The organism is Nocardia altamirensis NBRC 108246 (assembly GCF_001612685.1).
In the GTDB taxonomy this organism is placed as follows: Bacteria; Actinomycetota; Actinomycetes; order Mycobacteriales; family Mycobacteriaceae; genus Nocardia; species Nocardia altamirensis.
Genome location: NZ_BDAY01000093.1, coordinates 1 through 46,420 on the forward strand (window position 1 = coordinate 1; position 46,420 = coordinate 46,420).

The following is a 46,420-nucleotide window of genomic DNA, read 5'->3' on the forward strand; positions in this document are numbered from 1 at the left end:
GTCGATGGGTGAACAACCATTTCTCTCCCGTCAACAAGGCTGGGCAACCACTTCTCTCACGCCGATGCGAGGCTCGCGGCCTCGGAGGGGTCCCGGCGCGAGAGTTGGTGCAGCCATGTCCCGTTCGCACGGGTGAAGGATCACGAGTGGTACATGACGGAGCCGTTTACGGCGTGTCGCCTCAACCATGTCCCACTCGTGGAGCGATAGCTCCACGAGTGGGACATGAGACCGCGAACCCCCACCGTCGCCAGCACCAAATCCACTCATGACTCCTCCCTTCTGGCCTGGCGGAGGGAAGTCGGTATCTGGTCACGCCCCTACAGACGGAGACCAACTCTGCCGCTAAGTCACCGAAGCGAGCGCGAACGGGAGTACCGCATCAGCCCCAGCCGCACGCAGCGCATGAGCTGCGACGGTCAGCGTCCACCCGGTATCGGAGAGACTGTCCACCAACAGAATTGGCCCATCGACATGGGTGAGGTCAGGGACCTCCCACGAGTCGAACAGACCCGCGACGCGGTGCGCGGAGTTGGCGGCGGATACCGGTGGCCGGTCCGCGCGGGTCGGCATGGTGCCGAGGTCTTGGAGCCTGCCGACTTCGGCGAGGCGGGCGGCGAGGGTTGCGGTGAGCACCGGGTAGCGTGCGGATTCCAAGGCCATGACCGAGGTGGGGCGGGTGGTCCAGTTCCAGTCGCGCAGCACCGCGATGCAGGCGTCGAAGACCGAATCGGGGATCGGGTCGTCGGGGGCGTCGAGGAGGGCGCGCAGGCGTTGGCCCCAGCCGAGGTCGGTGAGTCTGCCGAGCACGCGACCGGTGTCGGCGCCATCGGTGATCTTGCCGGACAACGGAACCCCGAGCTTCGCCATGCCGGTCGGCCACTGCTTGCGTGGGCTCAAGTCGAGGCCTGGGCGGTCGAGCCGAGCGCGGGTCGCGGCGACCGCCGCGGCGTCAACGGTGACGTCCGGCCTGGTGCCGGTGCAGTTGTCGCAGCGTCCGCAGCCTGGTGCGTCCAGTTGTCCCGCGGGCAATCCGGGATCGTCGAGCTGGCGGCGCAAGAATTCCATCCGGCAGCCGCCGGTCGACTGGTAGTCGACCATCGCTTGCTGTTCGATTTCCCGTGCGGCGGACAGCTTCTCGTAGCGTTCGGTGTCGTAGGTCCACGGCTGGCCGGTGGCGATCCAACCGCCGCGCACTCGGCGCACCGCGCCGTCCACGTCGAGCACCTTCAGCACCATCTCCAAGCGCGACCGGTTCAGCTCGACGAGCGGTTCCAGCGCGATGGTGGACAGCGCCCGGTCGGTGTCGAGTGCGTCGAGCACCGCACGGACGATGTGTTCGCGCGGAAACGCAACGGAGGCAAAGTAACTCCAGATCCGCGCGTCCTCGGGGCCGGGCAGCAGCACCACCTCGGCGCGCTCGGTGCCACGGCCTGCGCGACCGACCTGCTGGTAGTAGGCGATGGGGGAGGACGGCGCGCCGACGTGCACGACGAAGCCGAGGTCCGGCTTGTCGAAGCCCATGCCAAGTGCCGAGGTGGCGATGAGCGCCTTCACCTCGTTGTTCAGCAGCGCCTGTTCGAGCACTTCGCGTTCGGCGGGGTCGGTCTGGCCGGTGTAGGCGGCGACGGTGTGCCCGTGCGAGTTCAACACGTCGGCGAGGTCGTGCGCGGCGGCGACGGTGAGCGTGTAGACGATTCCCGAGCCGGGCATCTGGTGCAGGTGTCCGCTGAGCCAGGCGGTCCGCTCCACCGCGTCGTCGAACCGCACCACCGACAGATGCAGCGACTCGCGATCCAGGGTGCCGCGCAGCACGAGCGTGTCGGTGCCGATCTGGGTGGCGACGTCGGTGACCACCCGGTCGTTCGCGGTCGCGGTGGTGGCGAGTACCGGCACGTCCGAGCCGAGATCGGCGATGAGCGTGCGGATGCGCCGATAGTCGGGCCGGAAGTCGTGACCCCAGTCGGACACGCAGTGCGCTTCGTCGATCACCACGAGGCCTGCGTCGGCGGCGAGTTTCGGCAGCACCTGGTCGCGGAAGTCCGGGTTGTTCAGTCGTTCCGGGCTGACCAGCAGCACGTCGACCTCGCCCGCCGCGACCTGAGTGTGTATCTCGTCCCATTCGGTGACATTGCCCGAATTGATGGTCGCGGCAACGACTCCCGCGCGCTGTGCGGCCGCGACCTGGTTGCGCATGAGCGCGAGCAGCGGCGAAACGATGACCGTCGGCCCGCGTCCGGCACCGCGCAGCAACTTCGCCGCGATGAAGTACACCGCCGATTTGCCCCAACCGGTTCGCTGCACCACCAGCGCCCTGCGCCGCTGCACCACCAGCGCTTCGATCGCCGTCCACTGATCTTCGCGTAACCGTGCCTCGGGTCCGGCCAGCTCGCGAAGCAGGTATTCCGCACGCTCGCGAAGATCGGGTGCGGTGAGGTCGATCGCCGGGACATCGGTCGCCGTGGTCATGCGCTCCATCGTGCCCGACGGTACCGACAGGAACCGCGCTCGTCGCCCCCGCCCGCCCGGACCGCGCATGTCGCACCGGAAAGATCGTGGTGAAACGCGGTAAAGATCGTTGATATTGGGGGTCCGTCAGCACGGCGATGTGCCTTACACTGCGTGGATTGCTGCGACGTCGCCGAGACGGACTCCGCCCTCCGGCGACGGGTTTGGGACACGGGACAACCGTCGACGCCGAGGACTAGTCGAATGAACGATTATTTGCGTTTGATTCGGGGTTGGTGGAGCGAGAGCGTCGACTATCGCTGGGTGGTGAACGCGCTCGCCTCCCGGTCGGCGCTCGGCGTGATCAAGTTTGCTATCGGCGTGTGCGGGTTGGCGACCCCATTCATCAGCATCCTGATAGTTACCTCGGCGGCAGACGAATTGAACGTCTTCAGCCGAACGATGCTGTGGTGTGTCGTGGTGCTCGCGGTGGTGTGGGTGGCGCGCTGGTGGCTGCTGCCGTGGCCGAGCGTCCGGGAATCGTTGACGTTGATCGCGATCGGCGACGTGTGCATCACGGCGGTCTGCGCGCTGAGCCCCGGGTATGCGGTGCGGTCGGTCGGAATGATGCTGTTGCTGATCGTCGGCGTCTATGTCAGCGCCTTCCACACGCCCCGGATCTTGGCCGTGCACACGGCGTGGTCGTTGGCCTCGGCGGTGACGCTCGCGGTCCCGCTGTTCGGTGTCGGCGACTCGGTGTCGGCGACGATCATGATTCTCGGCATGATCGCGGCCACGGTGGTGCCGCCCGGCCTGCAGTTCTGCTACTGGGTGCTGCGCGACGACATGCTGGCCGACCCGTTGACGACGCTGTTGAGCAGGCGCGGCTTCGAGTACCACTCCACGATGGTGGTCGGCTGCACCGACGCGGGCCCGGTCTGCTGCATGCTGGTCGACCTGGATCGCTTCAAAGCCGTCAACGACACCTACGGGCATCACGCAGGCGACGAGGTGCTGGTGCGGACGGCCGAGCGGCTGCAGCGCACCGCGCCTGACAATTGCGTCGTGTCCCGCGTCGGCGGTGAGGAGTTCGCGATCGTCGCGCGTATGCCGGTCACGACCGCGGCCGACGTCGCTGAACGACTACGTCGCGCGGTCGCCGAACCGACGGGATCAATCTCGGTGACCGCGAGCATCGGCATCGCCGTCGCCGAAGCGGGCGTCAGCGGCTACCGCCAGAGCAGGCAACTGGTGTGGGATTTGATCCGCTGCGCGGACAGCGCGATGTATCAGGCCAAACAGCGCGGCGGCGACACGGTGGTTGTCGAGAACATCGCTGTGCTGCAGGGCGTCGAGCCAACTGCGGCGTCGACCGCCCAGCCTTCTGCTTGACCGAATCAGCTGCTGTTACCAGCTATCCGGCGGTGTCGGCGGCAAGCGCGAGGAGCCTGGCGCGAATCAGCAGCGGCCGCTCCTCGGTGATGAAGTGACCACAGTTCGGCACCCGCTCCAGCTTGTAGTCATCGGCATTCGCCGTTTCGGCGGCGGCCAGCGAATAGTGCACGGCGCCATCGTCCACGCCGAACAGCGCCCGGATCGGGACAGTGGCGCGGCGGGTCTCCCCATGTCTGCTCCCGCGTGGCAGTTCGCGTAGCAGGAAGGTCCGGTAGGTGTCGGTCGCGGCCCGCGCACAGACCGGATCACGGAACCGATCGGCGTACGCGCGCACCACTTCTGGACCGAACTCCGCGTTGTCCGCCACGCCCTTGTCGAAGATGAGCTCGAGGAAACGGGTGTGCTGATGCAGGTAGGTCCCGAAGGCGGCGACGGGCGGTTGATACACCATGAACCGCCACAGGTGGGGCAGGAAGGTCCGCGGCGACTGCCACGGGTGCGCGATGTTCAGCACCAGGAAACCGTCGAACCGCCCCGGCGCGCGCAACACCATGAGATGGCCGATGTACCCGCCCCAGTCGTGGCCGACGAGCAGCACCCGCTCCAGCCCGAGCGCATCGAGCAACGCGAAAACATCTGAGGCGACATCCTCTTTCGCCCACCGATGCGGCGCCGGCCCCGACCATCCGTAGCCGGGCAGATCCGGCGCGATGATCCGCAAACCTTCCGGCGGATCCGCGAGCAGATGCCGATAGGCGTAATGATGCTGCGGCCATCCGTGCAGCGCGAGCACCGGCCTGCCGTCCTCGGGACCCGCCTCGGTCACATGGAAGCGGACTCCGCGCGCCGTGACGAAAGATCGACGTACGCCAGGAATCTCCGGCGGATCGGACGGCTCGTGCGCGGAGTTCGAGCCGGAATCCTGTTGCTGCATACCCGATAGTAACCAGCCATGACCAGCGCGCGGGTCCGCTTTCGGCACGTCACGGTCTGCGCACTCGGCGCGGCATTCGCCGCGAAATGACCATGGACGACGGACAATAGGGCTGACAAGATTCCCGGTACCGGGGACCGCAGGAGGCCAACCATGTCGAGCAACTATCAGCCACCCGCTGGCTGGTCGCCGCCGGGCGCCCAATTCCAGAGCCGAAGCGGTGTCGGGCGCACGCTGGTCGGGACGGTGATCGCGGTGGTGATCACGCCGATCGGGGTCGGGCTTGCCGCGCACGGTGCGCTGGACACTCGGCAGTGGGTCATCCTCGGCACCTCGGCCGATCGTTGGGGCTCGAACTTTCAGATCATCGGCGGCGCGCTGCTGCTGTTCCTTGTTGCGGCACTGGCCGCGTTCTCTCCGGTCGGCACTGCGATCGCGGGACTGGTGTGGGGTGTGATTCCCGGGATCCTGCACATCCTCTTCCCGGAGGACACTTACCGGCAGATCGAGAACATCCCCGAGCTGTCCGACGATTTCCATCTCGCACTACACAATTGGGTGCTGAACGGCTTCGCGCTTCTCACCGGCCTTTTCCTGCTCGGCGCCGCCATCGCCGCCACTTTGCGTCGCAAATGAGAAGGGCCGCGCGCACTTCAGTGCGCGCGGCCCCGCCGTTCAGCCCTTGACGCAGAGCACCTGCCGCAGCGTCGCGACCACATCGACCAGATCGCGCTGCGCGGCGATCACCTCGTCGATGTCCTTGTATGCGGCCGGGATCTCGTCGACCACGCCCGCGTCCTTGCGGGACTCGACGCCCTCGGTCTGCGCGACGAGATCGGCGACGGTGAACTGCTTCTTCGCCGCATTGCGGCTCATCCGCCGTCCTGCGCCGTGCGACGCCGACTGGAACGAGGCCGGATTTCCCTTGCCGCGCACCACATATGAGCGAGTACCCATCGAACCCGGGATCAGCGCGAGATCGCCGTCGCCTGCACGGACCGCGCCCTTACGGGTCACCAGCATCGGGATGCCGTCGATGAGCTCCTCGGCCACATAGTTGTGGTGGCATGAGATCGGCTTGTCGAAACGCACGTCGCGCTCGGCGAATTCGTCACGCACCGCCCGGCACACCAGGGCGAGCATCACCGCACGGTTACGCGCGGCGTATTCCTGTGCCCAGCTCAGATCGCGCCGGTAAGCCGCCATCTCCGGTGTCCCGGAAAGGAATACGGCCAGGTCACGGTCGGGCAGGTCGACGTTGTGCGGCAGTCCCTTCGCCACGGCCATGTGCCGCTCGGCGAGTTCCTTGCCGATGTTGCGGCTCCCCGAGTGCAGCAGGATCCATACCGCGTCGTCCTGGTCGAGGCAGACCTCGATGAAGTGGTTGCCGCCACCGAGCGTGCCCATCTGCTTGCGCGCCTTCGCCTCTCGGTTCCGCACGCCGTCGTCGAGCGAGGTGAACGAGCCCCAGAAGGTGTCCCAGCCCGCGCGCAGCGTCGAGCCACCCGCACCGAGCGCGGAAACCTCCGCGCCGAGCTTGGTGACGTTGACCGCGTCGTCGTGCGCCTGGAAGCCGACCGGCACGGCCGCCTCGATCCTCGACCGCAGCGACCGCAGGTCGTCCGGCAGGTCGGCGGCGGTGAGATCGGTCTTGACGCTCTCCATTCCGCAGCCGATGTCCACCCCGACCGCGGCGGGCGACACCGCGTCCCGCATCGCGATCACCGAGCCGACCGTTGCCCCCTTGCCGAGGTGCACGTCCGGCATCACGCGGACGCCGTGGACCCAGCGCAGCGCGGCGATGTTCCGCAGCTGTTGCAGCGCGGCCTGCTCGATCGCGTGCTCCTCGGCCCACATGAGCGTCTGCGCCTTGGTGCCGCGCAGCTCGACGGGAAACATGGTGTCGGTCCTCTCGTTGGGGGTGTAATTCCTAGTCAACGGTAGGGACCGAGAGCGCGCAGTGCACTCGATTAAACGTTCGCCGCCCAGGGCGCGGTTCAGCGCGCGACGGCGATCGGGTACGCGTCCGCCGCGTTGATGTGGGCGATCCCGGTGGCCAGCCGTTCGGCGTCGGCGACGGTGATCAGGTCCTCGGCGAGCCATTCGTCGAGCAGTTTGCCGAGGCCGCGCCGCCACCACATCGCGCCGAGAAAGTGCAGTTCCGGCAGGCCGTAGCCGTCCGACGAGTAACACACCGAACGGAAGGGCGCGAGTTCCAACGTTTCGGCGAGCACGGCCTGACCGCGGTGTCCCACATGGGGAATGGTGAGTCCGACGTCCATGCGGACATGGTCGAAGGCGTGCGCCAAGTAGGCGGCGTTGCGATGAAACGGCCAGCAGTGCAGCAGCATCACGGTGAGCCCGGTGCCCGCGGTCTTGCGCAGAAAGTCGGTGAGCAGCAACGGATCCGCGCGCTGCAATTGCAGGTCGGTGTCGCCGAATCCGGTGTGGAATTGCAGTGGCAGCCCGAGTTCGGCGCCGATGCGGGCGCCGAGTCCGACGAGCCAGCCGAGGAAATCCGGGTCGGTGAGGCGGCGTTCGGGGATCACCGAGCGCGGCGGATGCCTGCGCAGCGGGAAGTTCAGTCCGTGCCGGTAGGCGACGATCGTCTTGAGTCCGACGGCGGTGCTTGCCCGCTCGCGCAACCTGGCTTCGATCTCGTCGAAAACCGTTCGGCCCGCGCCGACCTCGGCGATGACCTGCTCGGCGACGTGTTCGAGGCGCACGATCTCGCGCACCTCGCCGTCGGTGAGCGGGCTGAAATCCGAGACCGGGCCACCGAATCCGGTATCGAGGAACCAGCTGGTGGTGCCGGTGGCGCGGAGCAGGCGCACCGCGACCTCGCGCCAGCCCAGTTCGGCACGGTGGGCCAGATAGGCGTCCGCGCCCACGTGCGGCGGCAGGTCGAGGGCGGGTGCGCACCACCGGCGCACCGCGAGTCCGAGCGCGGAATCGAAACTGCCGGTGGCGCCTTCGCTGAGCAGTTGCTCGAACCCGGCGCGGTCCAGATCGCGCGTCAGGATCCCGTGGCAGTGGTGGTCGGTGAGCGTCAGACCATCGGTCAGCACGTCAGAACCGCCACCGCGTCAGTGCGGCAAGCTCTTCCGGGCTGGTGTCCCGGTAGCGTTCGGCCTCGGCCTTGCGCACGGTGAGCAGCGCGTCATGCAATTCGAGGCCCATCGCCTCGACCAGGATCGCGGAGTCGGCCAGCCGGTCGGCCGCCTCGGCAGGCTTGGTCGGCAGCCTGCGGACCCCGGAGATCATCAGCTGTTCGGCGTCGAAAGTGACTGGGTCGCCCGTGATTTCGGCGGGCAGCCGCAGGCCTTCCGCGACCCCGGCGAGGCCGGCGGCGATGACCGAACCAACGATCAGATACGGATTCCCGGTCGCGTCGAAGCATTTGACCTCGGCGTTGGCCGCCGACTCCTCGGTGCCGCGCACCCCGGTGACGAAACGCAGTGCCGCCTCACGGGTTTCCCGGCCCCAGCATTGCCAGACGCCTGCCCAGCGCGACGGCACCAGCCGCAAGAAGCTTGCTGGATTGCCGGCACCCACCGCGACCAACGCGGGCAGTTCGCGCAGCACGCCTGCCAGGAATGCCTCGCCCGCCGGGCGCATGCCATACGGGCCGTCGCCTCCGGCGAGGAGCGGTCCACCGTCGTCGTGCACCGAAAAGTGCAGGTGCGCACCGGATCCGGTACCGCCTGGCTCGAGGCATGGCGCGAGCAAGGCGCGCCATCCGTACTGCAGGCTGATCTGCCGGATGGTGTGCCGCACCAGCACCGCGTCGTCCGCGGCGCCGACCGGATCGGACGGCTGCACCGACAGCTCCAGTTGGCCGGGGGAGTACTCCGGATGGAACTGGTCGACCAGGATGCCCTGCCGATCCAGCACCGCGACCAGCTCGCGTGCGTAGTCGGCGACCTGCCCGAGGCGAACCATGCCGTACGCGGGGCCGTGCACGGCGGGGACGAAATCGGTCGTACCGTCTTGTCCGACAGCCCATTCGGTCTCGAAGGACATCGACAGCCGAAGGCCTGCTTGCCGCGCCGCCTCGGCCTGCCTGGCCGCGAAGCGCCGCTGGCAGGCGACGAAGGGCGTGCCGTCCTGGGTGTACTTGTCGGCAGGCGCCCAGGCCCAACCGGGTTGGCAGGCAAGCTCGGTCAGCATCGAGAGGTCGGGCACCAGCCGCAGATCGCCGTCGGGTCCGCCGAGATACTTGCCGGTCGTCATCAGATCGTCGAAGGAGAAGGTCTCGAAGCAGGGCGACACCCCGATGCCGGACCGCGCCGCCTGCGCGATCTGGCGCATCGGCACCGATTTCACCCTGGTGATCCCGGCGTTGTCGACGAAGGTCAGCGCGACGATGTCGGCGTCTAGCCTGCCGATCAATGCTGCGTTGTCGTCGTCGGACGGTATGCGCTCCGGCATGGTTGGCATGAGCATCAACGATAGTCGGCCGAGTCGTTCGGGGGAGCGGTGTTTCAGTTCGCGGCGAGCGCGGCGGTGATCTCCGCGCTCGTCGGTATCGAACTGCTCGCCCCGAGCTTCGTCGTCGCCAGTGCTCCGGCGGCGGCCGCCCAGGTCAGCGCCCATTCGGGCCCACGATGCCAGGCGGCGGCCAGCGCGCCGGTGAAAGCGTCACCCGCACCGGTGGTGTCCACCACCTCGACGCGCAGGCTCGGCTGCGACAGCTCCGTGCCGTCGGGTCCGCGGTAGGTCACGCCGTCCCCGCCCCGCGTCACCACCACATGGTCGATCGCAGCAAGATCCGCGCCCAACTCCGCGGCCTCGCCTGAATTCACCACCGCCACATCAACATTCGCCAACAGCTCGGCGGGGAGACGCTGCACCGGCGACGGGTTGAGCAGCACCGTCGTGCCGTTCGCCCTGGCATGCCGCGCCGCCGCCGACACGGTGTCGAGCGGAATCTCCAACTGGCACAACAGAATATCGGCAGCCGCGATGATGTCGAGATCATCCTCGGTGAGCTCGGTCAGCCGTGCGTTCGCACCACCGACCACGATGATGGTGTTCTCGCCGCCGCTGTCCACCACGATCGAGGCGATTCCGCTCGGCCCGTCCACGGTCCGCAGCCGCCGCACGCCAACCCCGGAATCGGTCAGCACTCGCCGCAGTTCGCCCGCGAAGACGTCGTCACCGACCGCACCGAGGAATTGCACCGCGCCCCCGGCCCGCTGCGCGGCGATCGCCTGGTTCGAGCCCTTCCCACCGGGCACCATCGCGAATCCGGTGCCGAGCAAGGTCTCACCCGGCTCCGGCCGCCGCTCGGTGGTGGTCACCAGATCCATGTTGATGCTGCCGAGCACTGCGATCGCGGGAACGTCCGACTTTTCGGCCATGTCGTCACACGCTAGTTGAGCGGCGGCTGGGTCTGTTGCGTCCACTGCCGCCCGTCGAACCACCGGACGATGGCCGGGTTCGTCGGATCCGGGTACCACCCCGGCGCTGCGGTCTGCGGTGCCGGCGGTGCGGTAGTTCGGCGATCGGGCCGCAGAGCCACCCCGACGACACCGGAAATTCCGACGGCGATGAAGGGCGATAGTAGGAATAGGAGGACGACGACCGCGACGACCAGATGTGGAACTGAAATCACTTCCATATGGGATCACGACTCTGGACGGTGCGCAGCGGTGGATTCGGTCCATGCCCGGGTCAGTAGGCTGTACCCATGACGGTAGGAACGACGACCGGGCCGGATGTCCGCGAGGTGGTGCACGATGCCGCACGCAAGGCTCGCGTCGCGTCTCGGGTGCTCGCGCAGTTGACGACCGCGCAGAAGAACGAGGCACTGCACGCGGCCGCCGACGCGCTACTCGCCGCAGCGGACACCGTGCTGGAGGCCAACGCCGAGGACACCTTGGCGGCCAAGTCGGCCAACGTCGAGGACTCACTGATCGACCGGCTGCGGCTCACCAAGTCCCGCATCGACGGCATCGCCTCCGGCCTGCGTCAGGTGGCCGCGCTGCCCGATCCGATCGGGACCGTGGTGCGCGGCTCGGTGCTGCCGAACGGGCTGGAAACGCGTCAGGTCCGGGTGCCGCTCGGCGTGGTCGGCATGGTGTACGAGGCCAGGCCGAACGTCACCGTCGACGCCTTCGGGCTCACCCTCAAGTCCGGCAACGCCGCGCTGCTGCGCGGGTCGTCCTCCGCGGCGCATTCGAATGCCGCGCTCATCGCGGTTCTGCGGGAAGCGCTTGTCGCACAGGACATCCCGGCCGACGCCGTGCAGCTGCTGCCGAGCGACGACCGGTCGAGTGTCACGCACCTGATCCAGGCCCGCGGCCTGGTCGACGTGGTGATCCCGCGTGGCGGGGCAGGCCTGATCAACGCCGTCGTCCGCGACGCGACGGTGCCGACCATCGAGACCGGCACCGGCAACTGCCATGTCTACGTGCACGCCGCGGCCGACCTGGACATGGCCGAGCAGATCCTGCTGAACGCCAAGACCCGCCGCCCCAGCGTGTGCAACGCCGCCGAGACGGTGCTCATCGACGACGCGATCGCGACCATCGCCGTGCCGAAGCTGATCGAGGCGCTGGAACGGCACGGCGTCACCGTGCACGGCGACCTGCCGGGCCTGGTGCCCGCGAACGACAAGGACTGGGGCGAGGAATACCTCACCCTCGATATCGCGCTCAAGGTGGTCGACGGCCTGGATGCGGCCATCGACCACATCAACACCTGGGGCACCGGGCACACCGAGGCCATCGTCACCGGTGAGCTGGCTGCGGCCCGCGCCTTCACCAGCCGGGTCGATGCCGCCGCCGTCATGGTCAACGCCTCCACCGCGTTCACCGACGGCGAGCAGTTCGGCTTCGGCGCCGAGATCGGCATCTCCACCCAGAAGCTGCATGCCCGCGGCCCCATGGCACTACCGGAACTGACCTCCACCAAGTGGATCGTGTGGGGCGACGGCCAGATTCGGCCCGTATAAGTAAAGGAGTGAGCGGCCTGCGCCGCTCGTCTCCGAAGGAAGGACTGCACGTGGCCCCCAATCCCGAGACGCCCCAAGAGCCGATCTTCACCTCGGTCGATGATGTGATCGACAAGCTCGCGAGCACGGGCTATCTCGCCGACAAGGCCACCGCCACCTCGGTGTTCCTCGCCGACCGGCTCGGCAAGCCGCTGCTCATCGAGGGCCCGGCCGGTGTCGGCAAGACCGAGCTGGCGCGCGCGGTCGCCCAGACCTCCGGTGCCGAGCTGGTTCGCCTGCAGTGCTACGAGGGCGTCGACGAGGCGCGCGCACTCTACGAGTGGAACCACGCCAAGCAGATCCTGCGGATCCAGGCGTCGAGCGAAAATGACTGGGAAGAAACGAAAGCCGACGTTTTCACCGAGGAGTTCCTGCTCTCGCGGCCGCTGCTCACCGCCATCCGGCGCAGCGACCCGACGGTGCTGCTGATCGACGAGACCGACAAGGCCGACGTCGAGATCGAGGGTCTGCTGCTCGAGGTGCTGAGCGATTTCGCGGTGACCGTCCCCGAGCTGGGCACCATCACCGCCACCCGCAAGCCGTTCGTGGTGCTGACCTCCAACGCCACCAGGGAGCTGTCCGAGGCGCTGAAGCGTCGCTGCCTGTACCTGCACCTGGACTTCCCTGACGAGGACCTGGAGCGCCGCATCCTGGCCAGCCGGGTGCCCGAGCTGTCCGCCGCGGTCGCCGCCCAGCTGGTGCGGATCGTGCACGTGCTGCGCGGCATGCAGCTGAAGAAGCTGCCGTCGGTGGCCGAATCGATCGACTGGGGTCGCACGCTGCTCGCGCTCGGCATGCACGATCTGGACGACACCACCGTGCGGGCCACGCTCGGCGTCGTGCTCAAGCATCAGAGCGACCACCAGCGTGCGCTGGCCGAGCTGAAGCTGGCCTGAACCGATGTCCGCGCGATCGATGCCCGCGGAGGTTCCGGAGCTGAGCGCACCGCATGGGCTGCCGGGCCACCTCGTCGGCTTCGTCGAAGCGCTGCGCGAGCGGGGCATTCCGGTGGGGCCATCGGAGACGGTGGACGCAGGCCGGGTGGTCACGGTGCTCGACCTGCTGGACCGCGAGGTGTTTCGCGAGGGCCTTGCCTGCGCGTTGTTGCGCCGCACCACGCATCGGGCGACCTTCGACGGGCTGTTCGATCTGTGGTTTCCGAGCGCGATCGGGCAGCGCAGCGCCGCCATCGACGAGGCGGAGATCCCGCGGACACCCTCGGGTGAGGTGGACATCGCGGCGCTGCGGGAACTGCTCGCGGAGCTGATGACCCAGGACGGGACCGAGGCGCAGCTCGACGCGTTGGCGGCCCAGATCGTCGAGGAGCTCGGTCAGTATCAGTCCGCGAGCCGGTCGTCGTTCTCGGCGTATCAGGCACTCAAAGATGTGCAGCCGCAGACGTTGCTTGCCAAGATCCTGGCCGGACTGGTGGCCGGACCGGACGCCAGCGCGTTCGACACCGAGATCGCCAGAAGGTCTGCGCGGCAACGCATCGACGGGTTCCGCGCGTCGGTCGAGGCGGAGACCCGGCGGCGGGTGGCCGAGCGGATCGGCCGCGAACGCGTGGCGAGCTATGCGGTGTCGCGTCAGTCCGAGGACGTCGACTTCCTGCGGGCCTCGGAATCGGAACTGATCGAGATGCGGCGCAGCACCCAGCGCCTGGCCCGCATCCTCGCCTCGCGACTTGCGGTGCGGCGCAGGCGTTCCCGGCGCGGCGAGATCGATCTGCGCAAGACCCTGCGCAAGTCGATGTCTACCGGCGGCGTGCCCATCGACCTGGTGAACCGCAAACCGCGGCCGGGGCGACCGGAGCTGGTGCTGCTGTGCGACGTGTCCGGCTCGGTCGCCGGGTTCAGTAACTTCACCCTGCTGTTGGTGAGCGCGTTGCGCGAACAGTTCTCGCGGGTAAGGATTTTCGCGTTCGTCGACCAGACCGACGAGGTGACCCGGTTCTTCGATCCGCGCACGCAGCTGGACAAGGCGATGGCCAGGATCTTCACCGAGGCGGGTGTCGTCGGCATGGACGGGCATTCCGACTACGGCAATGCGCTGGCCGGGTTCGCCAGGAACTACCCGGATGCCGTCACCAGCCGCAGTTCGCTGCTGATCCTCGGCGACGGGCGCACCAACTACCGTGACCCCGAACTGGAGACGTTGCGCGCGCTGGTGCAGACCGCCAAGCACGCGCACTGGCTCAACCCGGAAATGGAAACGAACTGGGGTTCGGGCGATTCCGCTGCCGACAAGTACCGGCAGGTGATCGAGATGCACGAATGCCGCTCGGCCAGCCAACTGACCGCGGTGGTGTCGCGCCTGCTGCCGGTGTGAGGAAGGAGCCGCGATGGACGAGGCGGAACTGCTGAAGTATTGCCTGACGAAACCCGGTGCCTGGCAGGACGAACCGTGGGAAGGCGATGTGGTCGCCAAGGTGGGTGACAAGATCTTCGCGTTCCTCGGGGCGACCTCGGTGGGACTCAAATGCGGTCGCACCAGGGAAGAAGCCGACGAGCTCGTCCAGGTGTATCCGAACGCCGTGGCGGCCTCGGCCTATATCGGTCGATATGGCTGGAACACGGTGGCCATCGACGGCGCGATACCGGCCGACGAGCTGCGGGAGCTGATCGACCTCTCCTACGACGCGATCGTCAGCAAGTTGCCGAAATCGCGACGGCCGACCGCCTGACCTGCATCATCAGCGTTCGTTAAGCGAACCATTGGGCGCACGCAGCAGGATTGCCCACCATGGTGGAGAGAACGCCGAACAGTGTGGCGGCGGTGGCGGACAGTTATTCGTTCCAGGTGGATCTACGGGGGATCGTCGACTTACTCTCTCACCACCTGTACTCCAGTCCTCGGGTGTACCTGCGTGAGCTGTTGCAGAACGCGGTGGACGCCGTCACCGCGCGTGCCCAGCGAGACCGGCTGGCGCCCACCGCGATTCGCATCACCATCGACGAGACCGGGTTGCGGATCGCTGATCCGGGCGTCGGGCTGACCGAGGCAGACGTCCATCGGTTCCTCGCGACGATCGGCCGGTCGTCCAAGCGTGACGACCTGGAAGGCGCGCGCCGCGAGTTCCTCGGACAGTTCGGCATCGGCCTGCTGGCTTGCTTCACGGTGGCCGAGACGATCCGGGTGGTCACTCGGTCGGCCAACGATCCGTCGGCCGCGCCGGTCGAATGGGTGGCCGCTGCGGACGGCACCTACTCGGTGCGGGCGCTGGCGCCCAAGGATTTCCCCGAGCCGGGCACCACGGTGCAGCTGACGCCGCGCACCGGCGCCGAGTCGTGGTTCGCGCCGCGGCGGGTGATCGAGCTGGCCCGCGAGTTCGGCTCGCTGTTGCCGTACGCGGTCACCGTCGAGTCCGGTGGGGTCGTCGTGCCGATCACCGACGGTCCGCCGGTGTGGCGGCGTGACTATCCGTCCCAGGTCGAGCGCAGGGCCGCGCTGCTCGATTTCGGTGAGCGCACACTGGGATTCACCCCGCTGGACTTGATCGAACTCGACACGGACCTGGCCGGGGTGAGCGGCGTCGCGTATGTGCTTGCGCAGCCGGGCAATCCGGCCGAGAGCAGCGCGCACCGGGTCTACCTCAAGGGCATGTTGCTCGGCGACGCGGTGCGCGGGCTGCTGCCGGACTGGGCGTTCTTCGTGCGCTGCGTGATCGACACCGATTCGCTGCGCCCGACCGCGTCCCGTGAGGGCCTCTACGAGGACGAGCGGCTCTCCATCATTCGGGAAGTGCTCGGTGATCGGGTGCGTGACTGGCTCACCGAGATCGCGGCCGAGCAGCCGCAGCGGTTGGCCGCCTTCCTGGCGGTACACGCGCTCGGTGTCAAGGCGATGGCAACGCATTCGCCCGAGTTGTTCCAGATCATGATGCCGCACTTGACCTTCGAGACCACGGACGGCCGAGTGCCGCTGACCGAGTTCGCCCGCAACCACCCCGTCATCCGGGTGACGACGACGGTGGAGGAGTTCCGTCAGGTGTCCTCGACCGCCTCGGCGCAGGGGATCGGCGTCGTCAACGGCGGCTACGCCTACGACCGCGAACTGGTGGCGTTGCTGCCGCAGCTGCTGCCCGGCGTCGAGGTCATCGACCTCGACGCGGCCACCATCACCGCCGCGCTCGACCCGGTCGACCCGGAGGAGGAGCTGGCGCTGACGCCGATCCTCGCACTCGCACGTGCCACCATGGATCCGCTCTCATGTGACGTGATTCTGCGTGCCTTCCACCCGGTTTCGGTGCCTGCGCTCTACCTGGACGGCCGGGCCGCACGCAACGAACGCACCAGGGCGGAGACGGCGATCGGCGCGAATGCGCTGTGGACCGAGATCCTGGACGCGCTCGACGCCGCCGCGCCGCGTGCCCAGCTGGTGCTCAACTACAACAGTCCGGTGGTGCGCAGGCTGACGCGCATCAGCGACCCCGCCTTCCTCAAGACCGCAGTGGAATCGCTGTACGGGCAGGCCCTTTTGCTGACCCACCGCCCGCTGCGGGCGGCCGACACCGCATTGCTCAACCGCGCCTTCGGTGAATTCCTCAGTTGGGCAACACAACGCGCCGCGGGCGCCGGGGAAGAGACGGAGTAGCACGGTGGATGCCACCGAGATCAACCAGGCGCTTGGGCAGGTTTCCCGCCTGCCGAAAGGCCGAATCCGCGTTGAGCGGCTGGAAACCCTTGCCGCGGCGGCGAAATCGGGCTCAGATCGGCAACTGGAGGGGCGGGTGCTGCTGGAGCTCGCCGAGTCGTATGCCTATGCGAGCGAGCGCGATCTGGCACCGGTCGCCTACGGCAGGCTGCTGCAGATCTACGACGAGTACCCGGCCGAACTCGGCCCACTGACGTATTCGGTGCACTGGTACCTGAAATGGATGACCTGGGGGCTGATCGACAACCCGGCGATACCGCTCGCCACCGTCTATCGCTGGTTCGACGAGCTCGAAAGTCGCTACCGCCAGCGCGGTTACAGCCTGCGTCCGGTGCTCGCACTGCGCGCCGAGCTGGCGTGCAAGCTCGGCGACCCGGTCGAAGGCGCACGGTTGCACGAGGCGGCCATGGCGGCGCCGCGGGACGGCATGTCCGACTGCGATGCCTGTGAGCGGCACGCGTGGGGCATCGGCAGCGCGGCGCTCGCCGACGACGCGGCCGCGCTCGCGCACTGGCAGCCGGTCATCGACGGCGAGCTGACCTGCAACGAGGAACCGCATCGGGTACTGGCGGAGGCGTTGCTGCCGTTGGTGCGCACGGGCCGGGTCGCGGAGGCGCGCGGTGCCCATCTGGCGGGCTATCCGCTGGCTCGCCACAGTGACAGCCTGCGTCCTTCGGTTGCGTTGCACATCGAGTTCTGCGCGCTGACCGGCAACGAAGGCCGCGGGCTCGAGATTCTCGCCGAGCATGCGCGGTGGCTCACCGATCCCGGCGCGGACGCAGGCGCGCGACTGTCGTTCCTCACCGGGGTGTGCGTGCTGCTGCGCAGGCTGGAGACGCTCGGACTGGGCCATCTGCCTGTCGCGTCGAGCACCGTGGATTCGCTACTGGCGGAACTGGATACGGAGATCGCCGGCCTCTGCACGCGATATGACCTGCGCAACGGAAACACCTCGGTGAGCACCAGGGTCGCCGCGCGACTTGCCGCGCAGCCGCTGCTCGAACGACTACCGCTCGGCGTGCGCAGCCGACTACGGCAGCCGATACCGTCCGGCCGCGGCGTCACGATGGCGACCTCGGCCGGTCACGCCGTCTCCCCGGACGAGCTCACGGCGTCCGGCCCCATCCGGGTCGTCGGTGGCGGAGCGCGCACCGTCACCGCGGACGACCGGATCGCCGAGGTGCGCCGGTTGTCCGAACTCGGCACGGCGTGCCTGGCCGGCGCGCCCGCGGAAGCCGAAGCGCGGCTGCGCGAAGCGTTGTCGATCGGTGTCGGTATCGTGCCAGCCGAAGAACTGGCGCGGCTCAGCTCACAGCTGGTCACCGCGATCGCCGGACAACCGGACCGCGACATCGACGTGGCCGACGCCGCCGTGCGGGCCGCCGCTCGATGGGAAGGTCTGTCCGAACCGGATCTGTTGCACCACACCGTGATCGCGGCGCGCGCCTTCCGCCGCGCCGAACGGCACGGCGAGGCGGTCGCGCTTTTCGAAGAGGCGTTGGCGAGCAACAGTGTTCCCTATCCGGCCGCCGAATTGGCGGTGGTGCTCGGTCAATTCGGTGAATCGTTGAATACGCTGCGCCGATACGAGGACGCCGCACGGCAATTCGCCGCGGGCGCACAGCTCATCGAGCAGGAGCCCGATCGGCTCGAACTGCGCGCCGAGCTCGCCATGTCGGCCGCTAAGGCGCTGGATCGTTGTGATCAGGACGAGGCGGCGATGGCCGCGTACCTGCGGGCCGCGCAACTGTGCGGCGAGCTCGGGCGGCTGGCGTGGCGAGCGCGCTGTGTGCGCGCGGCATCCTGGCTGCAGATGTGGACGAACGAGGCGGTGGACGGCAAGCCGTGGCTCACCGCGATGCACGGGTTGATCGACGAGCTGGAGCAGGCCGTGCGCGAGACGCCGAGCGCGGAGCTCACCGACGAACTCGCGGAGACCCGTCGGCACCTCGACGAAATGCTCGACGCCGAAGACGAGGACTGGTCGGCGGATCAGTAGGCGGGTTCGGGTGGATGACGCGGGGCGGTCGGTTGACCGCCCCGCGGCTTGCCGACCCAGGTCCCCGGGGACGCACCCGTTAAGCTCGGCACTCATGCACGAGACAGGTCCGCGCGGCCGCAAACTGGGCGTGATGGGCGGTACCTTCGACCCCATCCACCACGGCCACCTGGTCGCCGCCAGCGAGGTCGCCAATCGGTTCGACCTCGACGAAGTGATCTTCGTTCCCACCGGTCAGCCCTGGCAGAAGGCGGATAAACAGGTCAGTCCGGCCGAGGATCGCTACCTGATGACCGTGATAGCGACCGCCTCCAACCCCAGCTTTTCGGTCAGCCGCGCCGACATCGACCGGGAAAAGGTCACCTACACCGTCGACACACTGCGGGAGATGCGCAGCAAGCATCCCGACGCCGAGCTGTACTTCATCACCGGAGCGGATGCGCTGGCGAACATCTTGACATGGCAGGATTGGGCGGAACTGTTCGAACTGGCGAGGTTTGTCGGGGTGAGCCGTCCGGGGTACGAGCTGAATACCGATCATCTCGAGGAACACTTGCGTGATCTTCCGGCCGATGCGGTGACCATGGTCGAGATCCCGGCGCTGGCCATTTCGTCGAGCGAATGCCGTCGCCGCGCCGCCGAGAATCGGCCGGTGTGGTACCTCGTCCCCGATGGCGTGGTGCAGTACATATCGAAGCGGAACCTGTATGTGACCGCAGGAGCGGAAGGTAGCAAGTGAGCGAGCGGAAGTGTAGCGGGGGGCAAGCATGACTGCGTCGGTCGAGTCGGTCGAGATCGCGCAGGTCGCCGCGCGGGCGGCGGACGAGAAGCTGGCCTCCGACGTGGTGGTGCTCGACGTGTCCGAGCAGTTGGTGATCACCGACTGCTTCGTGATCGCCTCCGCGCCGAACGAGCGTCAGGTGAACGCCATCGTCGACAACGTCGAAGAGAAACTTCGCGAGGCCGGGCACAAGCCGGTGCGCCGCGAAGGCACCAGGGAAGGGCGCTGGGCGCTGCTCGACTACGTCGACGTCGTGGTGCACATTCAGCACAACGACGAGCGCCACTTCTACGCGCTGGAACGGTTGTGGAAGGACTGCCCCGTTGTCCCGGTGGATGGCCTCGGTGCACCGGGCGCGCAGGCGGCGGTGAACGGCGAGGCGCAGGGCGACGCCGAGTGAGTAAATACGCCAGCGTGCGCACCCTGATCCTGTTACGCCACGGGCAGACGGAATGGAACGCGGCCGACCGGATGCAGGGGCAGATCGACACCGATCTCACCGAACTCGGTCGTCGTCAGGCGAAAGAGGCTGCGCGCGAGCTGGTTTCACGCAAAGCCATCGCGATCATCGCCTCGGATCTGCGCCGCGCCTTCGAAACCGCCACCGCGCTCGCCGATCACACCTCGCTCGAAGTGGTGCCCGATCCTCGGCTGCGCGAAACCGACCTCGGCGACTGGGAAGGGTTGACCCACCTCGAGGTCGACGCCGACTACCCCGGAGCGCGGGTGGCCTGGCGGCTCGACGCCACCTTTCGGCCGCCCAACGGGGAGACCAAACTCGAGGTCGGCGCGCGCTCGCTGCCCGTAGTTCGGGAATTGTTTCTCGAGCGGCAGGACTGGCCAGGCCGGACTATCATCCTGGTGGCGCACGGCGGGCTGATCTCTGCCCTCACGGCCGCGCTGCTCGACCTGCCGCCAGCCAACTGGCCCGTCCTCGGCGGACTGGCCAACACCAGCTGGGTGCAGCTCAGCAGCCACGGTCCGAGCATCGATCAGCCAGGATGGCGCCTCGATGTGTGGAACGCAGCTGCGAAGGTGGCCCCGGATGTCCTCTGAAGATCCGATTCGGCAGGTCCCGGATGAGTTGTTCCGGAAGGCCTCGGCGAAACCGGAACGTTCTATCCCGGATGCATTGTTCGGTTCGCCTCCGGTGCCTGCGCCGGCCGAGCCGGAGGGTGCCGAGTCGGCGAATGCCGAGTCGGGTGCTGATGAAGGGGAGACGGGGTCCGATGACGAGGACTCTGCGGTACCCGCTAGTTCTGTCGACCCACCCCCCGAACCGGTAGTCGCGGCGGGCGATTCCGGTGTGCGCGCAGGGCAATCCGATGTCGCGAGCGAGGTCGTTGGCGCTGTCGTCGCGGAGTCGGCGACCGAATCTGCTGTCGACGTTGGTATCTCGTCGGAGTCCACGGTCGCGGACGCGACGTCGGGTGCGCCTGTCGGCGTCGAGACCTCGTCGGAAGCCGAGTTCGCTACTGCGGTAGGTGCTTCGAGTGCCCCGGCGACCGGGCGGCCCGTGCTGCTGGTGATCGCGGACTCGCTGTCGTACTTCGGGCCGAAGGGCGGGTTGCCTGCGGATCATCCCCGGATCTGGCCGAACCTTGTTGGGGCCGAGCTGGATTGGGATGTCGAGCTGGTCGGGCGGATCGGCTGGACCTGCCGGGATGCCTACTGGGCGTTGATCGGCGATCCCCGAGTATGGGCGGCGGTGCCGCGGGCGGGCGCCGTGGTGTTCGCCGTCGGCGGCATGGACTCGTTGCCGTCGCCGCTGCCGACCGCGCTGCGTGAGCTGATTCGATACGTGCGTCCGCCTGTCCTGCGGCGCGGTGTCCGCGCCACCTACAACTGGTTGCAGCCCAAGCTATCGAAACTCGGCCGCCCCGTTGCCCTTCCGCCGAAGGTGAGCGTCGACTACCTGGAGCAGTCGCGGGAAGCGTTGGCGCACTTGCGGCCAGGGCTGCCGATCGTTGCGGTGCTGCCATCCGTGCACAACTGCGACGCCTACGGTCGAGTGCACTCCGGGCGTCCGCGTGCCGTGCAGGCGCTGCAGGCGTGGTCCGCACGCACCTCGGTGCCGCTGGTCGACCTCGGTGAAGCGGTGCGCGACAACATCTTTTCCGGCGAGGCGAACCCGGACGGCATTCACTGGGGCTGGGCCGGGCACACGGCGGTGGCCAATGCGATGGTGAAGGCCCTGCAGGAGGTTCGGTAGTCCGTGGCCGTCGTGGTCGTGACGGATTCGTCCGCCAACCTCCCTGCCGAACTCGTCGACGAGCTGGACATCGCCATTGTCCCCATCCACGTGCTGATCGGCGACCGGACCATCCGTGAAGGTGTCGACCCCGTCGACATCGACTACGCCTCGGACACGGTGACCACCTCGGCGGCATCGCCGGGCGAGCTGCGGGCCGTCTACGAGGCGGCGTTGGCCCGCAGCGGCGGCGATGGTGTTGTCGCGGTGCATATTTCGCGTCAGTTGTCCGGGACATGGGAGGCGGGTCGGCAGGCTGTTCGCGATATGGACGCCGCCGACAAGGTGCGCCTGGTCGATTCGCTCGGCGCCGGACTGGCCACCGGATTGCCGGTGCTGACGGCCGCACGCCGGGCGCGCGACGGCGCGGCACTCGACGTCGTCTACGACACTGCGGTCGCCGCGGCCGCCCGAGCACGCACCTTCATCCTGGTGAACCGGACCGAACAGCTGCGTCGTGGCGGCAGGCTCAGTTCCGCCGCAGCCTTTTTCGGCAGCGACCTGGTTACCAAACCGCTGTTGCAGATCGTCGAAGGTCGCCTCGAACTCCGCGAAAAGGTGCGTACCCGTTCCAAGGCATTCGCGAAACTTGTTGCGGCGGCGGTCGATGCGGCGGGCGAGGACGGGGCAACCATCGCCGTCCAGCACCTCGGTGCCGAAGAGGCCGCCAATACCGTTGCCGCCCAGCTGCGTGACCTCGTCCCCGGTATCCGCGAACTGATCATCGCCGAATTCGGCCCTGCTCTCGGGGTGCACCTCGGCCCAGGCGCTGTCGGAGTCCTCGTCCTTCCGTTGCCTTAGCTGGTCGGCCGCAAGTGACCGCCTTCGAATCAGTGAGCGGCGGAGGTGGACTGGCGGAGAGTTCGGGCGCCCGCTCGGACGGCGTCCCAGTCCGTTTCGGGGCGGCGCCGCATCGCTTCGCCCAGCCATTGCGTCCTGGTCTGCTGTTCGTGCACCAGTAGGTCGAGATCGATCTCGATACCCATCGGTGGGCCGAGTGTTCGGAACTTCCGCACGCGTCGCGCGATGGCCGACATCAGGTTCCGGTCGAATTCGACGACAGCACTGCGGAATTCGTCCGTCGGCAGGGTGAACCGGCCGGATGACGGACCGGCGAACTCGATCTCGCTCTCCGGATCGGTCGGGTGATGCCATGCGACGGTGAGGAAGTCCGAGGTTTCGTCGACCGTGCGCCACCACCGCAGATGCGGGCCGAACCACAGGTAGCCGGTGTCCAAGGTGTGGTCGCCGTACCAAATCGACGCAGCCTCGGCTTCCGGCGTCTCCGGCAACGACCAGTCCGCCGATGCACTGCCGATGAAGTCGACGAGGTCGGCGGGGACAGGTTCGAGCGCCGTCGGCAGCAGCGCAAGCATGTCCTCCCACAGCCGAGCCACGTAATAGTCGACATACGGGTGCTGCGGCGTCGCCTGACGGCCCGACTGGGCGCGTAGGAGTTCGGTCGTGCGGTCGGAGTACCGCAACAGTTCATGGTCGCCGAGGTCGATGCAGTACCAACCCTCGGTCAACGCAAACCAGTGCAGAGTCCGGTACTGATCTCCCCACGGCTCAACTCGGCCGATCGGTGCCAAGCCGAAATGGAATCGGATCACGAGGCAAGTTTTACACCTATGCGCGAAATTCGTAGGATGAGCAGCCGCCAATCGGCGGCTGCATCCCGTCCGCTTGGCGTGTCGTCGGCGAGTTGTGCACATCTCCGTGTTATCCACACCCCAAGTGAATTCCCTGCTCGGCCACGATGTTTCGCCGCAACCCGGCACTACCGTCGCCCCCATGTCACGACAGGACGAGCGCGACCGAAGCCAGCGGCGAATTGGCGCACTGACCACCCGAGTCGGCGCCAGCATGACAGCCTCGCAACCCAACGCCGATCGCCCGCTCTCGGGCGCGCGGACCGCCGCGCATCGGCCTGCACGTGGGTTCGCGAGATCAGCCAACGCGCAACGGCAGGACGGCCCCGAGCGACTCGGTACTACCCGGTGGACGGCAGCGGTGTCCGATGCGCCGCGGCGATCGAGCGAGCGGCCGATGACTGTCGCGGGTCCGTCGGAGGAGGTTCGAACGTCCGAGGCTGAGGGGAGCGGTTCGGGTGCGGCCGACGCGCCGCGGCATCAGGTCGCTTCAGCACGGTCCGGGAGCTGGGATCTGGCGGTGCTGCCCGAGATCGACATCGACGACGAGGTCGGTCCGGTCCGTTCGCCGGAGTGGCTGGACGAGCCTGCCGTTTCCGGCTGGCGGGATCGCCTTGTGCCGGACCGGTTTCGGGGCATCAGATTCGACCCGGGACGCCGCGGTGTGCGCACCCTTCTGGCGGTCGGGGTGGTAGCGGCGGTCGTCGCGGGCGTCGTCGTATTCCGTGAGCGGCCCGTCGCCCTGCCGGTACCGCCGCTGGCCGCGGTGCCGAGGACCACGACCCCCGCCACCGCGAAGCTGTCGAGCGCCCTCCCCTCGGCAGCCGCGGCACCCGGTGCCGCACCGCAGCCGCACGCCGCAACCCCGCCCACCACCGAATTGGTCATCAGCGTGGTCGGATTGGTGCAGCACACCGGCTTGGTGCGGCTGCCTGCCGGATCCCGGGTCGCCGACGCACTCACCGCGGCAGGAGGCCCACAACCCGGCGCCGACCTCACCGGCCTCAACATGGCTCAACCACTGATCGACGGCGACCAGGTACTGGTCGGCCCACCCGGACAAACCCCGGGCCCACCCCGCCTCGGCAGCACCACCATCAACGCAACCGGCCGGCCAACCACCCGCCCGTCCGGCCCCGCCACCCCGCCCGGTCGAGTAAACCTCAACGCCGCCACCGAATCCGAACTCGACGCACTCCCCGGCGTAGGCCCGATCACCGCCAAAGCCATCATCGCCTGGCGCACCTCCCACGGCCGCTTCACCGACATCACCCAACTCGGCCAGGTAGACGGCATCGGCCCAGCCCGCCTCGCCCGCCTCCGCGACCTGGTCCAGATATGAGCACACACAACCGGCACGAAGCCACCACACAACCAATCCCGCGCATATCCCTCCCCGAACGACCCCCTGCCCCGGAAGTTGGCGTGCGCACCCTCGACGAGTGTGGAAACGACGTCGCAGTGAGCGGTGGGAGCCAAACCAGTGGTGTCGGCAGCCAGCCGGTCCAGCCTCCGGAACCCGTTGCCGCCGCCGCGCCGCGCGCAGTTGGTACCGAGCTCGACCGCGAACATGCATCAGGTGCCGACCTCACGCAAGGCCGTCGCAGGGCGGCAGTAGATCACCGAGGTGCGAGTCTCGACCGCAACGCAGGTGCCGACCGCAGCACGGGTGGTTGTGGGAGCGGCGGCGGGCGGCACGCTGGTGATGGCTGTCGTGGCGATAGTGATTGCGAAAGGGTTTGCGCCATAGGCGAACAAGGCGGCCGTGGTTCTGCTCGGCGTGGCGGTGTGGGTGGAGACCGCGCTGATGGTGGCGAGATGGTGGATCGCGGTGGTGTGGGTGTGGGGCGCGGCGCAGGTGAGCGTGGGCGCGGTGTTGGGCGGAAAGCCGACTTCATGCGAGGCCGTCGCGGTGAGGTGGTGGATCGCGGTGGTGTGTGTATCGGCCGCGATGCGGGTGGTCGTGGGAGCGGCGGCGGGCGAGTGACCGGCGATGACTGGTGTATCGGTAGTGACTGCGAAAGTGCTTGCGTTACTGGTCAGCGCGACGGCTTGCACCGAGGGGAGGGCGTGGAGGAAGAGGCGCAGGTTCTGGATGCGCGGTTGTTGCCTGCGGCGTTGGGGTGTTGGGGGGCAACGATTGTGGCGTTGACCGGTGGGTGGGTGGCCGGGGTTGTGCTTGGCGTGGTGTTGGTGGTGGTGGCGATTGGGCTTTGGGTGTTGCTGTTGTGGGGGATGGCGCATCGGCGGGAGTCTTGGCGGGTTGTCGCGCTGGTGGTGACGGCGGCGGTGGTATTGGCGGCCGGATTCGCGATGGCGGGGGCGTGGCGGGAGCATCGTGTGGCGACGCATCCGCTGCGGACGGCGGTGGGGTTGTCGTTGCGGGTGGTGGTGACGCCTAGCGGGGATCCGAAGGCGGTGCGCGGCACCTCGTTCGGCGGGAGTCGGTGGGTGGTGCGGGGGAGCCTGCGCGAGTATCGGCTCGGCGGGACGACAGTGCGGACCGGTGGGGCAGTGGTGATCCTGGCATCCGGTGACGGGTGGGCGACGGTGTCCCCCGGACAGACGATGGAGTTTCAGGCGAAAGTGGATCTGCCGAGGCAGCGTGATCTGACGGTGGTCACGTTGCGGGCGCAGGGTGCGCCGAAGGCGGTCGGTGTGCTGCCATGGTGGCAAGGCGTGGCCCGTTCGATACGAACCGATTTCGCGACCGCGACCTCCCTGGCGCTGTCCGAGGAACCGGCTGGACTCCTGCCCGCTCTGGTGGTCGGGGACACCTCCAGGCTGCCGGACGAGCTCCGCGATGAGTTCGAAATCGCTGGGCTGTCCCATCTTTGCGTCGTCAGCGGCGCCAATTTCTCGATCGTGCTCGCGGTGGTGCTCTTCGCGGTGCGCGTGCTTACCCTCGGCCCGTGGACAGGGGCAGTGGTCGCGGGGGTGGCACTGGTGATGTTCGTGGTGGTCGCACGCCCCGATCCGAGCGTCCTGCGGGCCGGCGCGATGGGTGCAATCACGTTGCTGGCCTTGGTAACCGGGCGTAAGAAGCAGGCACTTCCCGCGCTGTGTGCCGCAGTCATCGGCTTGCTCGCCGTGTGGCCCGCGCTCGCGATGTCCGCAGGTTTCGCCCTGTCGGTGCTCGCCACCGCAGGGTTGATCCTGCTGGCGCCGAGCTGGGCTGATTGGCTTCGGGCACGCGGGTGGTGGCGTGTTCCCGCCGAGATCGTCGCGGTGTCAGCGGGTGCGTTCGTCGTCACCACCCCGCTCATGATTGCACTGACCGGCCAGCTCAGCCTGGTCGCCATCCTGGCGAATGTGTTGGTGGCACCCGTGATCGCACCGATCACCGTGATAGGTGCGACCGGCGCGGCCCTTGCCTGTCTGTGGTCACCCTTGGCCGAGCTCATAATCCGTTGCGCCGCTCCACCGTTGTGGTGGTTGCTGTCCGTCGCCGATCATGCGGCGGGTGTGCCTGGTGCGTCGATCGTGGTGCCCGGTGGATTGTTCGGCGGACTGATCGCCTGCACGATCGTCGCCGTCGGAATTCTGGCGTTGCGTGTTGCGACGATTCGTCGAATCACCCTGACCGCGGCATTCGCGATCGCAGCGGTGCTGATCCCGGTACGCATCTGGCACCCCGGCTGGCCTCCCCACGGGTGGGTGCTGGCGGCCTGCGACGTGGGCCAAGGGGACGGCCTCGCCCTGTCGGTCGGAAACAGCACCGCGGTGGTCATCGATGTCGGCCCAGACCCGCGCCGAATCCGAATGTGTCTGGACCGCCTACACATTTCGCGCATCGCGCTGCTGGTGTTGACGCACCCGCACGCCGACCACATCGATGGCCTGACCGGTGCGCTCGACGGCAGGGAGGTCGCCGCCATCGCCGTGGGCGTGCACGAGCTCGACGGTTTGGGCCCAGGTGTCACCGCTGAGGCGGGGAAGCCTCGAGACCCTCGGCCTGGCCCAGGCGTGATGGTTGGCGACCATGAATCCGACGCCGCGACCGAGAGATGCGAATCGCCAGCGGCTGACGGCTTTCCGGCGAGCAACGAAGCTGAAACTTCACGTGCAGAGCGCGTTTTGGCAGGCGATATCGGCACGGCGAGTGAGCAGTGTGCACTGGGAGATGACAGCCGAGCGACGGGGATCGAGCGGCATATCGGACAGAGAGGGCGCATGGAAGGCCTGGCGCAAGTGGTGAAAAGTGCAGAACGCGCAGCGGTTCCGATTGTGGAGCTGTCGGCAGGGCAGGTGTTCCACTTCGGCTCAGTCGAGGTGCAAGTACTCGCGCCAGGGCCGGCTGCACCACGACCCACTCCGGGGGCCGAGACAGACGAAGCCAACGATCGCTCGATCGTCCTCGCCGCCACCACGATTGCCGGACGCATCCTGCTCACCGGTGACATCGAGGAATCCGCACAGAACGCTCTGATGCACACAGGCATCTCGCTCCGAGCCGACATTCTCAAACTCCCCCATCACGGATCACGAACCACCACAAGAGAATTCCTCGCCGCCGTGCAACCGCGCCTAACCGTGATCAGCGTCGGAACCGACAACACCTTCGGCCACCCGAACGCCACCGTCCTCGCACAGCTCTCCGAACTCGGCACCACCGTGGTCCGAACAGATCAACACGGCGACATACTCGTGCTCGGCAGCGAGCAATCGCTCGAGACGGTGTCGGCACGATGAGGCGCGGAAACCAATCGAGAACCGCCGAGAATCGCAGGGATCCTGCCCTCTGGCATGTGATCGACATCGAGAAACCGCAGGCGCGCCGTCCGATCCGCCGCTACCGGTTGGAACGAATACATGGCCGTACGGTGGGCTGAAGCCGTTGCATCGGTCAGTCAGCAGAAGGGTCCGCTGACCGGTTCTGGAGGCTGAACACTGGTCCCACCGACGAACTAGTCCCGTAACACGTGACCGGAGAGGTGGATATGGCTCGATCGGGTACCAAGATGCTGGACATTGCAGGGGCAGCAATGGGCGTGGTCGTGTTGAGCTTGGCACTCGGGCCAGCGGGTCCAGCCTGGGCGGCGCCGGCCAGGGATCCGTTTCTGGACAAGACGGACGACGCTTTCCAACAGGACTGTCTCGCCACTCACAACAAGTTGCGCGAACTCCACGGCACGCAGCCTTTGAAGATCGACACGGACGCGGTGGCGTTGGCTGAGAAGCGTGTCCAGCAGGTCAGTCGATATGGCGGGGTACAGGAGGGGCACGCCGGTAACTCAGGTTCGGGTTATGGCGAGAACTTGGCATGGAGCGCCTCGTCCAAGCCTTTCGACTACGCCTGCGCCAAGGCCGTCCAGTCCTGGTACGACGAGATCAGCAAGCACGACTTCAACAACAACAACTTCAACTACAACACAGGCCAATTCACTCAGGTGGTGTGGGCCGACACCACAGGGATCGGGTGCGCCCGGGCCTCGGGGAAGGGTTCCCAGTGGTACGAGAGCTACGTCGTGTGCAGCTATACCCCGGCGGGAAACTATCAAGGCCAGTTCCTGAAGAACGTCCCTCGCCCCGTCGGCTGAACCGCCTCCGTGCCCTTGCACGTGGCCGAGCATCCGCTCATCCCGCATGGCGCGCTGTTCAGGACCGGATCGCGGCTTGCGCGAACTGTAGGTTCGTGCAGAAATCTGGGATCGGTAGGTGGGGTGCGCGGCGTCTACTTACCGCATGACATCTTCTCAAGCTCCCATGAACCAACCGCAGTCCACCGGGTTGGATAAAAAGACCAGTGCGATCCTGGCGTACGCGCTGGGGTGGCTCACCGGAATCATCTTCCTATTTGTGGGCAGGAACGATCCGGACGTGAAATTCCATGCCTCGCAGTCGATCGTCTTCTTCGGGGCGGTCGCGGTGGTCAATGTTGTGCTGAGCATCGTCGGCTCGCTCCTCGGAGCCCTGGGGATCCTCTTCAGCCTGGCTGGACTCGTGGTCGCGGTCTTCGCGGTCGTAGTCTGGATCATGGCCATGGTCCGGGCGAACAGCGTCGGCGGCGTCCGTGCGGAGCTCCCCATTGTCGGAAAATTCACTGCCCCCTATGCCGATCGGTTGGCCAACTCGGTCAAGTAGTGCATATCCGAAGATCAACGGCCCGAGGCTATCTCGGGCCGTTGGCGTCCGCGCGGAGATCGGCGCCGCCGCGATAGACCAGCATCACTTCGCAATCAATCTGCAGGTCATGACGTTTGCGGGAACTCTGCGGACTTACCGAACGGGCTGATTCATTTGGCGCAGGCCGCGACGGGTCCGATTGTGGCGGCATCGTTTCCGGCGATCAACGCGACGGTTCTCGCCTGGCCGCCAACGGCTTTCGTGGCAGTCATACCGAGATGGCTCGCCAATGCGTTGGCTACGCTTTCCGCGCCGGAACCGTAGGTGATCGAACTTCGAGCGCGTGCACCACCTGCAGCGTGCGAGGTCATGCCGACGACGAATCCCTGTGCAGCCAAGGCGTTTGCGATGCAAGAGGCCACACCGGGACGTTCGGTGCCGTTCTGCGCATCCAGCATCACGTCGGACGCGTCGGATGCGGTCGGCGCGGCGCTCGTGCCCGCTGTGGGCCCCGCAGCCGAGCGACCGTCGTCTGCTCCGCACCCTGCCAGCAGGATCATCGCCGAACCGGCCACGGCGGCAGTTGCTCTCGAGCTCATCCTCGATGCCTACCACAAAGGAACTCGAACATCCTGTCGTGCCGCGACCCGTGCGGATCCAAGCGGCGGTCCTCCGTCAGCCGGTGTGCAGGATCCGGAAGCGATGGGGATCCGCGGGATCTCGATCGACGACTTGGATTGGCGGCCAAGCCCATTGCCAAGTTTTGAGGCCTGGGATGCGGGAGAACTGGATTGGTCCGCGGGTGCCTTCGACTGCGACTCGGGGCCAGGATTCGGCAATGCGGGCCCGGTCTGCGCCGTGAGAGCGCAGCGTATCGGCGAGGACGGCGATCGTGTCGTAGCCCTCGAAAGCGACGAAGGAGGGCGCTTGAGTCAGTCGCTCGCGCAGCACTGTCTCGATGCGTGCGCCGAGTGGACTGAGGCGCTCGGGTAGATAGCGCAAGAACGGGATCGCGGCGCTGTCGTCACCCAGCAGGGTCGCCCATTCGGCGAACTCCGGCTGGCCGGCTGGGGCACCGATCATGATCTCGGCGAGGCGCTGGTCGCGGCGGACAGACTTGACGAGCGACACTGCGGGCTCGGGGTGGCCGACCAGAAGAAGGAGGGCTGTCGCGCGATTGTCGACGAGTTCGTCGCACGCGGCCGTGGGAGTGAGCGCGTGCATGTCGAGTTCGATGACGGTGCCGCCTCGGGGAGTGAGGTAGTCCCGCAGAATACGAGTCCCGGCTGCCCAGTAGACACTCGGTTCCGCTGCGACGGCAATTCGACTGTGGCCCGCGCTGAGCAGGAATCCTGCATAGATCTGCCAGCCGTGGGACTGCGCAGGGGCGATGCGCGCGATCCACTCCGTTGGCTGCTCGGTGAGCACGTCGAGAACCGCTGACGAGCAGAGGAACGGCAGACCGAAGGCGTCGGCCTTGGCGGCAGCGGCGCGAGCGACGACGCTGTGATACTCCCCGGCCAAGGCCGCCACGCCCAGGCGATCCAATTCGGCGACGGCCGCCGCGGCCCGCTGCGGATCAGCCGCGGTGTCCCGGACCACCAACTCGAGTGGTCTCCCGAGGAGCCCACCCGCAGCATTGACGTCGTGAACAGCCAGCTCGAGTCCAGCGAGCAAGTGTTGGCCCGCCTCGACCCAGCCGGGCCGAGTCAACGGAACGAGAGCGCCGATCCGGACAGGTGATCCCATGCCGGATATTGCATCCACCACCATCCTCAGTTCGCAACCGATTCGTTTGTTCGCTGAGTTGCCCGGCTTCGAGAAGCCATCGTTGGATTGAACACCGACTCGAAACCGCCCGGGCCAACCGCGATCCAGCCGCCCAACCGGACGTCCCCAATGCCGCTGGACGCGGCGACCGCGACTGGTCGGGCGATCAGGGGCAATGAGGGCGGCATCGGTCGAGAGGCCAGTTACCTCAATGCCCCCTGAGCACTTGTCCAGCAACGTATCTCGGGCAATGTCGGCCAACCACACGGCGTTGCTCCATGCCACACGGCAGCAGGCTGAGGCGCGCTGCGGTTCAGAACATCCGGATACCGCACTTTGTCGGCCGTCCGGCTACCCGTCGGATCACCTTGAGCGGCATAGCTCCGGACAGATGCCGTGCCGCTCCAGCGGGCAGAGCCGATCGCGAAATGTTGGTCAGAGCCAGGTTCACACCCGGAATGGAGATCGAACGGCTGTTGAGCAGATCGCCCGTTGACATGCATGCGAAGTGCCTGAGGTGCGTGCGATGTAAACAACAGGTGCAGCGAGTGTCGTGATCTCCCGTGGGTGGCGTGGGGCACGGGTGGTGTCGGCGGGGTTAGGTCTGGCAGGCGGTCGAAACGACGTTCCGGATCACGCCCGCACCCGTTGACACGCGCGACCGGTGTCGGGGGTCTGTCGGAGGGTGACCGTAGGATCTCTGCCGTGACCGACCGCAGCGAGCGAACCATGGACACACCACCTTCGCGTTCGATGGAGTGTGGCGAGGGCGAGGCGCGCACAGTCGAGTTCTCGGTCCTACCCGAGCGGGGTGTTGGTGAGGGGTGGGCATGAGATGGGTATCGCCGCGTTGCTGGTCGAGTCGAAAGTCTGTGAGGTGCGGGGATGAGTGAGCGGCCTGCGCCGGTGCACCTGGTGCTCGGTGACGAAGAGTTGTTGGTCGAGCGGGCGGTGGGGGAGATCACCGCGCAGGTGCGGGCGTTGGCGCCGGACGCCGATGCGGTGCCGGTCGATCGGATGCGGGCGGGCGATGCGAGCACCGCTGAGCTGGCCGAGATGTTGAGTCCTTCGCTGTTCGCCGAGGACCGGGTGATCATTCTGGAGTCGGCGGCCGAGGCGGGTAAGGACGCGGTCGCGGTGATCACCGACGCGGCGAGCGATCCGCCCGAGGGCGTCGTGCTCGTGGTGCTGCATTCGGGCGGTGGGCGCGCGAAGGCACTGGTGCCCGCGCTGCAGAAGGTCGGTGCGGTGGGGCATGACTGCGCCAAGCTGACGAAGGCGGCCGAGCGAGTGGAGTTCGTGCGCAACGAGTTCCGCGCTGCCGGGGTGCGGGTCGCCGGCGACGTGGTGCAGGCGATGCTGGAGTCTGTCGGGTCCGATCTGCGTGAGCTGGCTGCGGCCTGCTCGCAGCTGGTCTCCGACACCGGCGGGAAGATCGATGTCTCGGCGGTTCGGCGCTACTACTCCGGTAAGGCGGAGGTGTCCGGTTTCGATGTCGCCGAACTCGCCGTTGCTGGTGATCGTTCCGGGGCGATGGAAGCGTTGCGGTGGGCGAATGATCGTGGCGTGCCACATGTTCTGCTCGCCGATGCTCTTGCCGATTCCGTGCACACCATTGCCAGGGTTGGTTCCGCGGGCCGTGGGGATCCGTTCAAATTGGCTCAGCAACTGGGCATGCCGCCGTGGAAAGTGAAAAAGGCTCAGGCGCAAGCCCGCAACTGGACCCCCGCCACTATTGGTTCGGCGCTGCAAGTGGTCGCCGCGCTCAACGCCGATGTCAAAGGTGGCGCGGCGGACGCCAACTACGCCTTGGAGCATGCGCTCGCCCAAATCCTCGATCTCCACTCGGCGGGTTGAATTCAGGCCGCACAGTTCTGCTCGCCGGAAGATTCCTACCGGGTGTCACGGGCACGGGCGAGCGTGTGACGGTGGGTCTGAGCCAGGCCATGAAGCGTGGTCTGGCACCGCTTTTGTAGTGACGCTGAATGTGTGCTGAAACACACACCGGTGCACATTCAGCGATGTGAAAGTTGTGTCGTCGAGCTGGTCGAACGAATCCAACAGCCAATCGAAATCGCGCCGTCAGAGACCATTTCTCCACCGATTCACCGATTTCTCGACGGCATCTTGATGGATTCGAAGACCACTCGCGGCACCTTTACCGACATGCACTCTTGGGATCTCGCAAATTGCCAGTTACTGAATTCATGTCAAACTGGATTCGGTAATGGACGAGCACTCTGCACCGGTCTCCCCGGTTGACGATCTCCGGCGGACCCGTGCGTGGCACGTTCGACGGCCGAAGAATCGCGTGCGTCAAAGGCGCCGAATCGGCCGCACCGTGGCGAAAATAGTCGCCTGCGGTTTGTCGGCGGTGGTGCTCGGCGCAACCGCGGTCGGCTGGGCAACGGCCGGGCGATTCGACAAAGGATTCGTCAGGTCGGCGGCGCTCGGCGTGAATACGCCGCGATCACTCGCCGGTGACATGAACATCCTGCTGATCGGCCTCGACACCCGCAAGGACCAGGACGGCGACGACCTGCCGCAGGAGATCGTCGACCAACTCCACGCAGGCGACGGCGACGTCGGCGGCTACAACGCCAACACGCTGATCCTGGTGCACATCCCCGCCGACATGAAAAACATTGTCGCGGTGTCGATTCCACGCGACGACTACGTGAAGGTGTCCGGCATTCCCGGCTACTCGAGCATGAAGATCAAGGAAGCGTACGGCCTGAAGAAGGCCGCCGTGCAGGACCAGCTGATCAGCCAAGGCATGACCGATCGCAAGGCGCTCGAGCGCGCGGGCCGCGAGGCCGGGCGAGCGTCGATCGTGCAGGCAGTGCGCGACCTGACCGGCGTGCCGATCGATCGGTTCGCCGAAGTCACCCTCGCCGGGTTCTACGACCTGTCCAAGGCGCTCGGCGGCGTCGAGGTCTGCCTCAACAACTCGGTCGACGACAACTACTACTCCGGTGCGGTGTTCCCGGCGGGCAGGCAGCGCCTGGATCCGGCGCAGTCGCTCGCCTTCGTTCGGCAGCGCCACGGCCTGGAGAACGGCGACCTGGATCGTACGCACCGCCAGCAGGCTTTCCTGACGTCGGTGGCGCTCGACCTCCGCAATGCGGGCACGTTCACCGACGTCGGCAAGCTGACCGCGCTGATGGACGTCGCCCACCGCAACATCGTCCTGTCCGACGGCTGGAACATCACCGACTTCCTCCGCACCCTCGGCACATCCGACAGCCCGTCCGTCGAATTCCGCACCCTCCCGGTGCTCCGCTACGACACCATCAACGGCCAAGACGTCAACATCGTCGACCCGGTCGCCATCCGCCGCGAGGTCCGCGCCGCATTCAGCGACGCCGACCCCACCGTCGCCCTGCTCAACCACCCGGCTCCAGACATCACCCTTGCCCGCCCCAACGCCGAATCATCCAGCCCCACACCGGATGTCGGCAAGCCGGTCGACACGATCATCACCGGCAACGCCATCCCCTGCGTGAACTGACGCACCTGCGCGGGATGTCCCGGACTGCCCTAATGGGTTGCGCCGAGCCGCATTTCGAGTGGGTCGCTCATGGGAGCGAGCGTCGAAGGAAGTCGAGCTGAAGGCGCAGCAGGTTTTCCGCCACCGACTCCTGCGGCGTCATGTGCGTGACACCGGACAGCGGAAGCACCTCGTGCGCCCGTCCGGCGGCCAGCAGCGCCGAGGACAGTCGCAGGGAGTGCGCGACGACGACGTTGTCGTCCGCGAAACCGTGGATGATCATCATCGGGCGGTGCGGTTCGGCAGCGTCGACCAAGCCCGCGTCGTCGATCAGCGAGTTGCGCCGGTAAATCTCCGGCTGCTCGTCCGGGTGGCCGAGGTAGCGCTCCTGATAGTGGGTGTCGTACAGACGCAGATCGGTGACCGGCGCACCAACTACCGCCGCGTGGAAGACATCTGGGCGGCGCAGCACCGCGAGCGCCGCCAGATACCCGCCGAAGGACCAGCCGCGGATGGCGACGCGATTCAGATCGAGGGGGAAATCGTCGGCCAGCGCCTGGAGCGCGTCCACCTGGTCGGCGAGGACGACTGCCGCGAGCTCGTCTCGGATGGCTTTCTCCCAGGCCGGGGAACGACCGGGCGTGCCGCGGCCGTCGGCGACCACGACCGCGTAGCCCTGGTCGGCGAACCACTGCGAGGTGAGATGCGGATTGTGCGCGGCGAACACCCGCTGGCCGTGCGGGCCACCGTAGGGATCCATGAGAACAGGCAGCGGGGTCACACCATCGTGGTCACGAGGGAGCAGCACAGCGCACGGAATGCGCCGTGCGCCCGCCTCGGTGAGCGTGACGCGAGGGGAAAGGCCGGGATCTTCCGCATGCGAGGCGATCGTCGCCACCTGCGTCGCACCCCGAAGCACCTGTACGTCGGCACCCGGCCGCGCGAGCGTGCTGGACACCAGCACGGTGATGTCCCCGGCTCGCACCGCGGAGTGCACGCCGGGCTCGTGCGAAATCCGGTGCAGACCTTGCTCGTTGACGCGATAGACGTGTATCTCGCCGGTCTCGGGTGCGTCGGCTTCGGCGCCGGCCGAGGCGGTGAACAGCACGTCGTCGTGCCCGGCGTCGAGTACCGCGCGCACGTGCAACCGCGCGTCGGTCAGCGGGTGTTCACCGATCACGAGGACCCGGGCGCCGTCTTCGTCGGCGATTCGCACGAGGTGTCCCGACGGATTCCAGCAGGGCGTGCCGGGGAACAGATCAAGCCACACCGGATCCTCGTCGGCGTGCACGGTCCTGGTCGCGCCGGTGTCCGGGGACACCGCCAACAACAGCTGACTGCGCTGATCGCGCGTCTGCACGAGCAGCAGCGGGTCGCCCGCTTGCGACCAGTGCACCCGGGCAAGGTACGGATAGCGCGTCCGGTCCCAGACGACCTCCGTGCGCACCCCGTCCAGGCCGAGCACGAACAGTCGCACGTCCGCGTTGTCGGTGCCTGCCGCCGGGTAGGCCACGTCGCGTGGTGCGTTTCCCGGCTGAGCCGGGTCGGAGATCCACCAGCGCCGTATCGGCGTATCGTCCACGCGCGCGACCAGCAGCCGCTGCGAGTCCGGCGCCCACCAGAAGCCCCGGTAGCGGCTCATTTCCTCGGCCGCAATGAACTCGGCCAACCCATAGGTGATGTTGGCCGACTCCGGCTCGGCGAGTGCCCGCTCGTCCTTGCCTTCGACATCGACGACCCGAATCGCGCCGTGCGCCACATACGCGACGTGCCTGCCGTCGGGGGAGGGGCGCGGGTCGATCGCCGGTCCGGCGGCAGGAAGCTCACGTGTCGTGCCCTTCCTCAGCTCGGCGACGAACAATCGGCCCGACAGGGCGAAGGACGCCAGCTCAACGGCATCGTCGATGGCATAGCCGACGATGCCCGCACCGCCCTCGCGGCTGCGTTCGCGACGTGCGCGCTCTTCCGGCGGCAGGTCCTCAGCGGCGCCGCCGAGCACGACGCGAGGGTCGACCGCTACCCGCTCCTCGCCGAGCGCGGTATCCAGGACCCACAGTGAACTCGCCGTATCCGTCCCGGAGGCGGAACGGAGGAACACGACGTGTGCGCCGTCGGGCGCCACGGTGAATGCACGTGGCGCGCCCAACGTGAATCGCTGGGTGCGAGCGCTCCGGCGAGGGAAGGAGTCCGGCGTAGACGACATGCCCCGACCATACTGGCCGTGCGTGACAAGCTTCGAGCCGTGCGGGATTTCCTCTGTCGGTGGGTGTTTCGGCCCGCAACGGAACGAGGCCATCACACCGTCTACATGACGGCGGCGACTCGCGCGACGCCTGGTCCGGTCAGTCCGGCGAGACCCACAGAGCGACCGGTTGCGACCAGGAACAGCTCGCTGAGCGGTCCACGGATCTCGTCGGGTCCGTCGCCGTGCGTCCATGTGGCGTCGGTGGCGGTCAGTCGGAGACCGTTCAATCGTTTACGCGCACCGTAGAACGGGCTGCGGATCAGGTGCTCGAGGGCCGCGATCGCTTGCTCGGTAGGCATGGCCCTGGTGCGGCTGAGCGGTCGTGCGATGTCTTGGCTGTGAATCATGATGTCCACCAAGGGATCCAGTGGACTGGCGAGCGGAGCCAGGTGCGTGGATTCTGCGGCTGCCCGCAGTTGCGCGATCAGCTCGGCGGGGGCGAACCGTGTGGCATGATCACGGGCCGCTTGCGCATTCATTCGATCCCAGTTGCCCTTGGCCCGGATCAGCCCGATCACAGTGCTCCGCACGGTGTCCTGCGAGGTGATGTGCCCGAGCACCTGGTGCACCGTCCACCCGTCGCACAGCGAATCCACCTGCCACTCGTGCTCATCGAGGTCGTCGAGGAAGTCGGCGAGGGAGAGCCGTTCGGCTCGCACCCATGCCAGGATCTGATTACGGTCCACGGTGTCCTCCGCATCGGCTTGTGCTGTCACCCATATCGACGGTGGTCGTCGTCGAAACTCATCGGGCCGTCGCCGACTTCGCTCTGCAGACGCGGGATTCATCACACACGCGACACGGCGGTGGTGGCCACGCCAACACCGCCGTACGCGAACGATCAGACGCGGTCTTCAACCTTCAAATCACCCCGGACAACACTGCGTGTCATCGCCCGCGCCAGCATCTCATGCGGGAACCCGAGTTCGATCGCACTCGCCTGCTCCAGCCGATCCACCTGTGCCGCTTCGAACTCCACATCGAGCGCCCCGAGGTTGTCCTCCAACTGCGCGGCGGTGCGGGCACCAATGATCGGCGCGGTCACGCCCGGATTGCGCAACGTCCACGCCAGCGCGACCTGCGCAGGTGTCACCCCGAGCTCGGCGGCAACCTCCTTGACCACATCGGCGATATCCAGCGCGCGTTCGGTGAGGGAACCCACGGCGGCGACCACGTCCTTCCGCGTGCCCGTCACCGACGCCTGCGCCGGGTGGTTCAGGTCGTCGCGGCGGTACTTGCCGGTGAGCACCCCGCCACCCAGCGGCGACCACGGGATCACCCCGAGCCCCAGCTCCCGCGCCATCGGAACGAGGTCGCGCTCGACGGTCCGCTCGATCAGGCTGTATTCGACTTGCAACGCGATCAGCGGTGACCACCCGCGCAGGTCGGCGATGGTCTGCATGCGCGAAACCTGCCAGGCCGGTGCATCGGAGATGCCGACGTAGAGCACCTTGCCCGCGCGCACGAGATCGTCCATGCCGCGCAGGATTTCGTCGACCGGGGTGGTGGCATCCCAGACGTGCAAGTAGAGCAGGTCGATGTAGTCGGTGTTCAGCTTGCGCAGGCTCGCCTCGACCGAGGCCATCATGCTTTTGCGTTGGTTCCCACCGGAATTGGGGTCGTTCGGCCTGCGCAGCATGGTGTATTTCGTTGCCAGCACCAGAGATTCACGGTTGTCCGCGGTGAATTCGCCGAGCATTTGCTCGGAGGTGCCGTTGGTGTATTGGCTTGCGGTGTCGATGAAGTTCCCGCCGCGCTCGACGTAGGTGTCGAAGACCTTGCGCGACTCGTCTTTGTCTGCGCCCCAACCCAAGTCGACGCCGAAGGTCATCGCCCCCAGTGCCAGCGGAGACACCCGAAGTCCCGAGCGGCCGAGCAGCCGGTAGGTATCGAGGGTGCGAGCTCCGGACATGTCCAGCTCCTGTCGTCGGTGTTCTGTGTGATGCACCCAAGTCTGGAGCGGCGAAAGCGGCGGGGTAAGGGAAGCTTCTTCCTGGGAAAGGCAGTCCTACGCAGCCGTAATATCGAAGACGATGACTGGAACAGTGGATGCGACCCACGAGTTGGCTGCCTTCCTGCGCGCGCGGCGCGAACGCCTGTCGCCCGGCGATCTCGGGCTGCCGGAGCGTAGGCAGGCGCGGCGCACGCCGGGCTTGCGGCGTGAGGAGGTCGCCGAGTTGGCGGGGGTCACGATTGGGTTAAGCACTACATAGTGCCTGGCGACGCGGGGTTGTGTGGCAAGCCCCGAAGGGGCGCGGCAGCACTTCAGACACGCTTGTACCCCAAGTGTTGTGGTGTGATCGATTGTCGGCCACTAGGAGTAGTGTCAGCGATTGAAAATGGCAGTGCAGGACGTGCCGGTGCTGTCAGGTTTTCGGGAGAAGGAGCGTCGCCGTGCATAGCTACTGTCTGCATTCGCCCATCCCTGTGGTTTGCCTGTGCTGTAGGCAAGAGCGAATCTTCACGTTCAAATCGAGAAGCGATCAGGTTATCTGTACCGGCTGCCGTCGCCACGTGGGTGACACGCTCGCCAAGGCGACGCTCCGCGATTCTGATCACATCGGGATGTGGGAGGGTGCACTGAAGGTGGCGGAGTGTGATCATCAGTCACAGCTAGATGCACGTCAGGCCGAAATTCACTCTCTCAGTGAGCAATTGGCCACTCAGCGAAGGCTGGTCGAGGATCTCCGCTACTCCTACAAGAATGAGCGTGGCCTAGAGGCGGAGAGCGTCCGGCGGTGGCTAGATGACGCTCGAGTTTTTGAGGCAGAGGAGAAGCGAGACGCTGCATTCCGGTCGAGAGACCGTGCAATGGCCCATCTGTGGATGATCAACGAGCTGCATCATGCCATCGGGATCGATGAACTGAAGTGCTCGTGCGGTAGGCGGACAAATGGCTGCCGGGAATGGCAGGCAATGGCCCGGATCGTCGGACCGCTCTACTCGTGGGAGCAGAAGCAGAAGGAGCGGCAAGCTGCGGGCTTGCCGCACGGATTGCCTGACGAGTACTTCGGGCCCTCCTTTCGTCGCGCGGGCTCGTGATTGCCCTGGAGATTTCGAGATTGCGCACCATGAGTTGACCGGTTCGGCCCAACGTTCCGCATCGATATACCTGCGCGATGGCGGCCCCCTGGCGCACGGATCCGGTGCCGGACAGCCGGATCCGCACGCCTGCACGGTAATGGGCGACTCGGTTAGAACCGAAGTTCACGAATGGTGTTGAGGTCTATACCGTGGCTTGCGTAGATCTTGATGGTGTTTTCGCCGGTGAGGTCTGATTCGGCGTAGCCGAGCAGTTCGGCGACTCGGACGACCTCGGCCTTGGTGTCGGCTTCGATTTCCAGGTATGGCGGAATCTGGGGCCAGGTGTCGAGCTCGAGCTGTGCGCCGTCGAGGGTGAAGCTGACTCGCTTGGTTTCCTGGTACGACTTGGCGGCGAAGCCCAGCATCTCGAGCAAGGCGTTGGTGTCGGCGAAGTCGCCCACGCTCACCTCGACTTCATGGGTTCCGTCGATAGCGTCGCTGGTGATCTCCTTGACCGCGAGCGTGACCCCGTTTCCGTTGTCGCGCAATCTGATCCATTTGGACTCATCACCGGGGGTGATGTCGTAGACGTAGCGACGCATGAATTGTTCGCCGAGTTTGCGCCCGCCCTTGTCGAGGATCTGTTGCTCGATGGTGCCGGGGTTGATGCCGAGGATCTTTGCTTCGTGCTCGATGGCCACTTGTGGTCTCCTGACGAGGGTTGGTGTGCTGGTTGACGTTATCCGGCGAGCCTGGCGGCGAGCCGGTTGTATTCGGCATTGCGCAAGGTGAGGATCTCGGTGCGGAGGGGGCTGGTTAGGAACTTCGATAGCGGTAGGCATAGGTCCATGCGTTGGATGCAGACACCGACCTGGAAGGTGCCGGTCTGGTCGTAATACAGGCGCACCCCGTAGAAGCCTTCTTCGCAGTCGGTGCCGTTGTTGAATCGGCATCCGACGCACGTCGTCGGGAGCCGTACTGGGCGAATCTGCTTGAAGTACACCCGTCGCTGATCTGGCAGCCGATAGGCGGTTCGAGCGCCGGACACGCCAGCGGTGATGTAGTGCGCTTCAGCGACTGCGCCGCGATCGGCGAGGATGCGTTCGATGGCTTGGATTGAGTCGGCCCCCCGGCCGAGCGAATTCAGCAGACGGACCGTTAGCTGGGGTGAGTACTCGTCCAGCAAGCGGTGCACGCGTGGGGCGTGAGTGTGGTCGGGCACGACGATGTTGGCGCTCGCTTTGACGCCGTGTGTCTCACACGCCTTGATGGACCGTTTCAGTGCATCGATTTTCCATTGTGCGAGAACAGGATTGCGGTATCGGGCATGTTGGACTTCTGCGAGTTCGGCGGCGGTGGTGCCGAATATCGAAAAGTTCACTCGATGCAGTCCGGCGTCAGCACAGTCCGGTATGACCCGCTCGCCACGTTCGCCGTTGGATGTCATGGCGACTTGGTAACCGGCGCGCGCAGCGATCTTCGTCAATCCGGCAACGGCTGGATGCAATGTGGGTTCACCGCCGGTGAGGTGGACCTGAGTCAGCTCCAAAGCCTCGCCGAGGGCGGTTAGCGCGTGAGCGAATTCATCGTCAGCGGGAACCGAAGCCGGGAGAAATGTTGCTCCGTTGGTCTCGGCGTAGATCGACATGCGCCCGCTCGGTCCCGCTGCGCGAAATTGGCCGGGTTGCCGCTCCCGGTTGTCGACGGCGACGGGCGTGCCCTCGTCGTGGCAGAACGTGCAAGTCAGCCCGCATGCGTCGTGGATCTTCACGCGCAGGGTGGTGTCTTTGTCGATGAGGGTGGGGATTCCGACACGGAACATGGCCGTGCCCCTTCCGTTCAGTTGTGGGTCGACAGCAGCGGGCAGGCTGGTGCCGTGGAAAATTCGAAGTGGAGGTGGGATATCGGGATTCGCTGACGCGCTCATCCCCACCACCGGCGGTCGTTGCTCGTCCGGCATGGGGGCGTGATCGCGGTCCACAAGTCGTGGCGGACTGCGTCCCATAGGGGTGATAGGTCGGGCGAACGGTCCCGCGCGGAGGCCAAGTCTGGATAGTCAGGGCCCTCGTAGGACACCAGGATCTCGCCAGATGTGTCGTGTACCAACATGATTCGTGCGGAGTGGCCGTCCAATCGCCACATCGCTTCGAGGTCGCCGACGACGGTACTGCGAGAGTTCTCCGATCGGGTGCCGTCCACGTGGATGGCTCCTAGACCTCGACACCGGGCGACAGCCGCGCGGCCAACCGGCGAGGGTCGGCGTCGGGCAGGGCGAGCCCTTCGAGTACGTCCAACAGCGTCTGCATGGTGGGGCCAGGGGGCTGGGGAGTGTCGGATGGCAGTGGTTCGAACGGAATGCCGCGAGCGGCAGCCCGTTCGCGGAGCGTGTCTACTGGAGGGACAATTTTTCCTGCCCGGACCAGGCAGCTGTATGCGCTTGCCTTGAGTGGACACTCAAATGCGCGACATACGATGAGCTGCTGCATAATTCGGCGCGCTTGGGGAATGGTGAGTGGCCGGTCCGGGTGGGCGTGGCCGCAGTTGATCGTTGCCGGGAGGGTGGCGGTCCAAGTGGTCGGCGGGCACACGGTCTGGAGGTCGAGCAGTTCGCACACGCGCGACGGCATGTTGTCGACCGTGGTGAGGTCGTAGACGATCAGTGCGTCGGCGGCGAGTCCGGCCGCAATTCCGAGTGCGTATCCGATCGGGTCCGGATGGTCGACTGGTGGGCGCACGGTGTAGAGGCAGACGTACCCGAGTTCGGCAGCGTGACGTTGAGCCAGCGTCGCGTGCCTGGGTGTCTCGAGCCCGGAGGTGTCGAGGCGGATAAGGCAGACCGCTCGAGGCTTGTCGAGGGCTTGTTGGTCGGTATCCATGGTTTCCCTTTCAGCTCGTCCTAGTCGGTTCCGCTGCTGCCAAGGGCTGTAGGTCATCGACTGTGGTGACGGTGCTGGCCGACGGCTGTGCTGGTCGGCCGCTGCATGAGTCCTCGCGGCAGGGCGTGCGAAAATGCTTGCGCGAGACCACCGGACATTTCCGGACATGGACCGGACAGAAACCGGCCAGCGCGGTTAAAGTGGCAATCACCACTTCCGGTGCAGGGGGTTGTAATGGCTATTGTCGCGACATGGGTGAAAGAAGATTGCGCCGCGCTCCGGTACGCATTCGGAATGAAGCAAGCCGCTTTTGCAAGGGCGCTCGGCGTGGCAGAGCGATCGGTAAGACGGTGGGAAAAAGGAGAAAGAATTGGCGGCCTCGGGCAGGTCACCTATTCGACAATGCTGGCGAAAGCGTCCCCCGACGTAGTCGCACGATTCGAGCAGCTGCGCGGAAATGAGGACGACGTGAATCGGCGACAGCTACTCAAGACGGGGGCATTAGGCGCTGGTGCGCTAGCGACTCTGGGGCTCACTGGTGAGACAGTCGAGCGCGCAGGGTGGTTGAGGTCCGGTGCTGGCCGTCCGGACTCGGCTGCGGTGGCCTTGATGCGGGAGACGCTGCACCAGGCGATGCAACTCGATGACATGCTGGGCTCTCCTGCGGCGCAAGGAATGGTCGTCGCGCAACAACAAGTAACGGCTGCGATGTTGGACAACTGCCCGCCGTGGCTCAAGACCGATGTGCTCTCGCTGTACGCGGAATGGACCGGACTTGCGGGGTCTCTCGCGTGGGACGCGCAGGACTACGCAACCTCTGCCCGCCTCTACACCGAGGCACGGGAGAACGCGCACGAAGCCGAGGATTCCGACCTTGGCAGCTATATGCTGTGCCATCTTTCACAGCTGGCCACCTGGCAGCGGCGACCACGCGTAGCAGTGGACTATGCGGTTGCGGCGCGTAGTTGGGTCGCCCAGAGCGAGGACCGACACCTACGGGCATATGTCGCGATCCGTAACGCGGAAGCGCTCGCGCTCGCCGATCAGCGATCACCATGCCTAGCCGCGCTCGATGAGGCTGAGGCATTGCTGGCAGGACTCGAGCCATGTCACCCGTCGGAATCGCGAGCGTATTTTATGGGCGAAGGCATCATGCACTCCTATCGCGGGAACTGCCTTGCCGTCCAAGGCGACGCGGCACCCGCTGCTGAGGCGTCCAGGCGTGCACTGGCGATCATGCCCGAGACCTACACGCGGGACAGGGCGGTTACCTTGCTGGAGCTGGAGCGGGCGTTGATTCAACTCGACGACATCGAGGAAGCAGCCGACACTGTCCAGCAAGCTGCGGAGCTGGCTGAACGGAACCGGTCGCCCAGGCTGGCCGTGGCAATCCTCGATGGTCGTCAGCTCTTATCGCCCTGGTCAGACACCAGAGCGGTACGGGAGCTCAACGAGTTGCTCGATGCGAGGGATATCGTAGGGGCATGAGTGGCGATGACGTATCCGAGGTGTTGTTGAGGATCGCACGTGCTCATGCGGCTATTCACGCGTCCGGTGAGTTCGGAGCGATCGGCCAAGCAGGTCGAGCGCCGTCCAGGTCGGAGGCGTTCCAGGCGGCATCGGCGGAGCTTCACGCCGCCAAACAGGCGCGAAACCGTCTCTTCGTGGAAAAGGTCGGCGATGCTGAGACGGTTCCGATAGAGCTGACAGAAGGCTTCGGGTTGACCGGGCGCGAAGCCGCGTCGCTCATAGAGGTAGCGCGAGGCGGACCACGACGGCTCCGAGAACACTTGCTCGGCGAGTCAGACGCCGCCGAAACCGTCTGGACTTCGGAAAGCCGCGACCCTGCCTGACGGTCGACGCTGCAATCCGACGTGCCCGCTTCGGGTGCCGTCCACATGTGGATCGTGACCGTTTAGCGAATTCTACTGTCGCGCTTGATATTCGGCTGCGGCACGCCATTTTGATGAGGCTTGCGCAGGTTATGCCGTCGGCAGCTTGTCACCAGTCGATATCGTGGCCCGCGTCGGGTTGCGACTGATCGGGGTCGTACTGGTCTGCGCTGTAGTCGTCGGCGTACTCGGTGTGGTAGCCGAGGTCGGCGGCGTCGATGGCGTCTGCGATTCCCTGCCCAGCTGGGTCGGGCTGGTCGTCCGGGTCCGAGATGGGGCCGGGTTGGTGGGCGGTGAGGTCGGTTTCGTCGATTTCCAGGCGTGACCAGAGTGCGGCGGCGGGCATGTCGTCGGGGAGTGGTCGTTGCTGTGCGGAGTGGGTGAGTTGGTGTTGGATGTCGATTCCGGCTCGGGCGGCGGCGTCGAGGTAGGTGACGATGATCGGCCAGGTGGGGTCGGTGCTGATGCGGGGGTCGATTTGGTCTACGGTGTCGGCCCAATGATGTTGGGGTAGTTGGGTGTTGGCGTCGTTGTCGAGGATGCGGCGTTGTAGTTGTTGCTGATAGGCGCGTTCGATGGTGGTGTGGCGGGTCGGTCCGGTGGGGCGGTGCTCGGAGTCTGGGATGTGGAGTCCGGCGCGCCAAATAGCGAGGTCGGCAAGCAGTTCGGGGTCTGCGAGTAGGTTGCGCGCCCACCTGGGGACTGTGGTCGGGGTCCAGGCGCGGGCGGTGTCGGTGATCTGGGTGGCGAGTTCGGTCACGATCTGCTGGCGGGCTCGCACGGGCGCGAGAGTATCGGGGTCGAGCGTGTCAGTGGTGTTGGTGGGCAGTCCGGGTGTCCACGGGAGCGGGCCGGGTCCGGCCGAGTGCGCGCCGGTGGGGTCGATTCGCCAGTCCAGCACGGCGGCGGGGTCGGCGGCGGTGTCGAGTTCGCGGGCGGAGATCGCGGCGCGTAGTGCGGTGATCGGGTCGGCTCCAGAGAGGGCGAGCATCGCTAGGTGCTGACGCAGGACAGAGTACGCGGGGCTGTCGGTCAACCCTGGTACGGCTTGTTCGGCGATACGGTCTATCGTGTCGAGTCGCTGTGCGCCGCAAACGTTTTCGGCGGTCACGGCGAGAGTGTCGAGGTAGATGTCGACGGCGCGGCCGACGCGACGGGCCGGGTCCAGCGCATCGCGCAGTTCGGTGTGGGCCGAGGTTGCTGCCCCGTCCCGGTCGAGGACGTGGTGTAGGTGTTCGACGGCGGTGCGGGGGTAGTGGGCGGGCAGGGTGTAGATGTCGCCTTCCTCTCCGGCCATGGCGGTGGCGAGGTAAGCGTGGTTGGCGAGGCGTCCGCGTGTCATCGCCACGTAGAACTGCTGGCGCGACTCGCGCCCGGACAGCGCGACGTGGCAGGTGTCGGTGGTGATTCCCAGGGCGGAGTCGATCGTGGCGGCGTAACCCAAATGCAGATGCTCGAACACGTACTCGGCGGGCAGGAGCACGGCGGCGGCGGTGTCGCGGTCATGGACGCGCCGCGCGAGGGTGAGTGTGCCGTCGGGATGAACCTCGCGGATGGTCCAGGTGTAGCCGTTGCGCACCCAGTCGTGTTCGCCGACGCGTAAGCGGGGGTCGTTGCGGCGGGTGCGCACAGTGTCACCCACTGAGGCCACCAACCCATCCGCAAGTACGACATCGGGACCGGCGAGTGTGCCGGTGCGGGCGAGCCTTTCCGCGCGGGCACGCATGTTCAAGGCAGTCACGATGTCGCGGGTCGGGGCGAGCATGACCGCATGCGCGCCTTGCGCGGTGTCGGCGGCCCAGCCTTGGTAGGCGTCTTCGTAGACGCTGCCCAGGTGTCCGGCGTGGATGCGGCCGTGGTCGAGGTACCAGGCAAGCGCGAGCGGGTCACCTACGCGTATTCCTTTAGAGGCCAACGCTTCTCCGCGACTGGCGAAGCGCACTATCT

At 66.7% G+C, this 46,420-nt stretch carries 39 protein-coding genes and 2 pseudogenes; 23 read left to right on the top strand and 18 right to left on the bottom strand.

Annotation, left to right across the window (positions count from 1 at the left end; all coding sequences use genetic code 11):
• Window positions 1-345: 345 nt before the first annotated feature.
• Window positions 346-2,469 (bottom strand): RecQ family ATP-dependent DNA helicase, encoded by a 2,124-nt coding sequence (locus NA11_RS36740; protein WP_069166724.1) that lies wholly within the window; start codon window positions 2,467-2,469, stop codon window positions 346-348.
• 243 nt (window positions 2,470-2,712) lie between these two features.
• On the opposite strand from NA11_RS36740, the gene NA11_RS36745 reads away from it, so the two are divergent.
• Window positions 2,713-3,840, top strand: a complete 1,128-nt coding sequence (locus NA11_RS36745; RefSeq protein WP_069166693.1) for a GGDEF domain-containing protein — start codon at window positions 2,713-2,715, stop codon at window positions 3,838-3,840.
• A gap of 22 nt (window positions 3,841-3,862) precedes the next feature.
• Here NA11_RS36745 and NA11_RS36750 read toward each other — a convergent pair whose 3' ends face one another.
• Entirely contained in the window at window positions 3,863-4,777 is a 915-nt protein-coding gene (locus NA11_RS36750) for an alpha/beta fold hydrolase (protein ID WP_069166694.1), read from the bottom strand.
• A gap of 153 nt (window positions 4,778-4,930) precedes the next feature.
• Between NA11_RS36750 and NA11_RS36755 the strand changes: the two genes are divergently transcribed.
• Complete coding sequence (locus NA11_RS36755) at window positions 4,931-5,413, top strand: hypothetical protein (protein WP_069166695.1); 483 nt, start codon at window positions 4,931-4,933, stop codon at window positions 5,411-5,413.
• Window positions 5,414-5,452: 39 nt separating this feature from the next.
• On the opposite strand, the gene NA11_RS36760 is transcribed toward NA11_RS36755, so the two are convergent.
• From NA11_RS36760 to NA11_RS47265, 5 genes are all read right to left on the bottom strand, one after another.
• Window positions 5,453-6,676, bottom strand: coding sequence for an RtcB family protein (locus NA11_RS36760; protein ID WP_069166696.1), 1,224 nt, complete (start codon window positions 6,674-6,676; stop codon window positions 5,453-5,455).
• A 98-nt stretch (window positions 6,677-6,774) separates the two neighbouring features.
• Complete coding sequence (locus NA11_RS36765) at window positions 6,775-7,845, bottom strand: amidohydrolase family protein (protein ID WP_069166697.1); 1,071 nt, start codon at window positions 7,843-7,845, stop codon at window positions 6,775-6,777.
• 1 nt (window position 7,846) lies between these two features.
• Window positions 7,847-9,217, bottom strand: a complete 1,371-nt coding sequence (locus NA11_RS36770) for a type I glutamate--ammonia ligase (protein WP_084655390.1) — start codon at window positions 9,215-9,217, stop codon at window positions 7,847-7,849.
• 44 nt (window positions 9,218-9,261) lie between these two features.
• Window positions 9,262-10,140 (bottom strand): ribokinase, encoded by an 879-nt coding sequence (locus NA11_RS36775; RefSeq protein ID WP_069166698.1) that lies wholly within the window; start codon window positions 10,138-10,140, stop codon window positions 9,262-9,264.
• Between the two features lie 11 nt (window positions 10,141-10,151).
• Window positions 10,152-10,400, bottom strand: coding sequence for a DUF2510 domain-containing protein (locus tag NA11_RS47265; RefSeq protein WP_084655383.1), 249 nt, complete (start codon window positions 10,398-10,400; stop codon window positions 10,152-10,154).
• A gap of 69 nt (window positions 10,401-10,469) precedes the next feature.
• Between NA11_RS47265 and NA11_RS36785 the strand changes: the two genes are divergently transcribed.
• The 11 genes from NA11_RS36785 (at window position 10,470) to NA11_RS36835 (ending at window position 22,259) form a co-directional block, all read left to right on the top strand.
• Window positions 10,470-11,735, top strand: a complete 1,266-nt coding sequence (locus NA11_RS36785; protein ID WP_069166699.1) for a glutamate-5-semialdehyde dehydrogenase — start codon at window positions 10,470-10,472, stop codon at window positions 11,733-11,735.
• Window positions 11,736-11,785: 50 nt separating this feature from the next.
• Window positions 11,786-12,670: an AAA family ATPase gene (locus NA11_RS36790; protein WP_174567786.1), complete on the top strand. Its 885-nt coding sequence runs from the start codon at window positions 11,786-11,788 to the stop codon at window positions 12,668-12,670.
• 4 nt (window positions 12,671-12,674) lie between these two features.
• Complete coding sequence (locus NA11_RS36795) at window positions 12,675-14,102, top strand: vWA domain-containing protein (protein WP_069166700.1); 1,428 nt, start codon at window positions 12,675-12,677, stop codon at window positions 14,100-14,102.
• Between the two features lie 13 nt (window positions 14,103-14,115).
• Window positions 14,116-14,457, top strand: a complete 342-nt coding sequence (locus tag NA11_RS36800; RefSeq protein WP_069166701.1) for an MmcQ/YjbR family DNA-binding protein — start codon at window positions 14,116-14,118, stop codon at window positions 14,455-14,457.
• A gap of 59 nt (window positions 14,458-14,516) precedes the next feature.
• Window positions 14,517-16,367 carry an HSP90 family protein gene (locus NA11_RS36805; protein WP_069166702.1) on the top strand — a complete coding sequence of 617 codons (1,851 nt, stop codon included), beginning with the start codon at window positions 14,517-14,519 and terminating at the stop codon, window positions 16,365-16,367.
• A gap of 4 nt (window positions 16,368-16,371) precedes the next feature.
• Window positions 16,372-18,426: a hypothetical protein gene (locus NA11_RS36810; protein ID WP_069166703.1), complete on the top strand. Its 2,055-nt coding sequence runs from the start codon at window positions 16,372-16,374 to the stop codon at window positions 18,424-18,426.
• Window positions 18,427-18,520: 94 nt separating this feature from the next.
• Window positions 18,521-19,165, top strand: a complete 645-nt coding sequence (nadD, locus tag NA11_RS36815; protein ID WP_069166704.1) for a nicotinate-nucleotide adenylyltransferase — start codon at window positions 18,521-18,523, stop codon at window positions 19,163-19,165.
• A 28-nt stretch (window positions 19,166-19,193) separates the two neighbouring features.
• Complete coding sequence (rsfS, locus tag NA11_RS36820) at window positions 19,194-19,607, top strand: ribosome silencing factor (RefSeq protein WP_069166705.1); 414 nt, start codon at window positions 19,194-19,196, stop codon at window positions 19,605-19,607.
• The gene (locus tag NA11_RS36825) at window positions 19,604-20,263 is read left to right on the top strand and encodes a histidine phosphatase family protein (protein ID WP_069166706.1); all 660 of its coding nucleotides are present in this window, start codon (window positions 19,604-19,606) and stop codon (window positions 20,261-20,263) included. Before rsfS ends, NA11_RS36825 begins: the two co-directional genes overlap by 4 nt.
• A 460-nt stretch (window positions 20,264-20,723) precedes the next feature.
• Window positions 20,724-21,419 carry a diglucosylglycerate octanoyltransferase gene (octT, locus tag NA11_RS36830; RefSeq protein WP_069166728.1) on the top strand — a complete coding sequence of 232 codons (696 nt, stop codon included), beginning with the start codon at window positions 20,724-20,726 and terminating at the stop codon, window positions 21,417-21,419.
• Between the two features lie 3 nt (window positions 21,420-21,422).
• On the top strand, window positions 21,423-22,259 hold the full coding sequence (locus tag NA11_RS36835) for a DegV family protein (protein WP_069166707.1): 837 nt from the start codon (window positions 21,423-21,425) through the stop codon (window positions 22,257-22,259).
• Between the two features lie 29 nt (window positions 22,260-22,288).
• On the opposite strand, the gene NA11_RS36840 is transcribed toward NA11_RS36835, so the two are convergent.
• Window positions 22,289-23,071, bottom strand: coding sequence for a DUF5984 family protein (locus tag NA11_RS36840; RefSeq protein WP_069166708.1), 783 nt, complete (start codon window positions 23,069-23,071; stop codon window positions 22,289-22,291).
• Window positions 23,072-23,252: 181 nt separating this feature from the next.
• Between NA11_RS36840 and NA11_RS36845 the strand changes: the two genes are divergently transcribed.
• Window positions 23,253-24,452, top strand: a complete 1,200-nt coding sequence (locus NA11_RS36845) for a ComEA family DNA-binding protein (protein ID WP_245746467.1) — start codon at window positions 23,253-23,255, stop codon at window positions 24,450-24,452.
• Between the two features lie 233 nt (window positions 24,453-24,685).
• Here NA11_RS36845 and NA11_RS46890 read toward each other — a convergent pair whose 3' ends face one another.
• On the bottom strand, window positions 24,686-25,168 hold the full coding sequence (locus tag NA11_RS46890) for a hypothetical protein (protein ID WP_069166709.1): 483 nt from the start codon (window positions 25,166-25,168) through the stop codon (window positions 24,686-24,688).
• A 12-nt stretch (window positions 25,169-25,180) separates the two neighbouring features.
• Here NA11_RS46890 and NA11_RS36855 point away from each other — a divergent pair, with 12 nt between their 5' ends.
• The 3 genes from NA11_RS36855 (at window position 25,181) to NA11_RS36865 (ending at window position 29,194) form a co-directional block, all read left to right on the top strand.
• Window positions 25,181-27,802, top strand: a complete 2,622-nt coding sequence (locus NA11_RS36855; protein ID WP_245746468.1) for a ComEC/Rec2 family competence protein — start codon at window positions 25,181-25,183, stop codon at window positions 27,800-27,802.
• A 269-nt stretch (window positions 27,803-28,071) separates the two neighbouring features.
• Window positions 28,072-28,650, top strand: coding sequence for a CAP family protein (locus tag NA11_RS36860; RefSeq protein ID WP_069166710.1), 579 nt, complete (start codon window positions 28,072-28,074; stop codon window positions 28,648-28,650).
• 166 nt (window positions 28,651-28,816) lie between these two features.
• Complete coding sequence (locus NA11_RS36865; RefSeq protein ID WP_245746469.1) at window positions 28,817-29,194, top strand: DUF4870 domain-containing protein; 378 nt, start codon at window positions 28,817-28,819, stop codon at window positions 29,192-29,194.
• 152 nt (window positions 29,195-29,346) lie between these two features.
• On the opposite strand, the gene NA11_RS36870 is transcribed toward NA11_RS36865, so the two are convergent.
• Complete coding sequence (locus NA11_RS36870) at window positions 29,347-29,736, bottom strand: LytR C-terminal domain-containing protein (RefSeq protein ID WP_167837806.1); 390 nt, start codon at window positions 29,734-29,736, stop codon at window positions 29,347-29,349.
• Between the two features lie 115 nt (window positions 29,737-29,851).
• Window positions 29,852-30,925, bottom strand: a complete 1,074-nt coding sequence (locus NA11_RS36875; protein ID WP_174567787.1) for an ABC transporter substrate-binding protein — start codon at window positions 30,923-30,925, stop codon at window positions 29,852-29,854.
• 906 nt (window positions 30,926-31,831) lie between these two features.
• On the opposite strand from NA11_RS36875, the gene holA reads away from it, so the two are divergent.
• Both holA and NA11_RS36885 read left to right on the top strand, forming a co-directional pair.
• Complete coding sequence (gene holA, locus NA11_RS36880) at window positions 31,832-32,803, top strand: DNA polymerase III subunit delta (RefSeq protein ID WP_069166714.1); 972 nt, start codon at window positions 31,832-31,834, stop codon at window positions 32,801-32,803.
• A 484-nt stretch (window positions 32,804-33,287) separates the two neighbouring features.
• Window positions 33,288-34,457, top strand: a complete 1,170-nt coding sequence (locus NA11_RS36885) for an LCP family protein (protein ID WP_439957137.1) — start codon at window positions 33,288-33,290, stop codon at window positions 34,455-34,457.
• A gap of 67 nt (window positions 34,458-34,524) precedes the next feature.
• Here the strand turns inward: NA11_RS36885 and NA11_RS36890 are convergent, their stop codons facing one another.
• The 3 genes from NA11_RS36890 to NA11_RS36900 form a co-directional block, all read right to left on the bottom strand.
• A complete protein-coding gene (locus NA11_RS36890) occupies window positions 34,525-36,639 on the bottom strand; it encodes a S9 family peptidase (RefSeq protein ID WP_069166715.1) in 2,115 nt (704 codons plus the stop codon).
• Window positions 36,640-36,740: 101 nt separating this feature from the next.
• Complete coding sequence (locus NA11_RS36895; RefSeq protein ID WP_245746470.1) at window positions 36,741-37,397, bottom strand: maleylpyruvate isomerase family mycothiol-dependent enzyme; 657 nt, start codon at window positions 37,395-37,397, stop codon at window positions 36,741-36,743.
• Between the two features lie 125 nt (window positions 37,398-37,522).
• Window positions 37,523-38,593: an aldo/keto reductase gene (locus tag NA11_RS36900; protein WP_069166716.1), complete on the bottom strand. Its 1,071-nt coding sequence runs from the start codon at window positions 38,591-38,593 to the stop codon at window positions 37,523-37,525.
• 121 nt (window positions 38,594-38,714) lie between these two features.
• Between NA11_RS36900 and NA11_RS44345 the strand changes: the two are divergent.
• Together NA11_RS44345 and NA11_RS36905 are read left to right on the top strand one after the other, a co-directional pair.
• Window positions 38,715-38,873, top strand: a pseudogene (locus NA11_RS44345) (transcriptional regulator); the annotation flags it as partial.
• A 322-nt stretch (window positions 38,874-39,195) separates the two neighbouring features.
• Entirely contained in the window at window positions 39,196-39,723 is a 528-nt protein-coding gene (locus NA11_RS36905) for a hypothetical protein (RefSeq protein WP_069166717.1), read from the top strand.
• Between the two features lie 152 nt (window positions 39,724-39,875).
• Here the strand turns inward: NA11_RS36905 and NA11_RS36910 are convergent, their stop codons facing one another.
• From NA11_RS36910 to NA11_RS36920, 3 genes are all read right to left on the bottom strand, one after another.
• A complete protein-coding gene (locus tag NA11_RS36910) occupies window positions 39,876-40,406 on the bottom strand; it encodes a class IV adenylate cyclase (protein WP_069166718.1) in 531 nt (176 codons plus the stop codon).
• A gap of 38 nt (window positions 40,407-40,444) precedes the next feature.
• Window positions 40,445-41,710, bottom strand: a complete 1,266-nt coding sequence (locus NA11_RS36915; RefSeq protein ID WP_369691184.1) for a radical SAM protein — start codon at window positions 41,708-41,710, stop codon at window positions 40,445-40,447.
• Window positions 41,711-41,915: 205 nt separating this feature from the next.
• Window positions 41,916-42,581 (bottom strand): hypothetical protein, encoded by a 666-nt coding sequence (locus NA11_RS36920; RefSeq protein WP_069166720.1) that lies wholly within the window; start codon window positions 42,579-42,581, stop codon window positions 41,916-41,918.
• A gap of 294 nt (window positions 42,582-42,875) precedes the next feature.
• Here NA11_RS36920 and NA11_RS36925 point away from each other — a divergent pair, with 294 nt between their 5' ends.
• Both NA11_RS36925 and NA11_RS36930 read left to right on the top strand, forming a co-directional pair.
• Window positions 42,876-44,069 carry a helix-turn-helix domain-containing protein gene (locus NA11_RS36925; RefSeq protein ID WP_501193652.1) on the top strand — a complete coding sequence of 398 codons (1,194 nt, stop codon included), beginning with the start codon at window positions 42,876-42,878 and terminating at the stop codon, window positions 44,067-44,069.
• Complete coding sequence (locus NA11_RS36930; RefSeq protein WP_069166722.1) at window positions 44,066-44,434, top strand: hypothetical protein; 369 nt, start codon at window positions 44,066-44,068, stop codon at window positions 44,432-44,434. The genes NA11_RS36925 and NA11_RS36930 overlap by 4 nt, the downstream gene beginning before the upstream one ends.
• A 148-nt stretch (window positions 44,435-44,582) precedes the next feature.
• Here NA11_RS36930 and NA11_RS36935 read toward each other — a convergent pair.
• Window positions 44,583-46,420 (bottom strand): annotated as a pseudogene (locus tag NA11_RS36935) (MobF family relaxase); the annotation flags it as partial.

Bases quoted from the DNA above. Each gene is read 5' to 3' on its own strand.
- NA11_RS36740 (WP_069166724.1), bottom strand. From the start codon at position 2,469: ATGACCACGGCGACCGATGTCCCGGCGATCGACCTCACCGCACCCGAT.
- NA11_RS36745 (WP_069166693.1), top strand. From the start codon at position 2,713: ATGAACGATTATTTGCGTTTGATTCGGGGTTGGTGGAGCGAGAGCGTC.
- NA11_RS36750 (WP_069166694.1), bottom strand. From the start codon at position 4,777: ATGCAGCAACAGGATTCCGGCTCGAACTCCGCGCACGAGCCGTCCGAT.
- NA11_RS36755 (WP_069166695.1), top strand. From the start codon at position 4,931: ATGTCGAGCAACTATCAGCCACCCGCTGGCTGGTCGCCGCCGGGCGCC.
- NA11_RS36760 (WP_069166696.1), bottom strand. From the start codon at position 6,676: ATGTTTCCCGTCGAGCTGCGCGGCACCAAGGCGCAGACGCTCATGTGG.
- NA11_RS36770 (WP_084655390.1), bottom strand. From the start codon at position 9,217: ATGCCAACCATGCCGGAGCGCATACCGTCCGACGACGACAACGCAGCA.
- NA11_RS36775 (WP_069166698.1), bottom strand. From the start codon at position 10,140: ATGGCCGAAAAGTCGGACGTTCCCGCGATCGCAGTGCTCGGCAGCATC.
- NA11_RS47265 (WP_084655383.1), bottom strand. From the start codon at position 10,400: ATGGAAGTGATTTCAGTTCCACATCTGGTCGTCGCGGTCGTCGTCCTC.
- NA11_RS36785 (WP_069166699.1), top strand. From the start codon at position 10,470: ATGACGGTAGGAACGACGACCGGGCCGGATGTCCGCGAGGTGGTGCAC.
- NA11_RS36795 (WP_069166700.1), top strand. From the start codon at position 12,675: ATGTCCGCGCGATCGATGCCCGCGGAGGTTCCGGAGCTGAGCGCACCG.
- NA11_RS36800 (WP_069166701.1), top strand. From the start codon at position 14,116: ATGGACGAGGCGGAACTGCTGAAGTATTGCCTGACGAAACCCGGTGCC.
- NA11_RS36805 (WP_069166702.1), top strand. From the start codon at position 14,517: ATGGTGGAGAGAACGCCGAACAGTGTGGCGGCGGTGGCGGACAGTTAT.
- nadD (WP_069166704.1), top strand. From the start codon at position 18,521: ATGCACGAGACAGGTCCGCGCGGCCGCAAACTGGGCGTGATGGGCGGT.
- rsfS (WP_069166705.1), top strand. From the start codon at position 19,194: ATGACTGCGTCGGTCGAGTCGGTCGAGATCGCGCAGGTCGCCGCGCGG.
- NA11_RS36845 (WP_245746467.1), top strand. From the start codon at position 23,253: ATGTCACGACAGGACGAGCGCGACCGAAGCCAGCGGCGAATTGGCGCA.
- NA11_RS36860 (WP_069166710.1), top strand. From the start codon at position 28,072: ATGCTGGACATTGCAGGGGCAGCAATGGGCGTGGTCGTGTTGAGCTTG.
- NA11_RS36865 (WP_245746469.1), top strand. From the start codon at position 28,817: ATGAACCAACCGCAGTCCACCGGGTTGGATAAAAAGACCAGTGCGATC.
- NA11_RS36870 (WP_167837806.1), bottom strand. From the start codon at position 29,736: ATGATCCTGCTGGCAGGGTGCGGAGCAGACGACGGTCGCTCGGCTGCG.
- NA11_RS36875 (WP_174567787.1), bottom strand. From the start codon at position 30,925: ATGGGATCACCTGTCCGGATCGGCGCTCTCGTTCCGTTGACTCGGCCC.
- holA (WP_069166714.1), top strand. From the start codon at position 31,832: ATGAGTGAGCGGCCTGCGCCGGTGCACCTGGTGCTCGGTGACGAAGAG.
- NA11_RS36890 (WP_069166715.1), bottom strand. From the start codon at position 36,639: ATGTCGTCTACGCCGGACTCCTTCCCTCGCCGGAGCGCTCGCACCCAG.
- NA11_RS36900 (WP_069166716.1), bottom strand. From the start codon at position 38,593: ATGTCCGGAGCTCGCACCCTCGATACCTACCGGCTGCTCGGCCGCTCG.
- NA11_RS36915 (WP_369691184.1), bottom strand. From the start codon at position 41,710: ATGGGACGCAGTCCGCCACGACTTGTGGACCGCGATCACGCCCCCATG.
- NA11_RS36920 (WP_069166720.1), bottom strand. From the start codon at position 42,581: ATGGATACCGACCAACAAGCCCTCGACAAGCCTCGAGCGGTCTGCCTT.
- NA11_RS36925 (WP_501193652.1), top strand. From the start codon at position 42,876: ATGAAGCAAGCCGCTTTTGCAAGGGCGCTCGGCGTGGCAGAGCGATCG.
- NA11_RS36930 (WP_069166722.1), top strand. From the start codon at position 44,066: ATGAGTGGCGATGACGTATCCGAGGTGTTGTTGAGGATCGCACGTGCT.